48 protein-coding genes and 1 other annotated feature (2 of these 49 running past the window's edge) are annotated in these 57,671 nt (G+C 53.0%); of the genes, 15 read left to right on the plus strand and 33 right to left on the minus strand.

All coding sequences use genetic code 11. The features are described from left to right. The 16 genes from PAE68_RS19955 to PAE68_RS20030 all read right to left on the minus strand — a co-directional run. Nucleotides 1–1,462, minus strand: partial view of a helix-turn-helix domain-containing protein gene (locus PAE68_RS19955; protein WP_281889888.1) — the 5' portion only. Its footprint begins 176 nt before the window's first position; only the first 1,462 of its 1,638 coding nucleotides appear in the window; it begins with the start codon at nt 1,460–1,462; its stop codon lies off the left edge, out of view. 104 nt (nt 1,463–1,566) lie between these two features. After that, complete coding sequence (locus PAE68_RS19960; RefSeq protein ID WP_281889891.1) at nt 1,567–6,354, minus strand: CBM96 family carbohydrate-binding protein; 4,788 nt, start codon at nt 6,352–6,354, stop codon at nt 1,567–1,569. Nucleotides 6,355–6,483: 129 nt separating this feature from the next. Then, a complete protein-coding gene (locus tag PAE68_RS19965; protein WP_281889893.1) occupies nt 6,484–7,365 on the minus strand; it encodes a carbohydrate ABC transporter permease in 882 nt (293 codons plus the stop codon). A gap of 13 nt (nt 7,366–7,378) precedes the next feature. Continuing rightward, nucleotides 7,379–8,323 carry an ABC transporter permease gene (locus tag PAE68_RS19970; protein WP_281891162.1) on the minus strand — a complete coding sequence of 315 codons (945 nt, stop codon included), beginning with the start codon at nt 8,321–8,323 and terminating at the stop codon, nt 7,379–7,381. An 88-nt stretch (nt 8,324–8,411) separates the two neighbouring features. Then, the gene (locus PAE68_RS19975) at nt 8,412–10,034 is read right to left on the minus strand and encodes an extracellular solute-binding protein (protein WP_281889894.1); all 1,623 of its coding nucleotides are present in this window, start codon (nt 10,032–10,034) and stop codon (nt 8,412–8,414) included. A 124-nt stretch (nt 10,035–10,158) separates the two neighbouring features. Beyond that, on the minus strand, nt 10,159–11,427 hold the full coding sequence (locus PAE68_RS19980) for a sulfatase family protein (protein ID WP_281889897.1): 1,269 nt from the start codon (nt 11,425–11,427) through the stop codon (nt 10,159–10,161). 13 nt (nt 11,428–11,440) lie between these two features. Continuing rightward, nucleotides 11,441–12,556, minus strand: a complete 1,116-nt coding sequence (locus tag PAE68_RS19985) for a glycoside hydrolase family 88 protein (RefSeq protein ID WP_281889898.1) — start codon at nt 12,554–12,556, stop codon at nt 11,441–11,443. Between the two features lie 193 nt (nt 12,557–12,749). Then, nucleotides 12,750–15,137: a helix-turn-helix domain-containing protein gene (locus tag PAE68_RS19990; protein WP_281889900.1), complete on the minus strand. Its 2,388-nt coding sequence runs from the start codon at nt 15,135–15,137 to the stop codon at nt 12,750–12,752. A 461-nt stretch (nt 15,138–15,598) separates the two neighbouring features. Beyond that, a complete protein-coding gene (gcvH, locus tag PAE68_RS19995; protein WP_281889902.1) occupies nt 15,599–15,982 on the minus strand; it encodes a glycine cleavage system protein GcvH in 384 nt (127 codons plus the stop codon). 89 nt (nt 15,983–16,071) lie between these two features. After that, nucleotides 16,072–17,151 carry a 3-isopropylmalate dehydrogenase gene (leuB, locus tag PAE68_RS20000; RefSeq protein WP_281889904.1) on the minus strand — a complete coding sequence of 360 codons (1,080 nt, stop codon included), beginning with the start codon at nt 17,149–17,151 and terminating at the stop codon, nt 16,072–16,074. Nucleotides 17,152–17,392: 241 nt separating this feature from the next. Then, the gene (locus tag PAE68_RS20005) at nt 17,393–19,060 is read right to left on the minus strand and encodes a 2-isopropylmalate synthase (protein ID WP_281889906.1); all 1,668 of its coding nucleotides are present in this window, start codon (nt 19,058–19,060) and stop codon (nt 17,393–17,395) included. Between the two features lie 68 nt (nt 19,061–19,128). Then, nucleotides 19,129–19,392, minus strand: a binding site (T-box leader). A gap of 135 nt (nt 19,393–19,527) precedes the next feature. Then, the gene (ilvC, locus tag PAE68_RS20010) at nt 19,528–20,520 is read right to left on the minus strand and encodes a ketol-acid reductoisomerase (protein ID WP_281889908.1); all 993 of its coding nucleotides are present in this window, start codon (nt 20,518–20,520) and stop codon (nt 19,528–19,530) included. Nucleotides 20,521–20,732: 212 nt separating this feature from the next. Next, on the minus strand, nt 20,733–21,221 hold the full coding sequence (gene ilvN / locus PAE68_RS20015; protein ID WP_281889910.1) for an acetolactate synthase small subunit: 489 nt from the start codon (nt 21,219–21,221) through the stop codon (nt 20,733–20,735). After that, nucleotides 21,218–22,960 carry a biosynthetic-type acetolactate synthase large subunit gene (ilvB, locus tag PAE68_RS20020; protein ID WP_281889913.1) on the minus strand — a complete coding sequence of 581 codons (1,743 nt, stop codon included), beginning with the start codon at nt 22,958–22,960 and terminating at the stop codon, nt 21,218–21,220. The genes ilvN and ilvB overlap by 4 nt, the downstream gene beginning before the upstream one ends. Before the next feature lie 591 nt (nt 22,961–23,551). Beyond that, entirely contained in the window at nt 23,552–24,574 is a 1,023-nt protein-coding gene (locus tag PAE68_RS20025; RefSeq protein WP_281889915.1) for a sodium-dependent bicarbonate transport family permease, read from the minus strand. 55 nt (nt 24,575–24,629) lie between these two features. Next, a complete protein-coding gene (locus PAE68_RS20030) occupies nt 24,630–25,001 on the minus strand; it encodes a Na-translocating system protein MpsC family protein (protein WP_281889917.1) in 372 nt (123 codons plus the stop codon). Nucleotides 25,002–25,725: 724 nt separating this feature from the next. Here PAE68_RS20030 and PAE68_RS20035 point away from each other — a divergent pair. Further along, nucleotides 25,726–26,772 carry a ribonuclease E domain-containing protein gene (locus tag PAE68_RS20035; RefSeq protein ID WP_281889918.1) on the plus strand — a complete coding sequence of 349 codons (1,047 nt, stop codon included), beginning with the start codon at nt 25,726–25,728 and terminating at the stop codon, nt 26,770–26,772. 1,335 nt (nt 26,773–28,107) lie between these two features. Here PAE68_RS20035 and rplT read toward each other — a convergent pair. The 5 genes from rplT to PAE68_RS20060 form a co-directional block, all read right to left on the minus strand. After that, nucleotides 28,108–28,467, minus strand: a complete 360-nt coding sequence (rplT, locus tag PAE68_RS20040; protein WP_281889920.1) for a 50S ribosomal protein L20 — start codon at nt 28,465–28,467, stop codon at nt 28,108–28,110. A 54-nt stretch (nt 28,468–28,521) separates the two neighbouring features. Continuing rightward, nucleotides 28,522–28,722 carry a 50S ribosomal protein L35 gene (gene rpmI / locus PAE68_RS20045; RefSeq protein WP_281889922.1) on the minus strand — a complete coding sequence of 67 codons (201 nt, stop codon included), beginning with the start codon at nt 28,720–28,722 and terminating at the stop codon, nt 28,522–28,524. 26 nt (nt 28,723–28,748) lie between these two features. Next, nucleotides 28,749–29,249, minus strand: a complete 501-nt coding sequence (gene infC, locus PAE68_RS20050; protein ID WP_281889924.1) for a translation initiation factor IF-3 — start codon at nt 29,247–29,249, stop codon at nt 28,749–28,751. Nucleotides 29,250–29,571: 322 nt separating this feature from the next. After that, nucleotides 29,572–30,807 carry a glycosyltransferase family 2 protein gene (locus PAE68_RS20055; protein WP_281889926.1) on the minus strand — a complete coding sequence of 412 codons (1,236 nt, stop codon included), beginning with the start codon at nt 30,805–30,807 and terminating at the stop codon, nt 29,572–29,574. A 314-nt stretch (nt 30,808–31,121) separates the two neighbouring features. Continuing rightward, nucleotides 31,122–32,294 (minus strand): glycosyltransferase family 4 protein, encoded by a 1,173-nt coding sequence (locus tag PAE68_RS20060; protein WP_281889928.1) that lies wholly within the window; start codon nt 32,292–32,294, stop codon nt 31,122–31,124. Nucleotides 32,295–32,585: 291 nt separating this feature from the next. Between PAE68_RS20060 and PAE68_RS20065 the strand changes: the two genes are divergently transcribed. Then, nucleotides 32,586–33,113 carry a phosphatase PAP2 family protein gene (locus PAE68_RS20065; RefSeq protein ID WP_281889930.1) on the plus strand — a complete coding sequence of 176 codons (528 nt, stop codon included), beginning with the start codon at nt 32,586–32,588 and terminating at the stop codon, nt 33,111–33,113. Between the two features lie 60 nt (nt 33,114–33,173). After that, nucleotides 33,174–34,358 (plus strand): MGDG synthase family glycosyltransferase, encoded by a 1,185-nt coding sequence (locus PAE68_RS20070; protein ID WP_281889931.1) that lies wholly within the window; start codon nt 33,174–33,176, stop codon nt 34,356–34,358. A gap of 169 nt (nt 34,359–34,527) precedes the next feature. Here PAE68_RS20070 and trmB read toward each other — a convergent pair whose 3' ends face one another. From trmB to PAE68_RS20085, 3 genes are all read right to left on the minus strand, one after another. Continuing rightward, a complete protein-coding gene (gene trmB, locus PAE68_RS20075) occupies nt 34,528–35,280 on the minus strand; it encodes a tRNA (guanosine(46)-N7)-methyltransferase TrmB (protein WP_281889932.1) in 753 nt (250 codons plus the stop codon). Nucleotides 35,281–35,411: 131 nt separating this feature from the next. After that, complete coding sequence (locus PAE68_RS20080) at nt 35,412–35,615, minus strand: hypothetical protein (protein WP_281889934.1); 204 nt, start codon at nt 35,613–35,615, stop codon at nt 35,412–35,414. 37 nt (nt 35,616–35,652) lie between these two features. Then, nucleotides 35,653–36,129 (minus strand): WGxxGxxG family protein, encoded by a 477-nt coding sequence (locus tag PAE68_RS20085; RefSeq protein ID WP_281889936.1) that lies wholly within the window; start codon nt 36,127–36,129, stop codon nt 35,653–35,655. A 185-nt stretch (nt 36,130–36,314) separates the two neighbouring features. Between PAE68_RS20085 and mnmL the strand changes: the two genes are divergently transcribed. The 6 genes from mnmL to PAE68_RS20115 all read left to right on the plus strand — a co-directional run bounded on the left by mnmL (nt 36,315) and on the right by PAE68_RS20115 (nt 42,113). Then, nucleotides 36,315–37,310, plus strand: a complete 996-nt coding sequence (gene mnmL / locus PAE68_RS20090; protein ID WP_281889938.1) for a tRNA modification radical SAM protein MnmL/YtqA — start codon at nt 36,315–36,317, stop codon at nt 37,308–37,310. Nucleotides 37,311–37,396: 86 nt separating this feature from the next. Next, on the plus strand, nt 37,397–37,969 hold the full coding sequence (mnmM, locus tag PAE68_RS20095) for a tRNA 5-(aminomethyl)-2-thiouridylate-methyltransferase MnmM (protein WP_281889940.1): 573 nt from the start codon (nt 37,397–37,399) through the stop codon (nt 37,967–37,969). Nucleotides 37,970–38,085: 116 nt separating this feature from the next. Continuing rightward, nucleotides 38,086–39,054, plus strand: a complete 969-nt coding sequence (locus PAE68_RS20100) for a type I phosphomannose isomerase catalytic subunit (RefSeq protein ID WP_281889942.1) — start codon at nt 38,086–38,088, stop codon at nt 39,052–39,054. Continuing rightward, nucleotides 39,044–39,916 carry a hypothetical protein gene (locus PAE68_RS20105; RefSeq protein ID WP_281889944.1) on the plus strand — a complete coding sequence of 291 codons (873 nt, stop codon included), beginning with the start codon at nt 39,044–39,046 and terminating at the stop codon, nt 39,914–39,916. The genes PAE68_RS20100 and PAE68_RS20105 overlap by 11 nt, the downstream gene beginning before the upstream one ends. Nucleotides 39,917–40,014: 98 nt before the next feature. Beyond that, nucleotides 40,015–41,604 carry a DUF5050 domain-containing protein gene (locus PAE68_RS20110; RefSeq protein ID WP_281889945.1) on the plus strand — a complete coding sequence of 530 codons (1,590 nt, stop codon included), beginning with the start codon at nt 40,015–40,017 and terminating at the stop codon, nt 41,602–41,604. A 14-nt stretch (nt 41,605–41,618) separates the two neighbouring features. After that, nucleotides 41,619–42,113 (plus strand): hypothetical protein, encoded by a 495-nt coding sequence (locus PAE68_RS20115; RefSeq protein ID WP_281889947.1) that lies wholly within the window; start codon nt 41,619–41,621, stop codon nt 42,111–42,113. A 62-nt stretch (nt 42,114–42,175) separates the two neighbouring features. On the opposite strand, the gene PAE68_RS20120 is transcribed toward PAE68_RS20115, so the two are convergent. The 4 genes from PAE68_RS20120 to PAE68_RS20135 all read right to left on the minus strand — a co-directional run bounded on the left by PAE68_RS20120 (nt 42,176) and on the right by PAE68_RS20135 (nt 46,619). Next, complete coding sequence (locus tag PAE68_RS20120; protein ID WP_281889949.1) at nt 42,176–43,945, minus strand: B12-binding domain-containing radical SAM protein; 1,770 nt, start codon at nt 43,943–43,945, stop codon at nt 42,176–42,178. Between the two features lie 135 nt (nt 43,946–44,080). Continuing rightward, nucleotides 44,081–44,290: a hypothetical protein gene (locus PAE68_RS20125; protein ID WP_281889951.1), complete on the minus strand. Its 210-nt coding sequence runs from the start codon at nt 44,288–44,290 to the stop codon at nt 44,081–44,083. Between the two features lie 242 nt (nt 44,291–44,532). Then, nucleotides 44,533–45,645, minus strand: coding sequence for an ABC transporter permease (locus PAE68_RS20130; RefSeq protein ID WP_281889953.1), 1,113 nt, complete (start codon nt 45,643–45,645; stop codon nt 44,533–44,535). Then, nucleotides 45,642–46,619, minus strand: coding sequence for an ABC transporter ATP-binding protein (locus tag PAE68_RS20135; protein WP_281889955.1), 978 nt, complete (start codon nt 46,617–46,619; stop codon nt 45,642–45,644). The genes PAE68_RS20130 and PAE68_RS20135 overlap by 4 nt, the downstream gene beginning before the upstream one ends. Nucleotides 46,620–46,981: 362 nt before the next feature. Here PAE68_RS20135 and rlmD point away from each other — a divergent pair, with 362 nt between their 5' ends. After that, on the plus strand, nt 46,982–48,709 hold the full coding sequence (gene rlmD / locus PAE68_RS20140) for a 23S rRNA (uracil(1939)-C(5))-methyltransferase RlmD (protein WP_281889958.1): 1,728 nt from the start codon (nt 46,982–46,984) through the stop codon (nt 48,707–48,709). A gap of 8 nt (nt 48,710–48,717) precedes the next feature. Here rlmD and PAE68_RS20145 read toward each other — a convergent pair whose 3' ends face one another. From PAE68_RS20145 to tnpA, 5 genes are all read right to left on the minus strand, one after another. Continuing rightward, the gene (locus tag PAE68_RS20145; protein WP_281889960.1) at nt 48,718–50,253 is read right to left on the minus strand and encodes a recombinase family protein; all 1,536 of its coding nucleotides are present in this window, start codon (nt 50,251–50,253) and stop codon (nt 48,718–48,720) included. After that, on the minus strand, nt 50,250–50,405 hold the full coding sequence (locus PAE68_RS20150) for a hypothetical protein (RefSeq protein ID WP_281889962.1): 156 nt from the start codon (nt 50,403–50,405) through the stop codon (nt 50,250–50,252). The genes PAE68_RS20145 and PAE68_RS20150 overlap by 4 nt, the downstream gene beginning before the upstream one ends. 271 nt (nt 50,406–50,676) lie before the next feature. Further along, on the minus strand, nt 50,677–52,257 hold the full coding sequence (tnpC, locus tag PAE68_RS20155; RefSeq protein WP_397379148.1) for an IS66 family transposase: 1,581 nt from the start codon (nt 52,255–52,257) through the stop codon (nt 50,677–50,679). 82 nt (nt 52,258–52,339) lie between these two features. Further along, nucleotides 52,340–52,696: an IS66 family insertion sequence element accessory protein TnpB gene (gene tnpB, locus PAE68_RS20160; RefSeq protein ID WP_281886541.1), complete on the minus strand. Its 357-nt coding sequence runs from the start codon at nt 52,694–52,696 to the stop codon at nt 52,340–52,342. Next, entirely contained in the window at nt 52,690–53,022 is a 333-nt protein-coding gene (tnpA, locus tag PAE68_RS20165) for an IS66 family insertion sequence element accessory protein TnpA (RefSeq protein WP_281886539.1), read from the minus strand. The genes tnpB and tnpA overlap by 7 nt, the downstream gene beginning before the upstream one ends. A gap of 107 nt (nt 53,023–53,129) precedes the next feature. Between tnpA and PAE68_RS20170 the strand changes: the two genes are divergently transcribed. The 5 genes from PAE68_RS20170 to PAE68_RS20190 all read left to right on the plus strand — a co-directional run. Further along, a complete protein-coding gene (locus tag PAE68_RS20170; RefSeq protein ID WP_281889963.1) occupies nt 53,130–53,636 on the plus strand; it encodes a class I SAM-dependent methyltransferase in 507 nt (168 codons plus the stop codon). A 92-nt stretch (nt 53,637–53,728) separates the two neighbouring features. Next, nucleotides 53,729–54,871, plus strand: coding sequence for an IS4 family transposase (locus PAE68_RS20175; protein WP_281889965.1), 1,143 nt, complete (start codon nt 53,729–53,731; stop codon nt 54,869–54,871). A 705-nt stretch (nt 54,872–55,576) separates the two neighbouring features. Beyond that, nucleotides 55,577–56,131 carry a hypothetical protein gene (locus tag PAE68_RS20180; protein ID WP_281886586.1) on the plus strand — a complete coding sequence of 185 codons (555 nt, stop codon included), beginning with the start codon at nt 55,577–55,579 and terminating at the stop codon, nt 56,129–56,131. Nucleotides 56,132–56,202: 71 nt separating this feature from the next. After that, nucleotides 56,203–57,588 carry a DDE-type integrase/transposase/recombinase gene (locus PAE68_RS20185; RefSeq protein WP_281889967.1) on the plus strand — a complete coding sequence of 462 codons (1,386 nt, stop codon included), beginning with the start codon at nt 56,203–56,205 and terminating at the stop codon, nt 57,586–57,588. Next, a protein-coding gene (locus tag PAE68_RS20190; protein ID WP_281889969.1) for an ATP-binding protein crosses the window boundary here: on the plus strand, nt 57,585–57,671 show its beginning. 246 nt of this gene lie beyond the right edge of the window; the window shows 87 of its 333 coding nt (coding positions 1–87); the start codon lies at nt 57,585–57,587; its stop codon lies beyond the right edge, outside the window. Before PAE68_RS20185 ends, PAE68_RS20190 begins: the two co-directional genes overlap by 4 nt.

The raw sequence follows: 57,671 nt of genomic DNA on the forward strand, positions 1-57,671 counted from the left end.
ACCCGGAAACATACTGTGTAAAGCTCTGCCCTGTAACCTTTTTAAACAGACTTGCAAAATAGCTCCCACTAATAAAAACATAAGCTGCGCATTGACTAATTGTTAACTCTGTATTCCAGTTTTCGTTAATATAGGTAAGTGCACGATCAATTAATCGCTGTGCTTCTGTTTGATGTCTGCTGTTGATCATGCGACAGCCTTCAATGCAAATAAGTTGAATTTGCTGGAAGCTTTCTTCCATCGAACCCGTAGGTTTACTCTGCTGATCTCTCATTCGTCTTATAAGTGGCTCTAATGCTTCAACAGGGATTTTCTCCATCATTGATCGTAACAGGACGTTTGAGAGCTCGTACAGCACATGGACCTGATATTGGGGATGGGGAAGCAGCTTATTAGACAACAGTGCTTCGTACCATTGATCGAGAATGGTTAGTGCCAGTTCTTCATTTCCAAGCTGGATCGCGGAGACTATGGCCTTCTCTTCATCAGCAGGGTATTGGGGAAGGTTTTGCTCATAATTGGAAATATCACTATAACGAATTACACCGCCACCTGTATAAAAATGATAAGAAAGTGCAATGGCGGCTTGCTGGTAAGAATCGGTAAGCTGCTGTACACTGGTGGCTCTACCGCCAACACCTATAGATATGGCCCTTCTCGCAAATGTAATGATGTTATCATGGCAACCATCCGCTAATGCCTCCAGCATTTCATTATTTCTTGCATTGCATATGATAACAAATCTGTTGGTTGCTTCACGAATGATAACCCCCTTCGTAAAGCTTGATACCGTTTCTTCCAATATGTTATGAATCGAAAAATGAACAAGCTCCACTTCGTTCAAAGGTAGATGTTGGCTGTTCTCTAAAAAATGATTGACTTCCACAATCATGACGCCCAGATTCCATTTGTCTATATCTAATTGTAGGAAATCCCATCTTCGATTGATCTCAACCTTTGTGCTTTTATGTTGAAGCAAAAGTTTGAAGTACTCCTGACGCAATAACGGCATGCTTTCCCTTACTTTTACTTGCAATAAATTAACCTGTTGGTGTTGTTCCCGTTGCTTAAGTACTTCCTCTTTGGCCTTCAGAACGGCTTCTATAACTTCATCTGTTGAAAAGGGTTTTGAAATAAAATCGAACGCACCTAGCCGGACTGCTGTCTTTGCGTACTCAAAATCAGAATAGCCAGTCATAAAAATAATTTTGCAGACTGGGTGAAAGTCAAGCACCTCTCGAGCCATATCGATTCCATCTAACATCGACATTCGAATATCCGTCAATACGATATCTGGCTTCCAAGTCCTCGAGAGTTCCACTCCTTGCTCTCCGTTGAAGGAGTAATCTACAATTTGAATGTTATATGTTTCCCATGGAATTTGCTCAATCAATCCCTCTACAATACTTCTGATATCATCAATAATAATCATTGTTACTGAATTTTGCTGGGTGGCCGTCATGTCGTACCCCTCCAAAACTTGTGTCGTGTTAGTCATATCTTAAGGCGATAGCCTCCCCAGCAAAAAACAGCTGCCCGACTTTCTCCCCTTCTGATTCAAACGTTTTAGTTCGTCACAATTTTTAAATAAGACGTTTTCGCAGCACCTATTTCCTTCCCATACATTTGCGTGAATTGTCCTGAGAAGTCAATGACCGCGAAACTAGCGGTTTTGTCACCTGCGTACTGCGCTTGCACAAAAGAAGTAACATCCACTTCTACGTATTTCATGGTTCGGTCGGGAGTGAACCTTGCCAGCAGCGAGTTAACAGGAGGCTTATTCGAATAGGTAATTCCGGTCTCTGTCCAGCTATCGTTCCCGACCGAATAGATGCCTGTATCTCCGAACAGCGCTCCGCTGCCATCCGTTACGCCGATGTATATGCCCAGCTTCGCTGAGGTGACCGGTCTTGATAGGCTGCTCAAATCAAATTTCAAATAGCTTTGCCGATCCAAGTTGCCGCTTCCTCTTTTCGCCACAAGGGACGTATTGGCACCAAAGTTTGTGTCCTTATTCGTACCGCTTTGTACGTAAGCATCAGCGGACGGATAATACGTAGTGGATTCAGGCGTATACTGAATGTTTATATACGGCTTGTTCGAGCTTTCTTTGCTATTCATGATTGCATTAAGACCTAATTGCTCAATGACTGCGAAGCTAGCCAGCTTGTCTCCGGCATATTGTCCCTTTATATAATCGGTAATATCAAGCTCGACGTACTGGTAGGTGCGATTCGCTACGACATTTCCCAGTAACGCGTCTGTTGCAGGCTTGTTATTATACGTAATCGTGCCTTCTGTCCAGTCATCATAAGTGATAGAGTAGACATTAGCATTAGTCGTAACCGCGCTGCTCGTATCTGTTAATGCCATGTATAATCCTAACTTAGCTGAAGCTATCGGTCTTGATAGGCTGCTTAGATCGAATTTGATATAGTCCTGACGCGTATAACCGCTCGAGCCGGTCTTCAGTTCTAAGGTTGGCGAGGAGCCGTAGTTCGTACTTGCGTAAGTGCCGTCTCTTACAAACGCATCATCCGTCGGAGTCAACTGAGCATCCGGAGCCGCCTGCGGCACTGGAATATTTGGTAACGGTGCTGCGAATGTATGATTTTGCACCTTCAGCCCGCCATTGTTCGAGCTCTTTAGCAGCAGTTGCCCTAAGTTCGTAAGGCTGGACCCTGCCTTAAATGCATAATTGGCTGCAATTTGCGTTTCCGTCCCTGACGGAGGCGTCACATAAACATCGTAGGTTTGCGTAGCAAGATTGGCGACCATGCGAACATGATACGTCTGGTTAGGCGTATAAGCGACACTTGTTAACGATTGAAAAGAAAAATCGTTTTTAACATCGACCGTGCCTGAACCATTAAACCGAATCGCGATCGGCAAACTCGCTACGTCGCTGATTGTCTGGGTTGCCCCGGTATACCCTACCGTTTGGTCATCATTGGCTGAGCCTGGCGTAACATCGAATTGCGTGGTCAAGCTCGTCGCTTCGTTCCAGCCCAGATCGTAGACTGCTGAATAATCGGTGGCAGCAACCGCCGTACCGTTCACGATGATTTGCGATAGCTGCGGCGATTTAATGAGCGCATCATTGGAAAATTCGATTTTCAAATAATTCGTTCCCGCCGGAACAGGTTCAGCCGGAGTGAAATTTGCCCTGTACCAATCATTGTTGCCGCTCGTTCCTGTAGAAATCGGCGTATCGTGCGTGATTGGGATCTGTACGTAATTCAAGTTATCCGGGGATGCATATACCTTGACCTTGTTGTCAACAGAAGCGACGGCATATATTTTGGCAGAAAAATTGTTGATCCCGCCTACATGGTAGACCATGCTTTCCGGTGTATTCGTAGTTCGTTTCAATCGAACGAAGTCACCTTCGAAATAAGATGGGGTGCTCGAGTCTACCGCCCAGTTATTCGTAGTGGAATACACTTGACTCCAGTCCTCCGCATTGTCAACAATACCCAGCGATTGTAGTTTGACTGCAGCTGCACCAGAAGGAACGGGCATCACTGCGTTCGGATTCAGATTAAAGCGGGCTTTGAACGCTTTACCGGCGGCTCCGTTTACCAGCACGCTCAGCTTTATAGTCGGGCTTAGCTGCGTCACAGTAATGCCCGGATCGGCAGACATGATGTAACTGGCGCTCCGGTTCAGTTCAATATTAATAATACCCTTGTTCTCCTGGGTAGGATCGGAGACAGAGACTTCGATAGAGTCACCTGGAGCTTCCTTGGTCATAACCGACGCTTTTTTGTCGCTTGTTATGAGGTCAACCGTCTTTGTCATATCTTTCCAAAAGTTAACACCAACTATATTTAACGTTTTTTGCTTTACAGCTTGAGCATGAGATGAATTCTCCAGTATGGAAACGTCAGGATTGCTAGCATAATGGCTCACCTGCGTGCTTGTCATATTCGGCAAAATCACGTAAGCATAAGCGCCATTCGCCGGATTCCTGCCATGGTTCAACCACATCGTCATATAGTTGCTCGTGTAGTTATCCGTTGATCCATAGTTGTGATCGACTTCTTGGTACGATCCTGTCCTTGCTTCACGCAACATCGATACATTCGCCCCGCCAGGGAAGTAGTATCCAACATCCGAGTTTGCCACGTTCCCGGCACGGTGTATCCAATTCGTACCGCTCGCCGTATTGGACCAGCCTAATGTAGTCGGTTGAGCTGTACCGTTCACCGTCAACGCGTTATCTCCCAGATCATTCAGCCTATAGTTATCGACGATCGTCTCCACCGTCTTATTATCCGTTCCGTTGATATCTGATCCGAGCGCCACAATTTCATTGTCAAACATGAACCAGGATTTTTTGGCCATCAATGTTTGTCCGACCGGATGGAGCTGCATACCAGATATTCCGTATTTGCCTTCGATGTCCGTTCCACCGACCCAGCTTTGATCGCCCAATCCACTCGTGTAATCCGTTACCAATTCGATCTTTGCATATTGTGTTCCCGCAGGAATGCTTGATATCGATACGTTGGCCCGAAACCAGCCGTTTCCTGTAGATACAGGCGTATCTATCGTTTTCGATTGTTTGGACCATGTCTGACCATTTGCCGATGTATACAAATTAATTTTGTTCGTTACAGAGGGTGTATTATAATACACCTTTGCCTTGAAGACGGTCAAATTACTAAGATTATAGACTACCTCTTCCGTTGTGTTAACTTTACGCCGAATTCGAGAAGTGTCGCCTTCGAAATTGGCGGTAGTACCGCCGACAAATTGCCAGCTCGATGTATGCGAATAAGACAGGCTCCAATCGTTAAGCGGGTCCGTGATTGTGTCTTGCCCGTTTTGCACCGTGATTTGAGAAATTTGAGGCGTCAACGCGTCAATCTCATCGTCGCCATGGTTTACAGTCGTTCCCGGTAACCGATACATATCTACCGTTCCGAAATACGGGAGTGCATACTGTGTGAAATCGTCATTTAGTAGAGTCGTTCGGCCGTTAGCGGTATTCCAGCCTTTCAAATTATTGTAGTTGAGCGATTCGTAATTGGAAATGCGATTCGAGAACATACTGATCCCAAATCCAAAACCGGGACGGAGCAGAACAGACCGATCCATGCCATTAAACTGTTTATAAGAAGATATTGCGCCTCTCGACTGTACGTTAGAATCGTTTGCGATCGCTTTTAAGCTTGTGATAAGGTCGATCGGAATCTTCGAGTAATCCAAGGTCGGTCCTTCTTGTAGATAGTACTTCAAAATACCCTTGAGCCGTTCAACATCTGCTGGCCTCCCGTATTGCGTGAGGCGTGTAGCCGCAGTCATAAAGGAGTAGCCATCAAACGTTCTTGAGGGAAAAGAAATCGTTCTGCCGCCCAAATTATCGAACGACGTATTTTTATAGATTATGCTTTCGAATGAATGATATAGAAAATGGTACAGATTATTGCTTTCCGGATTAATGACCTGCCAGGAAGAATTGTTCAGAAGATAGAGCATTTGCGCCAAACCAATAATCGAAGTATTACCATAATTCAATGTGTACGCGTGGTAATCGTGCTGTACAAAGGAACCGTCTTCATAAAAGCCATTACCCTTCTTCACCATTCGAAAAAGTGGAATCAGCGCATCTTTGACGGAAGCCAGCTTGGAGCCGTCCTTCGCAAGAATGCCTTGCTTGAGCACAATCATGCTCTTATCGCTCAAATTCGCTCCTGTTGCAAGCTTCGTATTGCTCGGGGTACTCGTCTGATTCGTGGTCGGATTCGGGGTGAAATGACTGATAGCTGTCATATAGTTGCTGATTTGTGTGCTGGTCAAATCGTTGTACATCAAGCAAAGGGTGTCAACAATCGCGATTGGAGAAGCAATCTCCCAATCATACCAGTTGTTAGACGGGGAATAGGCTGCGAACGGAATCGTTTCGTTATACCAATTCGCATATAACCAATCCAACCCGCTGATAATGTCATCTCGAAGCGAGAGATTATGGTAAAGAGGCGATCCTACAACGCTATAAGCAAGAGCCATCTGCTGTAGCCTCGAAAAGCTTGAAGAAATATACTTGGTCGGATATTGGCTAGGCGCGTTCGGAAACAAGTATGTTCGATTCGCGTCCTTGTTGAGCGAATCCCAATTCGTTTGAGCCGTGGTAGCAATAGTGCTGATTTTCGCAGCGATATCGGAATCGGACGTATTCAACGCTGCCCCTCCTGTCAGCGAATCCAACCATTTAGCCCGAAGCGTATCGAATTCATCAGACGCAGACGAAGCCTGCACATCTACAGGCTGCACAATTCCGAGCATACCGAATACAAGCAGCAGACATAAACCAATGTTGACCCATCTTGGCAAACGTTTTTTAGTCATGTTACATCGCTCTCCCTTTGTTTATAATTGGACGAAATGACTTACAAGAGACTGTAATGTGAGCGGTTTCAAAATTGACTTTTAGTTAGACGCCGGTCCCTATGGGAATGGCGTCTGTCATAGCTCCTTCTATCCCTTCAATGCCCCAACCATGACGCCTTTAACAAAATATTTTTGCACGAACGGATATACACACAAGATCGGCGCAGTTGCAACAACGATCGTCGCATACTTAATCGTCTCCCCGATCTGGAACTGGTCCGCTGCGGACGAATTGGTTGCCATACTCTCAGTCGAGTTGGCGATTAAGATCTCCCGTAAGGTCAACTGCAGCGGATACAAGGAATGATTCTTCAAAAAGATCGAAGCGTAGAACCATCCGTTCCACTTATCCACGGCATAGTATAGAATCATTACTGCAATAACAGGCATGGATAGAGGCAATATAATCCTTGTTAAGATCACATAATGCCCAGCCCCGTCAATTTTGGCCGACTCTTCGAGACTTATCGGAATAGACTGAAACGCCGTCCGCATGATGATCAAGTTGAATGTGTTGACCGCGAATGGGATGATAACTGCCCACAGTGAATTGATCAGTCCTACACCTTTCACAACCAGATAGAACGGAATCAAGCCTCCGCTAAAAAACATCGTCACTACAATCAAGAGCATGAACATTGAATTCAACATGGCCTTCTGTCTTGACAACACATAAGCGCCAAGAATTGTAGCAATCATATTGACGATAACGCCAAAAAATAAAATGAACGCGGTATTTTTGTAGCCGGTCAAAATGCCCGGATTTTTAAATACGGCTTTGTACGCTTCCAGACTGAAGCCAAGCGGCTTGTAGAGCAAACCACTGTAGCTGACCAGCTGACCAGAATCGCTTATTGACGCAAACAAAACATACAACAGCGGGTAAAGGGTCACGATTGCCACCATGACAAGCAGCGTGTGTACAATAATATCGAACACCCAATCCAAAATACCGGAAGATTCTCTCATTTAATCTCCTCACCTACCATAAGCTATTGTTGCTCAGTTTTTTGCTAAGTTTGTTCGCCGCAACGAGCAACATCAAATTTACAACGGAGTTGAACAAGCCGACAGCAGCGCTGTAACTCCAACCGAAATCAAGCAAGCCTTTACGGTATACAAACGATGAAATAACATCCGCCGTTTCGTACGTACTTGAGTTGTACAACAGGATGATTTTTTCCCAACCGACGTTAATCAAATTCCCCATTTGTAAAATAAACATGATCGAGATGGTCGGAAAAATGCCCGGAAGCGTAATATACCACATTTGCTTAAAGCGGGAAGCACCATCAATTCGAGCCGCTTCATACTGTTCCATATCTATGCTCGAAAGCGCAGCAATGTAAATAATCGATTCCCAGCCAATTCTTTGCCATATCTCTGAAACTACATAGATAGGGCGAAATAGATCTGGGTCTTGTAGCATGGCGAGCCCATCGTACCCGAAATACGTGAATAATTGGTTTATAACACCGCCATTGTTCGTAAATTGCACGATCATCCCGCAAATGACGATGAGCGAAATAAAATGAGGCATATAAGAAAAGGTCTGCACGAAGCGCTTAAATACTTGATTTCGGACTTCATTGATAAAAAGAGCAAACAAGATAGGTGCAGGAAATCCAAAAATGAGCATGTAGAAACTAATGATGAGCGTGTTTTTCAAAATTCTCCAAAAATAGTAGGAACCGAAAAACTCCTTAAAATTCGCAAGGCCGACCCATTCACTGCCGGAAACGCCCTTCACCGGAGAGTACTCCTTGAAAGCAATCAAAGCACCGTACATCGGAGCGTAATGAAATACAGCATAGTAAGCGATAATTGGAAGCATCATCAGGTACAAATATTTGTTCAACGCAATATCTTTAAGCAATTGTCTCCAGTACGCGGGGGCGTCCTTTTGAACTTTCGCTGCAGATTTCATTGAGAGCGTCTTGGCCATATATCCCCCTCCTTCTACGATTATGACAGGGAGAGCTTTAGCTCTCCCCGAGCTTTTATGTCAGTAACTTTTATCGTTTGTTATAGCGTTCAAGCGCAGCCTTCTGAATTTCAATGGCTCGGTCAATTTTGAGCGATTTCATTTTGGACACGTACTGATCGAAACTGTCCACTGAATCGGTGCCGAGAATGAATTTAAGAATCATTTCATCAACCAGCGTATCTACATCAGCCATGATTTTGGCATATTCGCTGCTTTCTTCAGGAGTCGGTGTGATCGGCAGCAGCTTATGCTTTGCAACGTCCGTCTTCTGCCAAGCCTTAATGGCATCACGCTGAGTTTGCAGTGCATAATATTGTTCGACATAGCGCTTATCCTGTACGAACGGACCTTGAGTATTGCCGCGGATATACAAGGACATCGCTTGAGAAGGAGACAATTTATCAGGATTTTTCATCAACAAATCGGTGTAGCGAGGACTACCGTTTTCCATCTTGTAGCTGACGCCTTCCGTGCCAAAGTTGAAGAACATCCTTCCCTCTTCGCTATATCCGTAATCAAGCATTTTCACGGCGAGTTCGGCGTTTTTCGAAGTTGCCGATATCGCAACGGCACCGATCGGCGAGTATGCAAAGTCTTTTTGCCCGAATTGCGGCATGTCTCCTTTCTTCAGTACCGGATAAGGAGTCCCAATAAGAACGGCTTTCGGATCTTTCGCTTCTATGATTGGCTGCCAGCGACCGATACCTCCGCCTGCGTTACCCACGGTAGCGCCGGTAGCGCCATTGGCAAAGCTTGTATCCAGCGCTTTCGTATCCGCCGTAGCCACGTTTCGATCGATTAGACCTTCCGAATACCATTTGCGCATCGTCGCGAGGAAGTCTTTAAAGCCTGGTTCCATCGGACCGTACTTCACTTGACCGTTATCCATATAGAAGTCTTTGGTAACGCCCCAAGCACCGACGAAGTCGCCGTTCACCATATCGAATAGCGGACGCGGTTTGCTGACAAAGGTGATCGGAGCTGCTGCGCCTTTTTTATCCTTGAACGCCTTAAGCGTGATATACCAATCATCGATCGTCTCCGGAACTGGTAAGTTCAAATCATCGAGCCAGTCTTTACGGATGATCGGTCCGTGATACACGCTCAAAGAGTCATCACCCCGGATGAACGGGAATGCATAGTAGCTACCGCTGTCGGTCTTGAGCATTTTGTCTACATCTGGGTGATCCTCCAAGTACTTTTTCAAGTTCGGCGCGAGCTTATCGATCATGTCGTTGAGCTTCAAGATGTATCCGTCCTTGATCGCCTTCTCCGGACCGCCAGGGAACTTTGACCAATCTGTTTCTATCATATCCGGCAGATCCCCGGAGGCAATCAGAACGTTGAGCTGCTCCTTGGTCTGGCCATTCGGCACCGTGATGAAATCGAGCGGAACCCCAGTTTTCTTCTGCCATTCTTGATAGAATGGAACATCTTGTAGATCCGCTTTTTGTCCGACAAGGTTGCGGGTAAGTTCGGACCAATACGTGAGCTTTTTATCTGTCTTTATTGGGTACTGAGCAGGCCCGCTGCCCGAATCCTCCACTGGCGAAGCTATGGGTGTCACTTGGTTCGATGAACACGCTGCCAGCATACTGCTGCTTATCATAAGGGCAACAACACTTGAACTAACTATTTTTCTTCTTCTCATCTTCGAGACCTCCTTGATGTATCGGTTTTGTCCGGTAGTTAGCGAGATCGCTTCCGAACTCATGTCTGTATCCTAACGCAACGGCTTTGATTACAGCAATCGATTAAATGTCCATTCGCATCGACTATACTTCAAACCTACCATCCGCATTCCGATTTATCCGCGTGGTGTTGGCTACTGGCTGCACACATTGGTCGAAGGCTTTCATCATTGCGATAAGACTTTGAACGACTTCCGGATTGCGATCGGCGAGATTGTAGCATTCACCTGGATCGATATCCATATCGAACAATTGAGGCATTTCCTTGATACTACGGTCTTTCCCAATGCCACTGGCTACGTGCAGCTTCCACTTACCAGACCGAACCGCATTCAAGCTATCATTCACATAAAAATATAGCGCTTCATGCGGAGATGTTCCTTCACCAAGCAACAAAGGAAGTATCGGCTTCCCGTCAACTCTTTCCTCATCAACTGTACCGCCGGCTAATTCGACAAACGTAGGCAAAAGATCCATCAAGCTCGCCACTTCCTCACATACCGTGCCTTCTGGAATTACGGATTTCCATTGAGCGACAAAAGGCATCCGGACCCCGCCTTCATAAACTTCAAATTTACGGCCGCGTAAGCCGGCACAGCTACCTTCATACCAAGGTCCGTTATCACTGGATACGATGAAAATTGTATTTTCCTCAAGACCATTCGCACGCAGCGCATTGAGGATCTCGCCCAGGTAGAAATCGATACATTCGAGCGTATCTCCATATGTCCCCCCCGCTGATTTCCCGCGAAACGCCTCAGGTACGTGTAACGGAATATGCGGCATCGTATGAGCCAAATAGCAGAAGAACGGCTGATCCTTGTTCGCCTCAATAAACTGAATCGCTTCCCTCGTATATTTTTCAGTCACAGTCGATTGATCGACCTCTTCCTCTTCCACTTCTTCATTCCGATACATGTACAAAGGCAACATATCATTGCTATATAAAAGTCCGTAAAATTCATCAAAGCCGTGTCGAGTTGGATAATGCTCCGGCTGACTGCCTAAATGCCATTTACCGATACATTTGCTGACATACCCCGAATCCTTTAAATAACCGGCGATCGTCTTATCCTCGCTGGAAATTCCACATGTATCCTCCGGCCACAATACTCTTGGAATGCCAGCTTTTTGCGGATACCGACCAGTAAGAAGCCCGCATCTAGAGGGACTACACGTTGGAGCAGCAGCATACATCTGGGTGAACCTGACACCGCTCGAAGCAATCCCATCCATGACTGGCGTACGTATGATAGTATTACCATAGCAGCCTATATCGCCATATCCCATATCATCCATATAAACAAGTACAATATTCGGCTTGCTCCCAATACGCTTGCCTTGAGTCGTCATCTACATCTTCTCCTTACCAGAAAGTATCTCGTACGCCGCGAAGTTTACAAATCGCCTCAACGAAGAAGAAATCTCCGTAAATCATCGGAACATTGATATGAATATTTCTAGGATAATTGGCCGTTCCCATTCTAAGAATCGCTTCCTCGTTCGGATCATCCAAAGCCGTGTACCGTTCATTCAGCCTGTGAAGCAGCTTCTCTGCTGCGCTCCGATATAGAGCAGCCTCGCACTCCGATACGAGTAGACTCAGCTCCAGCATTCCGCTAGCCGCACAAGCCGTTGCGCTGGAATCCATGCCCATCCCTTCTTGCCAAGGAGCCCGGAAATCATATGGAGGCAGACCATCCTCGGGTACATTCGCAAGAAAGAAGTGCGCCGCACGCTTGGCAGCGTCTACGTATCGAACATCCCCCGTGTAGCGAGCGCTGAGCGCCATGCCGTATATCGTCCAAGCCGTACCGCGAGACCATGCGGAATCCGGCGAATAGCCTTGCCCGCCAAGCGCCTCTCGTCTCTCACCCGTTTCGGGATCGAAGCACACAATATGATGCGAAGACCCATCCGGACGCAGAAATTCACGTAGTGTTGTATTCGCGTGCATAGCGGCAACATGGCGGAAGCGTGGATCGCCCGATTCTTGGCTAGCCCAATATAATAACGGCAAATTCATCATGCAATCGATAATCGCCCAGCCCACCCGTTCCGGATGGTTCCAAGCTCGAATGAATTGGCCCATAGCGTTATACCGCCCTACCAGATGGCTGGCCGCTGTCATAGCTCTCCGCTTAGAAAGCTCGCTCCCCAGCAGCTTGTACTGCGCTACAGAAGACAAGCTCCACATAAACCCTACGTCATGATGCAACGGGTAATAGTCGGACAGAACGCAGTCCATTCCGGCTTCCGCTTGAGCGGCAGCTTCTTTCAGCCCCTCCTCATTAGTCTCGCGATAAACGAGCCACAATAAGCCAGGCCAGAACCCATTCGTCCACCAGTCCGCTTCCTCGCGGTTGTATTTGCCCTCACAAGAGATGTAGGGGAACTCCGACCCGATCGACTTACACATTACTTCAACCTTGTTGATAATTTTAGTCCATACTTCGTCTGTCCATCCAGCTGCATTAGACATTATCATCGTCTCCTTAACCATCGTCTCACGTCTGTATCCTAACGCAGCGGCTTGACTTCCAGCAATCGATAAAACATCCACTCGTATCGACTATAATGTTTAGTGCTATCAACAAAATTTATATCGATCAACAATTTGTCCAAAATAAAAAACCGTTTCGTATTATCATGCTTGAAATACGAAACGGCTGCATTTATTTCTCCTCTTGAAGGTCCTTGAATTTCCCTGGCGTAATCCCTTCATATTTCTTAAACGTTCGGATAAACACGTTTACATCATTGAATCCGACACATCCGGTTACTTCGCTTACTTGCAAGCTACGTTCCCCGATCAGCTGCTTCGCTTTCTCCACACGACGTTTATTGATGTAATCCAACAAGCCTTCACCGGTTTGATCCTTGAACATTTTGGACAAGTATGTCGGCTTCATTCCAAAATGCTGACCTAGCATGGAGATATTCAAGTTTGAATCCGTATAATTGTCATGGATGAAATCTATGACTTGGGCGACCAAATGATTAACCTCTTGATCCCTCGACGCTTGAAGGTTTTGCTGCCGCCGCAAAGATGTATACTCGCACACCGTCTTGACGAATTCCGTCATCTTTTCCTGCATGTCTTCAATCGTTCGGCATGCGGTAAGCTGCTCGATCCGCTTGGGATTCTGGACAAGAAAGCTGTCCTGCACACTGCCAATTTCACTAACCGCCTTGATGATCGTACTGACCAAATTCAGCATGAGACATCTTGCATACGCGACGGAAACGGATGCACCGTTGAAGTTATCCGCAATAATGCTGTCCAGCAAATTTTTCGATTTTTCGTAGTCGCCAATTTTTAAGCTATTGATTAACTGTTGCTCTACTTGGAGAGGGTATGAATAACTGACTTCATTCTTTTCGCTAGTCAACTCGGCAATTTCGTCATAGCTCAAAACATCTTTACTGCCCATCACTAGCTTATACTCCATCGCATCAAGCGCCTGCTGATACGCTTGCGAGATTCCGGCGGTGGTTCGATGAAGACCACTGATGGAAACCGTCAGCCGGACGCGATAGTGCGACGTCAAGAATCGTTGCGCTTCCTCGGCTATACGGCGCAGCTCTCCCAAGCGCGACTCCTTATTGAATGCCCTGAAATTGATTAGACAGGCAAGCGCTTCATCGATTTCGGCAACGTAACCAACATGTTGCTGGTTAGCAAGCTCCTCGATCACATTCGTTATAATAAACTGCAGTAATTTGCGTTTGTACGAATCATCTGTTCCGCTGATCGCCTCATAGAATGGTTCAGTAGACTCCAAATAGACGAGGATGACTGCAAAATCGTCAGAATGAAAATTCATATGAAACGTTGCAAGCGATTCGTCTATCGGAATTTGACTATCAATCCGCCCTTTCAATAACCGCCCGATGAAGTTCGAACGGAGAATATGGCGCTGCTGCTCCATTTGGATGACAATACTATCCATTTTGTGCAACGTATCGTCCACGGCCTGTTGTATGAATTGAAATTCGTTGCTGTCTTTTCCAATGCCATGCTCTCCTGTGACCGAAAAAGCTTGTACGAGCCGACGAACCGGGGTGTAATTTCGACGCAGGAAGAAGACGGCGAGCAGGAGACCTGCCAGCAAGCTGATGATGGTACTTGTAATCGTGAGCGTTCGAATAAGCTCTGCTTTTTGCCAATATAAGCTTGTAGGAATGAAGGAAACATAGGTAAGTCCGGATTTAGCCGACTTTTGATACAGAATTTCATAGCTCTCCTGACCAATCGTATAGTAAGACATACCGGATGTTCCTTGGATAAAATCCTTAGGCAACTGATCCATCAACGAGTCCTCGGCATTCGATACAAGCACATGATTTTGATCGTTCAAAATAATGACGTGACCATTATTAAATAGCTCGACATTCTCAATGACGCCTAGTATGCGCGACTGATCGATCATGGTTACACTGGTAGCCGGAGGCGGACCGTTATCGTTAAGTATGGAATTATACGAGTTGATGTAGGCAACCGTTTTCTGGAGCTTGTTGTTCCGGTCTATACGCACCATTGGCACGAAGCCTTTGAATTGGGGTTGACTCATAAGTTCGATCCACTGTTGATAAGTATAGGCGTTGCTGGTTCCATGAATCAGCTGGAACCCGTCTAGTCCGTAACGGATCGTTTCCGGATACAGGACGGTATTGTCTTTTTGCAAATAAATGTATGACATGTCCACGACCGAGTAGGCACTTTGATATTGCTTCAAATCTTTTGTGATTTGATAAGAATCGTAGTAATATTCTTCGGGTATGGAAGCGGTGTATTTGTTGGAAAAAAGCAACTCCCCCACTTTGACGTTCCAAATAAGCTCATAGGTCAGCCGTTTCATCGAATCAAAGTAATTATCCATCGTTTCGCGGACTTGACTGAGCAAGGCGTTATTGGCTTGGTGGATTTCATTTTTGAGCGTATTGTTTGAAATATTATAAATAAAAATGCTAATAATCATGGGCAACAGCATAACTGCCAAATATGAAAACAACCACGTTAAGATGACACTGCGGCGACGATCAACGATTCGTTTTAGCAAAAAGCATCCCCCCGGCCATTAAAGCGGTTACATTTATACATCTTACCACAAAAAAAAGTTTAACTCACAGTGGTGTAAATTTCTATTAAGAAGGACTTCGCCCTGTGGTCCGTCTCCTCAGTATGATTATCAAGTTTTGCTATTACTGGACAGTGAAAAATTCTCAATCTGGGTTACACCCCGAAAAATATTACAGCTTCACTTGAATGGAATATTTTTCCGTAAAATAACTTATTAATGAGAGCTTTTCACTGTCCAGCTCCTTTTTCCGTTCTAATAAAAATACTCCCGGCTTGCTGAGCCCAAGAGCAAATATGGGATCAATCGATTCTTGCGCTCCCGAATACGTCCAAGGTATCCCAGCCTCGCGCGAAGGAGCCTTGGACGTACTCTCATCCTACCTATAGGCATCGTGCAGATGATAACGCTGGGAGCTAGTCCATAATCTGTCTAGCAGACGACTACTCGTGCCCGTACGTCTCTTCATACTTCTCGGCATCCCACAGCTTATCCAGCTCGCTCGGTTCGCTCAGCTCGATCGTCATCAGCCAGCCGTGACCGTACGGTGACATGTTGATGACACCCGGATTTTCACCCAGCTTCGTATTGGTGCTGACGATCCTGCCGGACACCGGCGCATACAGCTCCGTCACCGTCTTCACCGACTCCATGCTGCCGAACGGCTCACCCGCTGTAATGGTCTCCCCCGACTCCGGCAGCTCGATGAAGACGATCATGCCGAACTCCTCCTGCGCGAAGTCCGTCAGTCCGATGATCGCCTGCTTGCCCTCCACCTTCACCCAGTGATGGTTCTCGCTGTACTTCAGTCCTTGTACGATTTCCATGTACTTACACCCCCTTCAATGGAACGGAAAGCCCTTAGGACATTATATCCCAAGAGCTCCCCGACTCAGCAGTATTCAGCTTATAGAAATTACTTACGCACCGCGTTCACGATCAGGTCGCCCATCGCCGTTGTGCCGATCGCAGTGCTGCGGTCAGTCGCGATGTCGCCTGTACGGTGACCCGCATCAAGCACTTCCTTCACCGCACGCTCGATCGCATCAGCTGCCTCGTGGTAGCCGAACGTCAGGCGGTACATGAGAGCAACGGACAAGATCGTCGCGATCGGGTTCGAGATGCCTTGACCGGCAATGTCAGGCGCCGAGCCGTGTACCGGCTCGTACAAGCCGAACGCGCCCTCGCCGAGCGATGCGGACGACAGCATGCCGATCGAGCCAGTCAGCATTGCTGCCTCGTCGCTCAGAATATCGCCGAACATGTTCTCTGTCACGATAACGTCGAAGCTTGCCGGACGGCGCAGCAGCTGCATCGCGCAGTTATCAACGAGCACGTGCTCCAGCTCCACATCCGGATACTCCGGAGCGATCCGGTTCACGACCTCGCGCCACAGGCGGGACGTCTCAAGTACGTTCGCCTTGTCGACGGAAGCGAGCTTCTTACGGCGTGTCTGCGCAATCTCGAACGCCTGGCGAACGATGCGCTCCACTTCAGTCACGTTGTATACGCACGTATCAACCGCTTCTTGACCGTGCTGGCCATCGCGGCGGAACTTCTCGCCGAAGTAGATGCCGCCTGTCAGCTCGCGCACGACGATCAGGTCTGTGCCTTCAAGCACCTCTGGCTTCAGCGTGGATGCGTCCTTCAAGCAATCGAACACGTTCGCTGGGCGAATGTTAGAGAACAAGCCGAGCGCCTTACGGATGCCCAGGAGACCTGTCTCCGGGCGAAGCTCCTTCGGGTTGTCATCCCACTTCGGACCGCCTACAGCGCCGAGCAGCACCGCGTCAGACGCCTTACACATGTCGAGCGTCTCCTGCGGCAGCGGAGTTCCCTTCTCATCGATGGCGATGCCGCCGAACAAGCCATGCTCGAACTCGAAGGAGAGGCCGAATACTTCCTCAGTCTTCCTCATGACCTTAATCGCTTCTGCTACTACCTCTGGACCGATACCGTCTCCGGCAATTACAGCAATTTTCTTTACATCTGCCATGGTTTGCGTTCACTCCTCTAAGAATCATTACCTCTGTTGTACCATACTTGGCCCAAGCTTGACAAATTTATAAAAACTATGATCTCCATAGGTTTCATCTATAACGATGCTCATACACTGCCAGATTACATATTCTAAAACTACCGAAAAGACTCGGTCTATGCCGAGTCTTTTCGTATTCAAGCTGCTGCTCCCAGCAATGCCTTTTTTAATTCACACCCCGGAGCCGTTCTCTAACCCCTTACTTCCCGTCGGCGCCCATGTTATTCACGGCACTGAACAGAGCCTTAACCGACGAGGTCATGATGTCGACATCGATGCCGCAGCCCCAATATACGTTGCCGTTCGAGCCCTTGACCCCGATGTACGAGACCGCCTGCGACTTGGAGCCCGTCTCGAGTGCGTGCTCCTGGTACGTCAGGTCGGAGTAGTCCACTCCGAGGTGCGTATGCAGTGCATTGCTGATCGCATCCAGGCCTCCGTCGCCTGCTCCGGTAATTTCCTTCGTTCCTTCGCTCGTCCGGATCGTCACCACCGCTTGGAAGGACTCCTCCTCCGTGAAGCGGAATTTGACGAGCTCCACCGGAGTTTTGATATTCACATATTGCTTAACGAAAATATCATAGATCTCGTTTGGCAGTAGCTCCTTCTGCTCCTGATCCGATACGTTCTTCACGCAGTAGCCGAAGTGCTCACGCATCTTGGCTGGCAGGTCCAGGCCGTACTTCAGCTGAAGCACGTACCCGATTCCCCCCTTGCCCGACTGGCTGTTGATCCGGATAATATCCCCTTCATACTCCCTGCCGATATCCTTGGGATCGATCGGCAAATACGGAACAGACCAATGTCCGCGTTCCTGCTCCTCGCGCCACTTCATACCCTTCGCAATCGCATCCTGATGGGAGCCCGAGAATGCTGTGAACACCAGCTCCCCGCCGTATGGATGTCTTTCGCCCACTCTCATCTTGGTCAGACGCTCATAGACGGACAGAATCTCAGGAAGGTTATGGAAGTTCAGCTTCGGGTCTACACCATGAGAGTACAGGTTCAGTGCCAGCGTAATGATATCCACATTCCCCGTTCTCTCCCCGTTCCCGAACAACGTTCCCTCAACCCGCTGCCCCCCAGCCAGCATGCCCAGCTCAGCATCCGCTACTCCCGTTCCTCTGTCGTTATGGGGGTGAAGGGATACGATGACGTTGTCCCGATAGCTTAAGTTCTCACTCATGTACTCAATCTGGCTTGCGTAGACATGCGGCATGGACATCGATACCGTTGCAGGTAAATTAATGATGACCTTGTTATCGGCTGTAGGCTGCCACACATCCAGCACCCGATTGCAGATATCTAATGCGAATTCGATCTCTGTCCCTGTAAAGCTCTCCGGCGAGTATTGGAACTGGAAGTTGCCCTCCGTCTCCTCAGCACATACCTTCAGCAGCTTCGCGCCGGTGACGGCGATATCAATAATTTCCTCCTTGGACTTGCGGAACACTTGCTCCCGCTGGGCCAGGGAGGTCGAATTGTACAGATGTACGACCGCCTTTTTCGCTCCCCTCAGCGACTCGAAGGTTCTACGAATAATATGCTCTCTCGACTGGGTCAGCACCTGGATGGTGACATCATCCGGGATCAGGTTCTGCTCGATCAGCGTGCGCAGGAAGGTGAATTCTGTCTCCGAGGCTGCGGGGAAGCCAACCTCAATCTCCTTGAACCCAACATCCACGAGCAATTGGAAATATTCCAGCTTCTCCTCTAGGTTCATCGGAACGATCAGTGCCTGATTCCCGTCACGAAGATCCACGCTGCACCAGCTCGGCGCCTCTATGATGTATTCCTTCTGGGTCCATTTCAAGCTTTGCTGCGGCGGCATAAAATAGCCTCTACTATATTTCCCTGCATTCTTCATACTTGTTCCTCCCTCTCCATATCGTATTAACGAACCGATGGAACGCAAAAAAGCCCTTCATCTCCTTAAACAGAGACGAAAGACGTTGTCATCTTACGCGGTACCACTCTTATTCATGCTGCAGAGAGCATGCCCTTAGCAGATACAGGCAGCCCCCGATCGGGCATACCCTAACCTCCCTGATGATAACGGTCAGGCTCCGGCTCCACCTACTGCATACGTTCAGCGAGCAACTCTAAGGTGAGTTCAGACCCTCTTCCCGACTGTTTCGCACCACCCAACAGCTCTCTTGACGATCGGAAGATCCTACTATTCCTCTTCACCGTATTCTGATATTACTTCGTATTGTATACTACACGGGCCGAAATATCAAGTAGGGCGAGACGAAAAAAGGCAAAGCCCGAAGGAGCGGCAGCAGCAAGGCCACTGCTCAGCTCGCATCGAAGCTATGCCTATGTACCATCCAATTACTTCTTGATCCAGTGCATCATTTCACGCAGCTGCTTGCCTGTCTGCTCGATCGGATGCTCGGACTCCAGACGACGAGTCGCAGTCATGAACGCGAAGCCGGACTGGTTCTCGAGGATGAAGTCGCGAGCGAACTTGCCCTGCTGGATATCTTCCAGAACGCGCTTCATTTCCTTCTTCGTCTCTTCAGTGATGACACGAGGACCCGTTACGTAGTCGCCGTACTCAGCTGTGTTCGAGATCGAATGTCTCATTGTTGCAAGACCGCCCTCGTACATGAGGTCAACGATCAGCTTCAGCTCGTGCAAGCACTCGAAGTAGGCCATCTCTGGCGCGTAGCCTGCTTCTACCAACGTCTCGAAGCCTGCTTTAACGAGCGCGGAAGCGCCGCCGCACAGAACAGCCTGCTCACCGAACAGATCCGTTTCTGTCTCTTCACGGAACGAAGTCTCAATTACGCCTGCACGCGTGCAGCCGATACCTTTTGCGTAAGCAAGACCGATGTCCTTCGCCTTGCCTGTAGCATCCTGGTGAATTGCGATCAGACCAGGCACGCCGAAGCCTTCTACGTATACACGGCGAACCATGTGACCTGGGGACTTCGGAGCAACGAGGAATACGTCCTTGTCAGCGGATGGAGCGATTTGACCAAAGTGAACGTTAAAGCCGTGGGAGAACATGATCGCAGCGCCGTGCTTCAGGTTCGGCTCGATCTCGCTCTTGTAGACGCGTGCTTGCGTCTCGTCCGGCATCAAAATTTGTACGATGTCAGCGAGCTTCGTCGCTTCCGCAACGGAGTACACGTCGAAGCCGTCGTTTTTCGCTTGCTCGAAGGAACGACCTTGGCGAAGACCGATGATGACCTTCAGACCGCTGTCACGCAGGTTTTGCGCTTGTGCATGGCCTTGGCTGCCATAACCGATAATAGCAATTGTTTTGCCGCTTAGTACGTTAAGATCTGCATCTTTTTCATAATACGTTGTAACTGCCATGGTATAATAGTTCCTCCTTTAATTTAAAACCCTGTGAGCGGGTGCTCAAGCGCACCACCGCAACGCCGCAATAGCGTAGAGACGTACCTTGACGCCCTGTGGAGCAGGTCATCCGCTTGAGAGCCCGCTCACAGGAATATTGTACTACGTTTGACGGTAACTTGAAACGTTTTTTACATAGACTGGCCGCTTAGTGGCCGCTTCATGGACGTTTATTGAACAATACCGCGTGTCATCGCGGTTACACCTGTGCGAGTAAGCTCCTTGATGCCGTACGGCTTCAGCAGTTCGGTCATCGCGTCGATCTTCGTGGAGTCGCCAACGACCTGCACGATCAGCGAGCTCGGTCCGATGTCGACTACAGCAGCGCGGAACGTCTCGACGACGCCGAGAATTTCCGGACGCATGCTCGGCTCGGCCTGCACCTTGATCAGCGCCAGCTCGCGCGCCACCATCGGGTTCGAGCTCAGGTCCACGACCTTGATGACGTCGATCAGCTTATACAGCTGCTTGGAAACCTGCTCCAGCGTCTTATCGTCCCCTGTCGTGACGATAACCATGCGAGACAGTCCGCTCTCCTCGGACTCTCCCACTGTGATACTCTCGATATTGAAGCCGCGGCGGCCGAACAGGCCGGATACGCGCTGCAGCACACCGGGCTGATTATTGACTAATACGGAAATGGTGTGTTTGCGAATCATTCCGAATCCCCCAGTATCATTTGGTCTATCGTCGAGCCCTGCGTTACCATCGGGAACACGTTCTCGTTCTTGCGAACGACGAACTCCACGAGCACCGGACCCGGCGTATCCATCGCTTCCTTCCAGACCGACTGCGCCTCCTGCTTATTCGTCGCGCGCAGACCCTTCACGCCGTACGCCTCCGCCAGCTTGACGAAGTCCGGACTGCCAGCAAGATCGATATGGCTATAGCGGTTGTCATAAATGATCTCCTGCCACTGACGCACCATGCCGAGCACCTGATTGTTGATGACGACGATCTTCACCGGAATGTTGTTGATCGCGCAGATCGCCAGCTCCTGCGAGCACATCTGCATGCCGCCATCGCCGTTGATGGAGACGACGGTCCGATCCGGATTCGCTACCTGCGCACCGATCGCGGACGGGAAGCCGAAGCCCATCGTACCCAGACCGCCGGAGGTGATCCAGGAGCGCGGCTTGTTGAATTTATAATATTGCGCGGCCCACATCTGATGCTGACCGACGTCTGTTGTAACGATTGCGTCGCCGTTCGTTGTTTCGTGAATCATCTCGATGACGTATTGCGGCTTCAGCTCGGTGTCCGAGTCCTTGTACGTCAGCGGGTTGTTCTTCTTCAGCTCCTGCACCTCGGCGATCCAGCTCGCAGACTTCGCAGCCTTCGCCTTCTCGTTCGCCGCCTGCAGCACAGTCTTAATATCGCCGATGACCGGGATAGCCGTCTCGACGATTTTACCAATTTCCGCAGGATCAACGTCGATGTGCACAATCTTCTTCGCCTTCGGGGCGAAGCCGTTCACCTTCATCGTCACGCGGTCGTCGAAGCGTGCGCCGATACCGATCAGCAGATCGCAGTTCTGCAGCGCGATGTTCGCCGCATACGTACCGTGCATGCCCGGCATGCCGAGCCATAGGTCGTTAGCACTTGGGAAGCCGCCAAGACCAAGTAACGTTGTCGTTACCGGTATGCGCGTCTTCTCGACGAACTGGATCAGCTCTTCAGCCGCGCCTGCATACACGACACCGCCTCCGGCGATGATCATCGGACGCTCGCTCTCGGCAATTGCCTCCAGCATGAGCTCGATCTGCTGCTCATCCAGTGGCGTAGCCGCCTCGTAGCCGCGAATATCGACCTTATCCGGATAGTAGAACTCTGCTGCCGCATTCGATACGTCCTTCGGAATGTCGATCAGCACCGGACCTTTACGGCCCGTGGAAGCGATATGGAACGCCTCCTTAATAATTCGCGGCAGATCCTTCACGTCGCGTACCAGGTAGCTGTGCTTCGTGATCGGCATCGTGATGCCCGTAATGTCAGCTTCTTGGAACGCATCGGTTCCGATGACAGTCGTCGCAACGTTACCAGTAATGACAACGAGCGGCACCGAGTCCATGTACGCTGTCGCAATGCCGGTCACCAGGTTCGTTGCGCCCGGTCCGCTAGTCGCGATACAGACGCCTACCTTGCCTGTCGAGCGGGCGTAGCCGTCCGCCGCGTGAATCGCTCCCTGCTCGTGGCGCGTCAGCAGGTGGTTGAAGTCGGGATTGCCGTGCATCGCGTCGTAGATGTACAGCACCGCACCGCCCGGATAACCGAAGACGCAATCAACGTCCTCGAGCAGCAGGCTGCGCAGCAGCATCTCCGAGCCGGTAATGATGTCCGGCCTCAGCAGCTCTTCATGGAGCTGCTCTCTCGATTTTTGTGTAGCTTGAACGACCATATTGGGGCCTCCTCTCTAATATTGAAGCAATGAAGCAATATCTATCCTGAAGTAACAGGTTCCTTACATATCGAAGTCATTCTCGATATTTCGTCACCTGAAGGTGCCGCGATAGCGGCGTGGTTGTCTTATAAGCAGCATAAGCGACATTAACGACGTTTACGTTGTGCGTGTCAGCAACAAGAAAACCCCTTTCATCCCAAACGCAGTAAAGCGTCTGACGGGACGAAAGGGGTTGAGCTTCCGTGGTACCACCCAGAATTTGTTAAATGCCTCGCGACAAATAACCTTAGCAGGTAAAACGCGTCACTAGTAAACGCGAGTTCTACCTTCAGCACCGTAACGTGTGCTACCCGATTTTCCCTAATAACCGCAAGTCTTGCTTGACCGTGCGTCTTTCAGGAAAACAGCTCCGAGGTGAGCTCGTACATAAGGGATTATGGCATTGGTTTCAGCAGCTCCAAATGCTCTCTGATCATAAGGGCCCTTATAACTTCGTCCTCTTCATTGCATTTCGCATCAGTTTGTACTTTTTTGTATTATATGCCGAATGAGGGCTGGTCGTCAAGCTGTAAAAAGCGGTTGGGCACTTTATCCGAGCGCCTGCGCAAGCTGTACCATCAGCGGCAAGCCGATGAGTAGGTTGAACGGGAACGTGACGGCGAGCGCCATGCCGATGTAGACGGACGGATTCGCCTCCGGCACCGCCGTCCGCAGCGCAGCCGGCGCGGCGATGTAGGAGCCGCTGGCGGCCATGACGCCGAGCAGCGCCGCTCCACCGACGGACATGCCGCTCCAATGGCCGAGCAGCACGCCGATTGCCCCAAGCACAGGCGGCAGCAGCAGTGCGAGGCCGACGACGCGCAGCCCCTGCGCCTTCAGCTCGCCGAGACGCTCTCCTGCCTTGAGCCCCATGCCGAGCAGGAACAGCATCAGGATGCTCGGGTACAGGTCGATGAACAGCGGCTTCGCGACCGGCAGCGCATTCTCTCCGGCAGCCATACCGATGACAAGACCACCTATGAGCAGCAGCACGCTTTGACCGAGCAGACCTTCACGCAGCACATGCCCCCATTTGACCGCGAGCAGTCCGGACAGACCGCCTGGTAAGACTCCGACCGCTTGCGTCGTACGCCGGGCGCCTTGCGACGCAGGTGCGGACTTCAGGATCGCGTACAGCAGCAGCGACGTTAGGATCGCTGGACTCTCCAGCAGCACGACCATGGCACTCATGTAGCCCTCGTAAGCCATGCCGAGCTCCTGCAGGTACGAGGCTGCAATGCCGAAGGTGACGATGCTGACAGAGCCGTACGTGGCCGCCGCCGCAATCGCGTCCGCCTGCTTGAAGCCGAAGGCACGGGCCGCCGCGAACACACCGAACGGGATGAGCACGCCAATGCCGATCGTGACCGCCGCCGGCTTCACCAGCTCATGGAGGCTGAAGTGGGCCAGCTCCATACCGCCCTTCAAGCCAATCGCGAGCAGCAGATAGATGCTGAGCGATTCCATCAGCGCCGGAGGAAATTTCAGATCCGACTTCCATGAGGCGGCCAGCAGCCCGAGCACGAACAGCAGCACCGCCGGTGATGTTAGATGTTGTACAATGAATTCCATCGTATGATCTCTCCCTTATTATCTACTCCTGCCGTTCCAGTTCCGCTCTCGTATTCTAGTTGGTGTGAGGCTCCTCCAGGCTGCCCGCCAGCATGAACACCAGCACGCGCTCCCCTGTCTTCGTACTGATGTCGGTATGCACGCTCACGACCTCGACACCGACCAGCTCCGCGACGATCTCCTTCAGCTGCTCCATCCCCGATTCGATCAGATCTGCGCGAATGCGCTTGATCGACAGCAACCCTTCCCTGCTCTCCGCGAGCTTCTGCTCAGCCGGGGTCAATATCCCCTTCAGCAGCACGACGATCATGTTGCGCACGATGTCGGACTTCACCAGCAGCGGTCCCCTGCCCAGGTATTCCTTCTCCCACTGTGTGACGGCCCGGCTGATCTTGTCCTCCAGCGCACCCTTGCTTCCAACTGCCACTGCGATCTCCTCCTTGCGTTTTTTACTACCTTAACCTTTTAGCGCACAAAAAAACGGCATATTTTCTCGACGGTAACAGCACCGTCAAAAAAACATACCGATTTATTTCAGGCTTAGGCCGACAGTCCCGGTACCTGATGCCCCTTCATCCGAGACGAATACACGATTCGAATGGCTGCTGAAGCGGTCCCCTGTCAACATGCTCCTATGAAATCTTACGGAAATTTCTTTACATATTATTATCAGAAGTACAGTCGAAAGTCAATAAAAAGTTTTAAAGTAGCACATACTTTTTGAACGAATTGTTAAAGCGGCTCGCCCACTTCATATAAGCTTTGAACCTTTCTAATCCAGGGATGACCCTTCCCCCGTATAGTGGAAATGCACTGACTCCATTCGCAGAGGTGAATCCATCGTGACTTGTAACCGGCTACACTGGACTCGATTAGCTGCGCTTCTCTTCATCACCGTTCTACACGGTTATCACCTCAAGATCAGTATACCACAAAACAATAGATAGATTCAATAAAACTAACGCAAGCTATTCGCAGATGGCGACTTACATCCCCATAGCTCAAGCAAGGGGGTTTACGTCGCAGACTATAAAGCTTGCCATAACCGAAGCGGAGGCTGGAGTGCCGATACGTTCCCGAACGGGGAGACGGAGGCCGCCTCGATCGAGCGCTACCTTCAATTCACAGGCTATACGAGCCTCTATCATACTGTGGAGATTAACGGCTATCTGTTCGTCTTCCTCGGCTCTGAGCGCTACCGACAATCCGGCCACGAGCTTGGAGAGTACGCGTACTTGTCAACGGAGCATCTGCAATGGCTGAAGCAGACGCTGGAGGGGAAGGTGGCGAAGGCGGAGGCCGAGGCGACTGTAAGGGAGAACGAGATCGAGGCCGCGGAGGTGAAGGCGATCGCGTCGGCGGCGGGGACCGAGGCGACTGTGAGGGAGACCGAGATCGAGGCCGCGGAGGTAAAGGCGATCGCGTCGGCGGCGGGGACCGAGGCGACTGTGAGGGAGACCGAAATCGAGGCCGCGGAGGTGAAGGCGATCGCGTCGGCGGCGGGGACCGAGGCGACTGTGAGGGAGACCGAGATCGAGGCCGCGGAGGTGAAGGCGATCGCGTCGGCGGCGGGGACCGAGGCGACTGTGAGGGAGACCGAGATCGAGGCCGCGGAGGTGAAGGCGATCGCGTCGGCGGCGGGGACCGAGGCGACTGTGAGGGAGACCGAGATCGAGGCCGCGGAGGTGAAGGCGATCGCGTCGGCGGCGGGGACCGAGGCGACTGTGAGGGAGACCGAGATCGAGGCCGCGGAGGTGAAGGCGATCGCGTCGGCGGCGGGGACCGAGGCAAAGGAGGCGATGACGAACGGCAAGCCCTTCTTTGTCTTCCTGCATCAGCCGCTGCCAGGCACGGTATCGGGCTCACGGGTATGCTGTGCCCAGCACGTCGCTCAGCACGAGGAGCTGAAGCGCATATTGGCTGCATACCCGCAGGCGGTGATCTTCTCGGGGCATACACACTGGGAGCTGAAGCTGCCGCATACGCTCGTCCGTGACAGCTTCACGATGGTCAACTCGTCGTCCGTGAGCCACGTGTGGAACGATGATGGGCAGGGCGGTGAACGAGAACTGCCGCCTGAGGAGAGCGAGGGGCTGTTCGTCGACGTCTTTGACGACCGGATCGAGATCAAAGGCCGCGATTTCTACCGTCAGCGGTGGATACCCGAGGCACGATTCATCGTGCCTGTGGGGCTTTAGCGCACGCTTCGTGCGCTATCGGGCCCGCCGCCTCGCCGCGTGCGGCCTTAGCGCACGCTTCGTGCGCTATTCGGCCCGACGCCGCGCACGGCGCCTAGCCGCGTGCGGCCTTAGCGCACGCTTCGTGCGCTATCGGGCCCGCCGCCGCGCACGGCGCCTAGCCGCGTGCGGCCTTAGCGCACGCTTCGTGCGCTATCGGGCCCGCCGCCGCGCACGGCGCCTCGCCGCGTGCGGCCTTAGCGCACGCTTCGTGCGCTATCGGGCCCGCCGCCGCGCATCGCGCCTCGCCGCGTGCGGCCTTAGCGCACGCTTCGTGCGCTATCGGGCCCGCCGCCGCGCACCGCGCCTCGTCGCGTGCGGCCTTAGCGCACGCTTCGTGCGCTATTCGGCCCGACGCCGCGCACGGCGCCTAGCCGCGTGCGGCCTTAGCGCACGCTTCGTGCGCTATCGGGCCCGCCGCCGCGCACGGCGCCTAGCCGCGTGCGGCCTTAGCGCACGCTTCGTGCGCTATCGGGCCCGCCGCCGCGCACGGCGCCTAGCCGCGTGCGGCCTTAGCGCACGCTTCGTGCGCTATCGGGCCCGCCGCCGCGCACGGCGCCTCGCCGCGTGCGGCCTTAGCGCACGCTTCGTGCGCTATCGGGCCCGCCGCCGCGCATCGCGCCTCGCCGCGTGCGGCCTTAGCGCACGCTTCGTGCGCTATCGGGCCCGCCGCCGCGCACCGCGCCTCACCGCGTGCGGCCTTAGCGCACGCTTCGTGCGCTATCAGGCCCGCCGCCGCGCACCGCGCCTAGCCGCGTGCGGCCTTAGCGCACGCTTCGTGCGCTATCGGGCCCGCCGCCGCGCACCGCGCCTCGCCGCGTGCGGCCTTAGCGCACGCTTCGTGCGCTATTCGGCCCGCCGCCGCGCACCGCGCCTCGCCGCGTGCGGCCTTAGCGCACGCTTCGTGCGCTATCGGGCCCGCCGCCGCGCACGGCGCCTCGCCGCGTGCGGCCTTAGCGCACGCTTCGTGCGCTATCGGGCCCGCCGCCGCGCACCGCGCCTCACCGCGTGCGGCTTTAGCGCACGCTTCGTGCGCTATTCGGCCCGCCGCCGCGCACCGCGCCTCGTCGCGTGCGGCCTTAGCGCACGCTTCGTGCGCTATCGGGCCCGGCGCCGCGCACCGCGCCTCGCCGCGTGCGGCCTTAGCGCACGCTTCGTGCGCTATCGGGCCCGGCGCCGCGCACCGCGCCTCGCCGCGTGCGGCCTTAGCGCACGCCCCCCCTCCAACCGCACAAAAAAACCTTGCCAGCAAGCGCCATCGGCGCTTCTAACAAGGTTTTCCTCTATTGATCGCTATTAAGCGTTCACTTTTTCCTTTGCTGTTGCAGCCAGCGTGTTGAACGAGTTGATATCGTTCACAGCCAGGTCAGCCAGCATCTTGCGGTTCACTTCAACGCCCGCAAGCTTCAGGCCGTGCATCAGCTTGCTGTAGGACAAGCCGTTCTGACGAGCAGCCGCGTTGATCCGTACGATCCACAGCTTGCGGAAGTCGCGCTTCTTCTGGCGACGGTCGCGGTATGCGTACATCAGGGACTTCATGACCTGCTCTTTAGCTGTTTTAAATAATCTATGCTTCGAACCGAAATAACCTTTAGCAAGCTTCAAAATTTTCTTACGACGACGAGTGCGGATAAAGCCGCCCTTAACTCTTGCCATGACGATCTACCTCCAGAATGTATAAATATTAGATGGGCCCGTTGTGCTTACTTATTACTTAATGTTGGACAGCTGCTGCTTCAAGCGTCTTACGTCGCCCGGAGCCATAACCGGATTCGTAGCCAGAACACGCTTCTGACGGCCGGATTTGCCGGAGAGCAGGTGGTTTTTGTACGCCTTGTAGCGCATAACTTTACCTGTACCTGTAATCTTGAAGCGGCCTTTCAGGCTGCTGTGAGTTTTCATTTTTGGCATGGGATGTTCCTCCTTAAAGAGTAAGTTTACTGCTGTTGCTTTGGAGCCAGGATCATGATCATGCTTCGGCCTTCCAGCTTCGGCCTACGCTCGATGATGCACAGCTCTTCAACCTCAGCTGCCATGCGCTCGAGTTGACGCTGTCCGATCTGGGCGTGAGCAATTTCGCGTCCGCGGAAGCGTACGCTCAGCTTCACTTTATCGCCATCGTTCAAGAACTTCACGACATTGCGCAGCTTTGTTTGGAAATCGTGCTCATCAATGGTTGCACTCAGGCGAATTTCCTTCAGCTCGACGATCTTCTGATTCTTACGGGCTTCCTTCTCTTTCTTCTGCATCTCATAACGATACTTCCCGTAGTCCATCACCCGGCAAACCGGAGGCTTAGCGGTAGGAGCGACATTGACGAGGTCCAAATTCAAGTCCTGCGCCAGCTGAAGCGCCTCGCGAATCGGCTTGATGCCGAGCTGCTCACCGTCTGCGCCAATCAATCGAACTTCTCTCGCCCGAATTTCATCATTAATCATGTAATCTGTACTGATAGCCTGCCACCTCCAAAGTGATTGTACCAAGACAAAGAATAAACGGCTCCGCGCACCAAGTAGGTCCGCGAAGACAGCGCCGCTTAACAAAAATAAAAGACGCGGGCACAAGCGCCCACGTCTATGAGGTCAAAATGGGATCGCAGCTTATGTAAGCGGTCGATCTGCCAAAGCCTTCACATTCAGTCAATAACCAGCCAACAAAGTCGGACAGGTGAGAAGCGGGCGCTTCTTCTTTGCACCCGAATAATATATCACACCCGACTCAACCCTGTCAACCGAATTCACAAACCCATTCAGCCATCCACTATCCCGCCTGCTTACTCTGCACTTCCTCAAGCCGGATCACACGCGTATGCTCCGTATGGCTCCACTGCTTGTTGTTCTGCGTGAAGAAAGCATAGAACGTGATCGGCCACCAGGAGAACAGGTACACCGGGAACGTGATCAAATATTTGTACGTCTTCAGCGGCGCCTTCTCCAGCACGAGCGCGACGATGAACTGTCCGTAGGACAGCACCGAGAACAAGGCGAAGAAGAACGGTGACAGCTCATACAGCGAGCTGAACTTCTCTACACCCGGCAGCATAATGTTCAGCCACAGCACGATGGTCAGAATGGAGCCGACAAATACGTTATATACGTTCAGCGCGTACACCGCTGTATCAATCTTCGCCCAGCTGCCTTCCTTAATCCCCGACCAGAACAGCGGCAGGAAGTAACGTCTTGCGACATCGAAGTGTCCCTGCATCCAGCGCAGACGCTGGCGGGCCGACGCCTTGAACGTCAGCGGCTTCTCGTCGTACACCTTCGCGTCGTAGTTGAACGTCGGATTCACACCGCGCATGACGCAGCGCATCGTGAACTCCAGATCCTCGACGAGGCTCGTTGCGCCCCAGCCCATTTCCTTAAGCAGCTTCGTCTCGAAGCACATCCCTGTGCCGCCAAGATAGTTGGCCAGACCCAGATTCGTGCGCGGCAGCTGCCATAGACGGTTGCAATACCAATACGTAACGGCATAAGCCGCTGTAATCCAGGAATCGTGCGGATTCTTCGTATCCAAATAAGCTTGGATGACCTTCGAGCCGTTGCACAGGTCGTCGTTCATATGCTGCAAGTAATCCGGATTGACCAGATTATCGGCGTCGAACATCACGATCGCGTCGTATTGACGCGGCATCTTCCACAGCTCCTTAAGCATCCACTCGATCGCATAGCCCTTGCCCCGCAGCTTCAGATTGCTGCGTTCGCAGGCGTGAACACCCATATCGCGCGCGATCTGGGCCGTGTTGTCCGAGCAGTTATCGCAAATGACGAAAATATCGTACAGCTCCTTCGGATAATCGAGCGTCTTCAGGTTCTCGATCAGCGCTCCGACGACCTGCTCCTCGTTATGTGCAGCAACGAGTACCGCGAACGACTTCTGCGGTGCGTGCTTCTGCTTACCTTTGCGCCTATACCAACCGAAAAACGTTAGAAGCAGCTGATAGCCTCCGGTAACGGCCAAAAAAATCTGGAGGCCTAACAGGATACTGTCCAACATGAAACATCCCCCTTTTGTATGTACCCCTTTTGTAGTTCCTTTGTACAGCGTTGTCTCTATTCTCTTGCTGTTACAGCCATTCGATGGCGGCAATTGGAATTGCGTCCGTCGCCGAATATGATTTTCCTCTCTTTAACCTGATTTGTCAAAAGCTTAAACAGCCTGATTCCGTCAGATCCTAGTTAATTCGGTGAGAAACGGGCGCAATTGTGCCCAGACTCTTTGCCACACAGCTATTACGTCTTATTTTCATCGTTTTTCAAATATTTTATAAGTTCATTCGTGAATATCGTCTGAACGATTGCGGCACAGCGTTATTTCAACACGTACAGCCCTTCCGTCTTGAACGGGTCCGAGGCTGCCGTCACTTCCATGTAGCTCTCATACAGCCTTGTAAAAATGGCATCCCACGACTGGCGCTGACTGTAGCTTCGGCCAGCCTGCGCGAGCTTTGCGGCACCCTCACGGTCATCATGAATCGAGCAGATCGCCTCGACAAATTCCGCAGCTTCCCCTGGCGTGCACAGCAGACCGGTCCGTCCATGCTCAATGTTATCGGCTACGCCGCCGGCATTCGCTCCGACTACGACCGTCCCTGAAGCCATCGCCTCCAGCACCACGTTGCCGAACGTTTCCGTCGCGGAAGGGAATACGAACACATCAGCTGCCGCGTACAGATCGCTCAGCTCCTTGCCCTGCTGGAAGCCGGTAAACGTAATGTCGGCCTCACCTCCGTATTGCTCCTGCAACGGCCTCAGCAGCGGTCCGTCTCCGGCCACGATCAAGTGTGACTTGGCGCGCAGCGGCTCAGGCAGCGATTCGAACGTGCGCATCAGCACGTCGACGCTTTTCTCAGGAGCAAGTCTACCAACATATAACAAGACGAACTTACTCGGGGAAATGTTGCGGGCACGAAGAACCGCATCGCGGTCGACGAACGGATGGAAGCGATTGACCTCGACTCCCCGGGACCATATTTCGACATTCTTCAAGCCCTTGTCCTCGAGGTGCAGCTGGGTCGAACGGGAGGGGGCATATATTTTTTTGCAGTCCTGATGGAACCAGAGCATGTACTTCCACAGCATCGGCTCCATCCACGGCAGCTTATAATAATGTAGATATTGGTCGAAATGAGTATGATACGACGCGACAACCGGCACGTGATTGCGCTTCGCATAATGAAGTCCGACAAGACCCAGGTTGAAGGGCGTTGCCAGATGAATGAGGTCGGGATTGAACGCCTTCAGCGTCTTCTTGAGGTTCATCGGGTTAGGGATAGCCATACGGCACTCCGGATATAACAGGAAAGGGATGCTGTAAAATCGTTCCACCATTCGTTGATCAGATTCGGCAGCCGAATGACTCTGAGGTGCGAACACCTTGCATTCAACCCCGCGCGACTCCAGAAACCTCACCCATCGGCCCAGCGTCTTGGCGACGCCGTTCACATCCGGCTCGAACGTATCCGTAAACAGGGCTACTCTCATGATTAACCTCCTCAACATTTCGCTTTCGAACGGTTATGCGCCTATAAATCCTTGAAAAATGGGAATACAGACGAATAGAGTGGAACAAAAGATGCTTCTGTCGCGTATAGAGGATAAGCATATTTTTTACAAACACCACCTGTTATGATATCCCGGCTCTGTTAACGGAGCATCAATACAGCATTAATTTTTTCTAATTGTTCCGTTGATACTCCATTAACATTCGACCCTTACAATCAAGGTATATGTGATTCAATGTAAGCTTATCCCAACCCGAGGAGGCGCTGTCCTGTGAGCCGTGTCGTGACTTGGCTTCAGCACCATGAGAATCGTATGTTTTGCTTTGTCAATCAACGTATCCAGCACGGTCTGCTGGACCGTTTCTTCAATGTCATCACCCATGTCGGCGGGGCGACCTTCATGATCTCGATGTCGCTGCTGCTTGCCTTGTTCGCCGGAGGCGGCTGGAAGCTGGCCGGTATTCAGAGCTGTGTCGCGCTCGCCATCAGTCACCTGCCCGTAGCCATCATTAAGAAGAAGTATCCGCGCCTGCGCCCTTATCTTGTTGTACCTGATACCCATACGTGCAAAAATCCGCTGACCGATCATTCGTTCCCGTCCGGTCATACGACCGCCGTCTTCTCGGTGCTCGTGCCGCTCATGTTCATCAGTCCACTCATTCTCGCGCTGCTGCTTCCGGTTGCGCTCCTGGTCGGACTGTCGCGAATATATCTGGGCCTGCATTACCCGTCCGATTGCCTCGCCGGCAGCATGATCGGTACGATGACGGCCGTGGCCGCCGTCGCCTTCATCGGGTAGCCGAATACGGCGAGCCGAATGTTCAGCATCTCAATACGTATAAGGTATGGTGAATCGCTTATGCGCAAAAAGAGGGTTCTACTCCTATCCGAAGGCTTCGGCGCCGGACACACCCAAGCCGCGCACGCGCTTGCCGAAAGCCTGCGAATGTTATCGCCGAACATCCAGACTCGCGTCCTGGAGCTGGGCAAGTTCCTGCATCCGACGCTCGCTCCGTTCGTATTCAACGCTTACCGCAAGACGGTCGCCACGCAGCCGAAGCTATACGGCATGGTGTACCGGGCACAATACAAGAAGTCGCTGAACCGCATCACGCAGCTCGCGCTGCATCGCATCTTCTATGCGCAGACGGCAGCGGTCATCCGCCAGCTGCGTCCCGATGCAGTCGTATGCACGCACCCGTTCCCGAGCGCAGTCATCTCGCGCCTGAAGCGAATGGGGCTTGATGTGCCGCTGTTCACGGTCATTACCGACTATGACGCGCACGGTACGTGGGTCAGCCGCGAGGTCAATCAATATCTCGTCTCCACGCCTGACGTGAAGGAGAAGCTGCTGCGCCGCGGCGTCGCGCCAGCCAATGTGCAGGTGACCGGCATTCCGGTGCACCCGAACTTCTGGGGACAGCACAACCGCGACGAGCTGCGCCACAGCTTCGGCCTGAAGCCGCTGCCGACGGTGCTCGTCATGGGCGGCGGCTGGGGCATCATGAAGGGCACGTCGTTCCTCGAGCATCTGATCAGCTGGCGCGAGCAGCTGCAGATCGTCGTCTGTCTCGGCAGCAACGAGAAGGCGCGTGCTTCGCTATTGGAGGATAGCCGCTTCCGGCATCCGAACGTGAGACTGCTTGGTTTTACGAAGGAAATCGATAAGTGGATGGACGTATCCGACCTGCTCATTACGAAGCCGGGCGGCATGACGTGTACAGAGGCGCTGGCGAAGGGAATTCCGATGCTGTTCTACGAGCCAATCCCTGGGCAAGAGGAGGAGAACCTGCAATACTTCACTCAGCTCGGACTTGGCGAATCGATCCGCTCGCTCGATACGGTCGACCGCTGGTTCGAACTGCTAACCGAGCAATATCCGGCGATGCAGCAGCGTCGGGAGACGATCGTGCAGACGACACGCGCCTACAATCCGGCGGATTGCTCGAGGGTCATTCTGTCGATGATCGGTGCGGAGGAGCAGATGGTAGATGAGGATCGCTATACGCGCGGTCCGGAGCTGGTGTTAGCAGGCAAGGGCTAAGTGCAACTATGACAAAGAACCCCGTCTTCCGCTCAGGAAGTACGGGGTTCTCACGTTATATTCGTATACGATCTTGTCTGTCTTCTGTATCGTTCGTCCTCGTTGCTGGATTAGGGCTTCATTGTTACTCCTAACCCACTTTCCCTACTCTTGTTCTTGCTCTTACTCCCTACTCCGAGTCATCCTCATCATCGAGCTCCTGCTGTGCCGCGGCTCCTTCCGCCTCCTGCTTCAGTCGGCTCAGATGCTGCTCCATCGCCTGATGGCCGATGACGACCTCCAGTCGGTGAATCGGCATGCCCTGCTGCGCGAACTTCGTCTCGTATTCGGTCATTACGAGGTCGGTACGCAGTCCGTCGGCATGTAGATCGAGCGAGATGTTGCGCATGCGCAGCCCCATATCGGAGAACGAATTTAATGAGAACTCGAACAGGCTGCGCGAATCGGTCTTGAAATGAATCTCGCCGCGAGCATTCAGCACCTGCTGGTACTTCGTGACGAACGCGGGATGCGTCAGTCGGCGACGGGCGTGCTTTTTCTTCGGCCAAGGGTCGCTGAAGTTCAAGTATATGCGCTCCAGCTCGCCCTCGTCGAAGATGTCCTCCAGAAACTCGATATTGAAGCGGACGAGCCGCAGGTTCGATAAGTCGCCGCCGTGCTCCTCACGGGACAGTCTCGCCTTCTCGCTGCCGCGACGGATCAGCTCATCGTACATGTCGATGCCTATGTAGTTCACTTGCGGGTTGCGAGCGCTCAGCTCGCTGATGAAGCGTCCCTTGCCCATGCCGAGCTCCACATGGATCGGCCGGTCGTTGCCGAACACGTCTCTCCACTTGCCCTTGTACTCATGAGGCTCCAGAATGACTAGCTCAGGCTGAGCCTCCAGCGCCTCCTTAATGCCTTTACGTCCTCTTAAACGCATTGAATGGTCCTCCAGCCGCAATATATCGTTGTTTTTGAAGATTATACTCCGAATACCTCCGAAAGAAAAGAGAGACCGCCACAAGAAAGAGCAAGCTCCTCCTTGCGACGATCTGCGGTTGAAGATGAAGCTTACGCTTCGATAAGTTCGTAATGCAATTGCGGCTGTCGCGGCTGTATCTGGAACAGCGCAGCTTCGAGCGCTTCGTTGACCTTCTTACGGGCATTCGTCGCGACGGATGAGTCTGCCGCATAGCGTACGCCCAGACCGAGTGCCATCGCTTCGTTTACAGACAGCTCGATTCGTATTTTGTTATCCTCTGAAGTCAGGCTCATGAGCCTTCACCCCTTAACGGAACACGTAGTGCGCTCCTTATTTGTTGCGGAATTCGCTCTCGTCACGGTTGCGGTTACGCATACCGGCAAGACCCAGAAGACCGAGCAGACCTAACCAGCCCCAGTCAAAATCGTCATCGGCTGCCGCATTCGTGCGGTACGAGGTCGTGTTGTAGTTGCCGCCGTAGTTGTAGCCTGTGCGGTCGGCTGTGTTCGTGTACATGTTCATCCGATCGAGCATGTTGTCGTTGTAATCCGCATCGGTATTCGTTGTACCGTACGTGTTGTTCGTCATGTCGGTCGTCATACCCGTACCTGTCGTTGTTCCTGTCGTTGTACCCATTGTTGTTCCTGTTGTCGTACCTGTCGTACCTACTGTGCCCGTTCCATACGTGCTGTAGTTGCCCGTACCTGTTGTGCCCGTTGTCGTCATCGATTCCGCGAACGCTTGTCCTGTGAAGCCGAGGGACGCCGTCAGGGCCAAAGCCAGCACCGTTTTACCGAACTTGTTCATGATGTGAGAAATCTCCCTTCTTGAATCAAAAGTTTGGTTTGCCGCCTTGCAAGCATTAGGATAGGCTTTGCGCTCTGTCTTTATCCTTGGGAGAAGCAGGGGATGATGTCAGGAAAGGTTCGCTTTTCCTCCACGTTTTCGGTAAAATAATTTGAAGGAAATCCGCACGTGAAGGAGCATTCGCTATGGCTACAGAGCTATCATCCGCTGCCGAGCCCCGACTATGGGGGGATAAGCGGTTCCATACATGGAATTACGAGATGCGCCGCCAGTTCGGCACGAAGGTGTTCAAGGTAATGCTGGACGCTGGCTTCACGTGTCCGAATCGGGACGGCAAGATCGCGACAGGCGGCTGCACATTCTGCAGCGCCCGCGGCTCCGGTGACTTCGCAGGCAGCCGCCGCGACGATCTGGTGACGCAATTCAACAACATCCGCGACCTGCAGCACCGCAAGTGGCCGGAGGCGCAATATATCGGCTACTTCCAAGCGTATACGAACACGTATGCGCCTGTGGAGGAGCTGCGCGAATATTATGAAGCGATCCTCGCCCAGCCGGGCGTCGTCGGCTTGTCGATCGCAACGCGACCGGACTGCTTGCCCGACGATGTCGTCGATTACCTCGCCGAGCTGAACGAGCGGACGTATCTGTGGATCGAGATGGGTCTGCAGACGATCCATGAGGAGACGTCGCAGCTCATTAACCGCGCACACGATACAGCATGCTACGAGGATGCGGTGGCACGCCTGCGCGCCCGCGGCATCCGCGTCTGTGCGCACATCATCTACGGTCTGCCGATGGAGACGCATGAGATGATGCTCGACACTGGACGCGCCGTCGCCCAGATGGACGTCCAAGGCATCAAGATTCATCTGCTGCATCTGATGCGCAAGACGCCGATGGTGAAGCAGTACGAGGCGGGACTGGTGCGCTTCCTCGAGAAGGACGAATACGTCAAGCTCGTCGTCGATACGCTCGAGCTGCTGCCTCCGAACATGATCGTCCACCGGCTGACCGGTGACGCGCCTCGCGACCTGCTCATCGGCCCGATGTGGAGCCTCAAGAAGTGGGAGGTGCTGAACGCCTTCGACGCCGAGCTGCGCGAGCGCAATACGTGGCAGGGACGGCTGTGGGACGGTCAGCGGGCTGTGGAGGAAATAAGTGAGCAGGGTTCATGTTAGTCAAGCATGCTGCTAACGCGGCTGTTATTAGAGCTATTCGTACAATTACTATCACTAGAGCTTTTCAGGCAGAAAGGACGAGTCACTTGGGCTTCCTATCCATACTGAGCTTCGCACACAAGCTCATTGAAGAACGTGTTAAGCCCGGCGAGCCGGTCGTCGATGCGACGGCAGGCAACGGCGTAGATACCGTATACTTGGCAAGATGTACAGGGCCATCTGGCACTGTATACGCCTTCGATATTCAAGCCGCAGCACTTGAGCGGACCGCGGCTCGCTGTGCGTTGGAAGCGCCGGGGCACCGCGTCGAGCTCGTGCATCACAGCCACGCAGAGCTCGCAGAGGCGCTGCCTACTGAGACGCACGGCCGTGTGGCGGCTGTGACGTTCAATCTCGGCTACTTACCCGGTCATGACCATGCGACGATTACGACGGCCGCTTCGACGTTGCCTGCACTCGAAGCAGCAGCGTCGTTGCTGCGCCGAGGCGGTGTCATCACGATCGTCCTGTACACCGGGCATCCCGGCGGACAGGAGGAAGCCGAGGCGGTCGAGGCTTGGGCAGCCTCCTTGCCGCAGGCGCAGTATCAGGTGCTGACGTACCGATACTTGAACCAGCGCAACCATCCGCCGTATTGTGTGGCAATTGAGAAGAGATGAATTTTCGGACCTTAACAGGAGAAAAATTTTCGCTACAAATACATAGCTTGTCTTTGTAATGTTTGATACAATTTGTATACACGAGAATAACGTTAGAGAAGGAGCGGTTGTAAACGATGATGAAACCATACCCGTTAAAGTTTAAGCCCGAGTTCAAGGAACGCGTCTGGGGCGGACGAGCGCTGGAGCAATTCGGCCTTAACGTGCCCGAGGGCGTCATCGGTGAAGGCTGGATGATCGGCGATCATCCGAACGGAACGACAGCTGTCGTGAACGGTGAGCTGGCCGGGCTGGGCCTCGATCAGCTTCGGGAGCAATACGGCGAGGAGCTGTTCGGACGTAAGGGCTTCTCGGAGAAGACGGGCCGCTTCCCGCTGCTCATCAAGCTGCTGGACTGTCAGGATGACCTGTCCGTTCAGGTGCACCCGAACGATCATTACGAGCGATTGCCAGAGGGCGAGCTCGGCAAGACCGAGATGTGGTACATTCTCGATGCGAAACCGGGCGCGAAGATCATCTACGGCATGAACGAGGGCGTGACGCGAGAGCAGCTCGCTCAGGCGATCGCGGACAACCGCATCATGGACTGCTTGAACGAAGTAACCGTCGAAGCCGGCGACAGCTTCTACATCCCCGCAGGCACCGTGCACGCGCTCGGCGCAGGCGTACTCGTTGCGGAGATACAGCAAAACTCCGACAGCACGTACCGTCTGTACGACTACGACCGTCTCGGCCTCGACGGCCAGCCGCGGGAGCTGCATGTGGAGGATTCGTTGAACGTGATCGCGTATGAAGGCGCTGGCGCTACTTATATGAAGACCGACCTCGCTGCTACCAACGAGTGGCTGACGCTCGCGAGCTCACCGTTCTTCATCACCGAGAAGGGACGTGTCGAGGGGGGATGGAGTCTCTGCACGACAGCCGACAGCTTCGTCATTCATATCGTGTGCGAGGGTGAAGGCTCAGTGCGTTATGCAAACGGCGAGCTGTCGCTTAAGGCGGGGGAATGTGTGCTGATGCCTGCGAGTATGGGGGAGTATACGTTGAGTGGTGGGATGACGGTGCTGAGGAGTTATGTGCGCTAACGGCGGGCGGCGGGGCGCAGGCGACTGGACTCACCCGGCGATAGCGCACGGTACGTGCGCTATACGCTGGCCGCGGGGCGCAGGCACAAGCACGAGCGTGGCGGTAGCGCACGAAACGTGCGCTATACGCGGGCGGCGGAGCGCAGGCGCAAGCACGAGCGTGGCGGTAGCGCACGAAACGTGCGCTATACGCGGGCGGCGGAGCGCAGGCACACGCACGAGCGGGGCGGTAGCGCACGAAACGTGCGCTATACGCGGGCGGCGGAGCGCAGGCGCAAGCACGTGCGGGGCGGTAGCGCACGAAACGTGCGCTATCCGCGAGCGGCCGAGCGCAGGCGCAAGCACGAGCGTGGCGGTAGCGCACGAAACGTGCGCTATACGCGGGCGGCGGAGCGCAGGCACACGCACGAGCGTGGCGGTAGCGCACGAAACGTGCGCTATCCGCGGGCGGCCGAGCGCAGGCGCAAGCACGAGCGTGGCGATAGCGCACGAAACGTGCGCTATACGCGGGCGGCGGAGCGCAGGCGCAAGCACGAGCGTGGCGGTAGCGCACGAAACGTGCGCTATACGCGGGCGGCGAAGCGCAGGCACACGCACGTGCGGGGCGGTAGCGCACGAAACATGCGCTAGCCGCAAGCGGCGGAGCGCAGGCGCACGCACGTGCGGGGCCTTAGCGCACGAAACGTGCGCTATCCGCGGGCGGCCGAGCGCAGGCGCAAGCACGAGCGTGGCGATAGCGCACGAAACGTGCGCTATCCGCGGGCGGCGGAGCGCAGGCGCAAGCACGAGCGTGGCGGTAGCGCACGAAACGTTCGCTATCCGCTGGCCGCGGAACGCAGGCGCACGCACTCATGGGGCGTAACGACGTTGCTACCGATCCCTAATCCCATGAATGAGATAGCGCAACCTTCCCCCACTCCCTTCGTCTAATTCTACATAATAATGAAGGAAGTGGTAAAGTTGAGACTCTCATCGTATGGAAAGCTAGCTGTACTCGGAATGACCCTGCTCGCATCCTCAGGAACAGCCCAGGCAGCTGACAATCATGTTACCGTCAAGCTGGTATCTTACGAGGTAAGCATCAATGGCAATAAGGTCGATAATCGCAAGCGTGAATATCCGCTGGTCTCCTATAACCATATCACGTACTTCCCCATGACGTGGTATGACTCCAGACTGCTAGGCTTAGAAGCTTCTTGGACCGATCAGGAAGGACTCGTCATCTCCACGGGTACGGTAACCTCAGCCTACATGCTATACCTATCCCCCTCTCCTACTAATCAAGCTTCAATGAAAGCGACAATACCCGATTTCCAAGTAACGGTGAATGGTCTGAGCATTGATAATGCCACAGAGCAATACCACGTTCTTATGGTCAACAACATCACTTATTTCCCTTTAACCTGGAAATTTGCTCACGACATGTTCAATTGGAGCTATGAATGGAGCGAGGCCGAGGGGCTCAAGATTGCCTCCGACAATCCGGTTATCACTACGGTTGCCCTTCCCCCAAGCGCGGTCCAGAATGACGTCGCTTATTACCAGCACTATTATTACTACATAGAGTCGGAAGGCTCATCCAACCACGTGTACCGATCCTCAGCCGCAGCACCATCCATTAAGGAGCTCGTGTACTCCTTCGAGGCGGTCTCTAGTAAAGACAAGAGTGTCACCTTCATGCTCAAAGACAACGAGCTCTGGTTCTCCCACCATGCTGGCCAGCTTACGACAGGACAGAGCGTATTCATCAGGATCGATGAGCATGGACAAGGCGTTGCAGAGCATAGGGGGAACCTCGATTTTGTAAAGACCCCGTCAGGTACCATAATCGTTCAACAGCATGTTCCACCCGTCGGCAATAACGTTGTGCTCGTGGAGCAAGGTCAATCGGTACAGGATGGCAAAAGTGTGGGCAGCCCCGAGCTGATCTACGGCTGGCGAATCCTGAACCCGCCTGGCTACCAACGGAGCTACTCCACGTATGCACAAGGAGATCACTTGTATACGTTAGCATCCGCGTATCCTGTTGTAGCAGACGGGGATGTCAATAACATCTATCGCATCGACTTAACAACCTATGAAAGCACGAAGGTGGTCAACGCTGCGGTGCGTGATTTTCGAATTATCAACGATAAGCTCTATTACGTGAAGGATAGTGATAACGCCCTATACTCCTCTGATCTGGATGGAAATCACGAGCTCCAGCTGTCCGATCGACCTGTAGCAGACTGGTATCAAGAGATGGATGGGCATGTTTTCTATACCGTGGGTCTACCGAGCGGTGGAGTGCAGCTATTCCAAGCCAACCCGCTCCAAGAAGACACGCTCGTGCTGGAGGATGTGATCGACAAGGTTCACCTTATTCAGGGTAAGCTGGTGTGCGATCTTGCCCATGACGCAGCCTACGGTGTCAAGATCTTGGATGCCAAGGGGCAGCTTCAGCTCCCCATTGCCAACCACGCTACCGATGTGTGGGCAGCCGGGGAGACTGTAATAATCACTAATGCAGCTGATGGGACCGTTCGCATTGTTGAACGATGGGGTGAATAGGCCGCTTATTGTACATGAAAGAAGTGAAGGTCAGCTTAGTAGGTAAGAGAGGAGCCGACTTGATTGTGAAAAAGAACATCTATGCACTCATCGTCAGCAGCATGATCATTGGCGCATGCGGTCTTCTTCTTGCGATTCCGAGCCCAACACGTGAAGACGATAAGCCCGCTGTTCTAGAATCAGCACATGAAATCGCTGTGCACAAGGAAGAGATCACATCTGATAAGATCACATCTGATAATTCCGAAGACGTACTTAAACGCAAATTACAAGCGTACGAGCAGTTACTGCTCCTTAACGAAAATTATGATCGCAAGAGCAATCGAGATGTGAATGTGACTGATCCTAGTGTCCTTATAAGGCTGGAAGAAACGAAGGAAAAGCGAGCATTGTTTGATCGGTTTAATCAGGAATTAAACGATAAGTCTAGGCCCGCGGATATATTGCTGAGGGAATTTGAAGAGGCTGCTAGAGAAGTGGCAGCTAAATATGCTGTAAATCAGAATTAGACTGGATTGCCCAATAGCCCCGTCCCTTTACGGACGGGGCTATTAAGCCCATTACAGCACCCCTACGCCCCCGCCGCCTCCAGAGCGAGCGTGAACGTCTGAGGCTTCGCCCCGGCGTCCGGCTGGAAGTAGACGGCGAGCAGCTGCTCGCCCGAGCGGTCGAGCTCGCCGGTCGCGAGGTAATGATCGAGCCGGAACGGCAGCACCTCGATCATGACGTGCTTGTGCAGCTCCTTCTCGCCGATGCGCAGCGACGCGAAGCGGTCCGACACCTGCTGAGGCTGCTCGGCGAGCAGGCGCAGGTAGCTGGCCTGGCGAGACTTGTCGAGCGTGAAGTCCCACCATATTTTGCGAGGCTTATACTTGTGGTTCAAGAAATAATCGAGCTTCATCAGCCCTTCGATCACATCGAGCCCCTCGGTGCCGCGATGCTGCAGGAACGAGCGCAGTCGCGTGAACAGATCCTCGAGCTGGTGGCCGATCTTCTGCCAGCCCTGCTGCTCCCAATAGTCTCCGAACTGCTGGAAGAAGTCGAACGCCGAGGTGAACTCGCGCTCGATCAAGTAGTGAACCGTATGGTCCATCCGGTGCGCGTTCCAATATTTCTCCAGCACATCCTCCACCCGCTTAATCCGCACGAGATCCGAGAAGGGCAGAATGTCATTGCCGAGTATCTCATACGGCGCGTGGTCCATGTAGATGTAGCCGTACTTGTCCGCATCGTGACGCATGCCCGTACCGCGGAGCATCTTCAAGAAGCCGAGCTGCAGCTCTTCCGGTCCGAGTGCGAACACGTCGTTGAACGTCTTGCGGAACGAGCCGTAATCCTCCTCCGGCAGTCCGGCGATGAGGTCCAAGTGCTGGTCAATCTTGCCGCTCTCCTTCACCATCGTCACCGTGCGGGTCAGCTTCGCGAAGTTCTGCCTCCGCTTGACGAGGCTGTTCGTCAGGTCGTTCGTCGACTGGACACCAATCTCGAAGCGGAATATACCCGGCGGGGCATGCTCACGCAAGTAGTCGAGCACCTCGGGGCGCATAATGTCAGCCGTAATCTCGAACTGGAACACACAGCCCTGATGATGCTGGATCAAGAAGTCGAACATCTCCAGTGCGTACTCACGCTTAATGTTAAAAGTCCGATCGACGAACTTAATCAGCTTCGCGCCCGCTCCGATCAAGTACAACAGGTCGCTCTTCGTCCGCTCGATGTCGAAGTACCGCACGCCGACCTCAATCGAGGACAGGCAGAACTGGCAGCTGAACGGACAGCCGCGGCTCGTCTCGAAGTAGACGACGCGATTAGCCAGACTTGGCACATCCTCAGCGAACCGATGCGGGGTCGGCAGCTCGTCCAGCGGCACCTTCGGCCGCGGCGGGTTCAGGATGACCCGGTCATCCTTACGGTAGGCGAGTCCGAACACACTGTACAGCGCCCGCGAGCCCCTGAGCTCCGTCAGCAGATGATGGAACGTCTCCTCCCCCTCGCCCATCACGATGTAGTCGACATCAGGCAGACGGTTCATCCAATACTCCGTATCGTAGGACACCTCCGGTCCGCCGAGGACGATGGTGAGGTCGGGCATAATTTTGCGAAGCATATTGACGACGACGATCGTCTCTTCAATGTTCCAGATGTAGCACGAGAAGCCGACGACGTCCGGCCGCTTGCTGTACAGATCCGACACGATGTTCATCGCAGGGTCCTTGATCGTATATTCTGCGATGTGGATGCCGGGAAAATCCCGCTCGCTAAACGCCTTCAAATAGCGCAGCGCGAGCGATGTATGAATATATTTCGCGTTAAGCGTCGATAGCACAATGTTTAAGCTCATGAATGCAACCTCTTTATCCGTTGGTAAGTACCCCTATTCTACACGTAATCGACAGCGAACACAAAAAAAGAAAATGGCACCTCGCGGCCCATTTTCTCCTCATCAAGCAGTATATTGATCAGCTCTCCTGCGCGGCTAAACCATGCGACCCGGCTGCATCCAATCGGTATTCGGCGTTACAGCCTCCAGCATAAACTGATCCTGACGCTCATCGTTCCATACGGTAGCCTGCGTCTGCAGCTGCTCCTCGACCTGCTCCTTCTGCTGCACGAGGTCGAGCACATCGCCGTCGGCGGCATTGATGTTCAGCTGAAGTCGGTTGCGGTCGTCGAGTCTTTTCGCCATCTGATACAAAATCATGGGGTTAATCGTTCCTTTCGCCAGGTGAATTCCTGTTCACTAGTCTACAGGCTGAACATTAAGACAAGATTAGCGGAGCATCAACGTGGCATTAAATCTTCAGTTCGTCCGCTTACCTCGTTCATCTTATTCACCTGTGCGCGATTAGTTTTTCCCATATATACCGATTGTTATGTAAAAGGGTGTACGGCCCCGCTCCATCGCCTACTTACCTGCGCACCGCAGACCTACTCCCACTTGAACGTCCAGGTCGCCACCGCGAACGCGACGACGAGCCAGCCGCCGAGGAACAGCGCCTCGACCCACAGTCCGCCGAGCCCTGTGCCGACGTTCATCACTTGACGCAGCGCCGTGGACAGATGGGTGATCGGGATGAGCCGCACGAGCGGCTGCAGGAATTCAGGCATGTTCTGTATCGGGAAAAAGACGCCCCCGACGAACATCATCGGGAACGAGAGGAAGCCTGCGATCGGCCCCGCGCTCTCCGGTGTCTTGGCGATACCTGCTACGATGAACCCGGTCGCCATGAAGGCGAGCGTCCCGAGCACGATGAAGCTGAGCAGCAGCAGCCACGAGCCGTTCACCTGCGTGCCGAACAGGAAGTAGCCGACGAGCAGCACGAGCACGGCCTGCAGACCGTTCAGCACGAGCCGTGCCGTAATCTGCGAGGCGATGAACGTCGACGCCTTGAGCGTCGTGCTCTGCATTCGTCTCAGAATGCCGCGCTCGCGCCATGAGGCGATCTGACCGGAGACGCCGTTCAAGTTGTTCGACATGATCATCATGGCGAGTATGCCCGGCACGAGGAAGTCGATGTAGCGCAGCTGCAGCGACTGGACGCCCTGCGGCTTCAGCACGACCGACGACGTGTAGCCGGCGAGCTCCTTATCGACGCGGTCGATGACCGGCGCGAGCAGCTGCAGCCCGAGCGTTGACGCGGTCGTGTTCGTCTGATCGTAGTACACCTGCACCTCGACGGCGGGCTGCACTGGCTGTGGGCCTTGGCTGCGCTCCTTGAGCTTCTGCTCGTACCCCTGCGGAATGACGAGCACGAGCTGCTGGTTGCCATTCTCAAGGGCGGCCAGCTCCTGCTCAAGATCCGTGGACGGCGTCAGCTTGAGCACCGGGTCGCTCTGCAGCGACTGCACGAGCGATTGCGACAGAGCTGACTGATCCTGATCGAGCACGGCTCCTGTTACGGATACGGGATTGTCCTTGCCGAGGAACGTGCCGAGCATGATCATGAAGAAGATCGGGAACGCCGTCATCCATAGCAGCACCTGACGATTGCGCGCGAACAGCCGCAGCTGTGCGAGCGTGAGTTGAATATATGCATTCATGCTTCTCTCAGGCTCCTTCCGGTCATATGGATGAACACGTCCTCTAGCGTCGCCGTGCGGGTCTGCAGGTCATGCACCTTCCAATTGTATTGCGTCGATCGGTTAATAAAATCAACGAGCGTCCGCTGCAGCTCATCGGTGTACAGCACGTACTGGTCGTGGCGGACGTCGACCTGCTTCACGCCCTCGACCTGCCGCAGCTGCTGCAGATGGAGCGGCTCCTTCCCTTGACCGCTCGCAGAGGCGGTGCTGCCCGCGAGCTCGGCGTCAAGCAGCCGGAACTCGATGGCGTTCTCGCTCTGCAGGCTGCGTACGAGCGCTGCAGGCGTATCGAGCGCGATGACCTTGCCGCTCTCGATGAGGCAGATGCGGTCGCACAGCACGTGCGCTTCTTCCATATAATGCGTGCTGAGCACGACCGTCTTGCCGCGCTCCTTCAGACGGAGGACGATGTCCCAGAGCGTGCGCCGCGCCTGCGGGTCGAGCCCTGTCGTCGGTTCGTCGAGGAAGACGACCTGCGGATCGTTGACGAGCGCTAGCGCGATGGCGAGACGCTGCTTCTGACCGCCGGAGAGATGCTTGACGCGATCGTTTCTTTTGTCCGTCAGGATCATATCCTCAAGAAGCGGCTCAATCGGTACAGATGACGGGTAGAAGCTCGCGTACATGCGAATAATCTCCTCGACCTGCAGCAGATCGAACAGCGACGTCGACTGCAGCTGCACGCCGATCACCTGCTTCACCCGATTCAGCTCGGTACGCGTGTCGTAGCCAGCGACGAGCGCCCTGCCCTCATCCGGCCGCCGCAGCCCCTCCAGCATCTCCATCGTCGTCGTCTTGCCCGCCCCATTGGGCCCGAGCAGCCCGAACACCTCACCCTTCCGGACTTCAAAATGCACCCCGTTCACCGCCGTATGCGTCCCGTACCGCTTCACGAGGCCTTGCGCTTGAATCATGATTTCATTGGTGGACATGAATTCACTCCTTATGGCTCCTATGACGTGAAGCAGCTATCCTTGGTTATCTGTTCCATTATAGCACCGGGGGGTGAGGCGGGACAAAGGAAGTGCGGGGGTATGAGGCGGGAGTTGGGAATGGGGGGACGGGAGATGGGTTGGGGGGTGAGCGGACGGGATATGAACGCGTGTTGTACTCTCTGCTAAGCGCCTGCGTGCATGATGCCAGGCCTGCTGCACCTGTCAAGTACGCTGCCACCCATGTCCACTCCCGCCGCTCCGGCCTTGTACGCATGAGCGTCGGAGCTGCTAACGCTGCTCCCGTCCTGCATGGTATAGTAGTAGCTATAGCACACAAGGTGAAACGGAGCGAATACACGATGACGAACAGAACACCGAAGTCAGGTGATAATCAACATAGCGGTACGAAGCAACGGACAGGCGGCAGCGGAGGAGTAGTCTCGGGGCATGGGAAGCATCGGGAGCAAGGGGGGCTTACGTCGTCGAAGACGAGTTCACGCGGTGGTCGAGCCACGCATTCTGCTTCCTCTCAGGCAAATTCACGAGCTGGTCGTGGCACGCATTCTGCATCCTCTCCGACAAGCTCACGTGCTGGTCGTGGGACGCATTCGGCATCCTCTCAGGCGAGCTCACGTGCTGGTCGTGGGACGCATTCTGCATCCTCTCAGGCGAGTTTACATGCAGATCGACCGAGGCAACGGGCCGCTGCGACTGCTGAGGATCTTCGGGTCGGCGATCCGATCGTCGTCACGATCAAGCGGATCGGCATTAACGGCGAAGGTGTCGGCTACTTCAAGCGGAAGGCCGTCTTCATCATCGGCGCCCTCCCGGATGAGGTCGTGAAGGCGAAGGTGACGCGCATTGAAGGTGGTTTTATTGAGGCGGCGTTGACTGAGGTGGAGAAAGCGTCCCCCCATCGGCAGACGCCTCCGTGCCCCGTGTACGACGCCTGTGGCGGCTGTCAGCTGCAGCACATGAGCTACGAGGGTCAGCTGCAGGCCAAGGAGGAGCTCGTCCGCGAAGCCTTCCGCCGCTATGCGTCGATGGATTCGATCCCGCTGCGGCCCATCCTCGGCATGGATGATCCTTGGGGCTACCGCAACAAGGCGCAGCTACAGCTCGCCGCAGAAGCTGATAAGGTCGTCGCCGGTCTGTATGCCTCCGGCAGTCACAAGCTGATCGACATCAGCGGCTGCGCGGTGCAGGACCCGGCGGTCAATGAAGTGATGGAGCATGTCTCACGCCTGCTGCATGAGCTGAGCATCCCGATCTACCAAGAACGCACGCGCCAGGGCGTCGTCCGTACCCTTGTCGCCCGTGTCGCACGGTCGACTGGCAACATGCAGCTGACGTTCATCACAGCTGCCGACCGTATTCCCGACGTCGACCGACTCGTCAGGCGTATCCGACAAGATCTGCCGCAGATCGTCTCCATCGCGCAAAATATAAACAGCTCGAAGACGAGTCTCGTCTTCGGCGATCGAACCCGCCTGCTCTGGGGCAGCGAGCGGCTGGAGGAAGCACTCGGCGACGTGCGCTTCTCGCTGTCGCCGCGCGCCTTCTTCCAGCTCAACCCGGCGCAGACGGTGAAGCTGTACGATGCGGCCAAGGAGGCCGCTGCTCTAATCGGCGACGAGCTCGTCGTCGACGCCTACTGCGGCAGCGGCACCATTGGCCTGTGGCTCGCCCCGCACGCCCGCGAGGTGCGGGGCATCGAGATCATCCCCGAGGCGGTCGAAGACGCCCGGGACAACGCTCGGGCGAGCGGCGCCGACAACGCTCGCTTCTATGTCGGGCAGGCGGAGCGCCTCCTGCCCGAGTGGGTGCGCGCCGGCATTCGACCACAAGTCATTGTGGTCGATCCGCCGCGCACCGGCTGCGATCGCGCGCTGCTGCAAGCGATCGCCGAGGCGAAGCCTGCACGACTCGTCTACGTGTCGTGCAACCCGTCCACGCTCGCGAAGGACTGTCGCGAGCTGCTCGGGCAAGGCTACCGGCTGGAGTGGATCCAGCCGGTAGATATGTTTCCGCAGACGAGTCATGTGGAGGTGATAGTGAGACTTGAAAGAAAAGATACAGTCCAATAAACTGTACCTTAATTCGAGGGGTGAGGATTGGAAAGGTTATAGTTTATCTTAATCTTTCCATCCTCGAATACTTCGATTGTTTGGATAAGCCTTTGGAGGAATTGCTTCAATACCTGCTCATCGCTAATGTCGAGGTCAATGAAGCGTTCAACTTCCTTCCTAAAGGCTTCTTTGCGTTCTGCGAGGTTCTTACCTTCTTCTAAGGCTACAATCAGTTCAGCCTTCCTGTTAAGCAGTTCTTGCTGTTGATTGGCGTTACGCTCATTCTGATGCTTGAATTGGTCTGTTGTAATAGCCCCCTCAACATGTAAGGACAGCAATTTATCAAAACGATTATCTAGTTCTGCTAATTGCTTCTCCACACGTTTCAGTTCCCTTTGAGCGAGAGACTGAACAGCCAAGGCTTTTTCTTCTGCAATTCCGTAAAGACTATCAATCTTCAAAGTATCCTTTATCAAGGATTTTAGGTCATTCTTAACTACTTGAAGAAGTACCCTTTCTTCGATGATATGGGAAGTGCAATGGGCAGATGTGTATTTAACGTAACCACCACAGACGTATGCACCCTTCCGTCTGTCGGGTTTGAAGTGCATGCCACTTCCACAATCAGGGCATTTAAGGATATACGAGAACAGGCTTTCATTACCATTGCTCTTGTGTTTGCCCCTCTTTTTCATTTGTTCTTGAGCGGCAGTAAAGTCATCCTCTTTAATAAGGGCAGGATGTGAGTTCTCTATGACAATTTGTTCTTCTTCGCTAATCTTACGCCTAACCTTGTAAGTCTCAGATTCGGCTAACAAACTTGTTGTTTCTTCTCGATGGAATACTTGCTTGCCCGTATAGACTGGATTAGTCAAGATGCCTTTAATCGTGTTCTGATGCCATTTCTTCCCTGCGTTTGCCGCTCCTGAATGTGCTCTCGGTGTAGGAATACCTCTGCGCATAAGGAGATTACTAATCCCAAACATACCCATACCGTCATGCAAATAAAGCCTGAAAATTTCTTTTACGATGGGGGCGGCATTTTCGTCAACTTCCAACTTTTTTGTATCGGGATTGGTACGGTAGCCAAAAGGAGGTACAGATACGATTCGGTTTCCTTGAGTTGCACTAGATTTAAGCCCCCATTTAATCTTGTTGGAGAGGCTCAAGTTATCCTCTTCTGCTAACACCGCCCTCAGATTAAACATCAATCTGCTCTTGCTAGTTTGGGTATCGTAGCCATCTTCAGGCAAAATCAGTCTTATACTATTTCTTTCCAAAGTGTCAGCAGTGTTAAGGCTATTAACCGTACTTCTACCCAACCGTGAAACGGACTTTGCGATAACTACATCGAACTTTTTCTTCTTAGCATCATCCAGTAATCGCAAAATCTCAGTTCGATTCTTAATGCCTGAACCACTTATTCCGTTGTCAATGTACCGTTCAATAACTGTAAACCCTTGTTCCTTAGCAATGTTTTCGGCTAAGGCGATTTGATTCTGCAAGCTGTTTTTCTGCTCTTCTCTCTTCGTGCTTACTCTAGCATAGATAGCGCACTTCATTGTTCGGTCACTCCTTCCATGTGTGAAGGAATGACATTTGCTCTATCATTATCGTACTTTTCGGCTTCGATACTGTCAATCTGATGGCTTAGTATAGAGGATAAAATATCCTCTATGGATGCCGTTCCTACAAATGTGCGTTCAACTTTCATTGTTGATTCCCCCTCTCGGGCTAACAATCGCGCTATGGTAGGGAATCGTTGCGAATAAAAAAATTGTCTGCAAAGCTGATTTCCAATTATTTCTTGACAGTATGTCTGTTCATATGTATTATGCAAGGAAATCTTTGTGAGGTGATTGGAGTGGAGAACTTATATCTGAATACGGCTAAACTGTATGATGCTGATAACCGAGCGGTATTTTCAGCGTAAGCGTCAAATAGCCCACACCTATTCAAATGGCGAGGGCTGAGGTAAGCTAGTGTTACTTCGGTGGTGCCACACGGCAAGAGTCCGGCAATGACGTTGACCACGGAGCCAGTTGTCTCAAAGCATCCTGATCATGAAGGTTCGGAAGCTGTGGCAATTGCTCGAACAAAAACTTCAAGTATGCATACGGATTTAACCCGCTCGCCTTTGCGGATTCCACGATGCTGTAGATCGTCGCACTTGCTTTCGCACCTTTAGGCGTATTGGCAAAAATCCAGTTTTTTCGGCCAATCACAACCGGTTTGATGGCACGCTCCGCTCGGTTATTGTCAATCTCGAGCCTGCCGTCTTGCATGAATGCGACAAGCTTGTCCCACTGGTTCAGGCTGTAGGTGATCGCCTGTCCGGTCAAGCTTTTGGGCAGCACCTCAGCTTCCGCGTTTTGCAGCCACTTCAAATAAGCCTCCAGCAATGGCGCACTCTGCTCCTGACGAGCTTGGTGCCGGGCCTCAGGGCTTACATCCTTCAGCCGTCGTTCCACAGCGAACAGCTCATTGCAGAACCATAAGCCCTTGCCAGCTGCCACCTCTGCCGTACGATGGGCTGCCGGCAGCGCCTTCAGCGCCTCATCGAACTTGCGTCTTGCGTGGCTCCAGCAACCACAGAGTGTCACGTCCGCGAGCTTATGGTAGCCTGAGAATCCATCCGCATGCAGGTAGCCGCTGAAGCCTTCTAGAAATTGACGCGGGTGCTCCCCACTGCGGGTCGGCTGGTATTCGTACAAGACGATGGGCTCACTCGTATGTCCGGTACGGTACATCCAAAGGTACGACTTCTGTTCGGCCTTCCGTCCCGGTTCCTGCAGCACGGGGAATGTCGTTTCGTCCGCATGGAGGATGTCCTGCAGCAGCATGTGCGACTTCATGTAATGAAATAGCGGCTCTAGCCAGCGTTCGGAGGCGTAGATCATCCAGTTGGCTAGCGTTTGACGCGACAGCATCAGCCCATGCCGAAGAAGCTGCTGCTCTTGACGATAGAGCGGCAGGCTTTCGACATACTTCTGGTGCATCACATGGGCCAGTATAGAAGCCGATGCCAGGCCTCCAGGATGCGCGGGTGCAGGTGCCTTAGCAGTGACCACGGGAGTGCTCTCCTCGTTGCGCTCGCAATGGCGGCAGCTATAGATGAATCGAACGCTCCTCACGATCTTGTACTGGGCAGGCATGAACACCAATTCATCGCGTGCTTCGCTGCTCATCTCATGTAGCTTCCCATCGCAGCACGAACAGACCTGCTCTTCCTCGGGCAATCGATACTCCACGGTTTCTACAGGCAAATGATCAAACTTCGCCAGGCGATCCCCCTTGACTTTCTTCCGCTTGTGGGTCACGGTTTCCACAGTTGGCTCAGGGAGCGCAGGGTTAGCTGCCTGCTCTGCTTCGTTAAACAGGAACAGCTGGTTCAGAGGCGTCTTCTCGCTCGAAGAGCCGAAGCGCTTATGCTGGGCAAGCTTGGATTGCTCCAGCAGCATATGGACCTGCTTCTTGAGCTTGTTTACCTCTGCCTCGAGCGCTTCGCTGTATGTTTTGTATTCATCTAGAGTTTGGGGTTGGGGTGATTCCGCACGTTTTGTCATGAAGGATGTATTCGCTGAACGACCACGTTTATCCTGCTTTTCAAGTAAACATGATGGAGGCAGGCACGATGGTCACTCGCGCCTACACCACCGTTTGAACGGAAACCACAGGATGCGCTTGCTGCTGCTCGATGGACAGTCCGTCCAGCAACCAGTTCAATTCGCGACGAGTCAGGGCGATGGTCGCATGGCTGTCGTCAGTCGGCCACTGGAAGGTGCCGCGTTCGAGGCGGCGGTAGAACAGCCAGAAGCCATTTACATCCCAATACAGAATCTTGAGCTTGTCTCGCTGTCGATTGCAGAACACGAACAAGCTGCTCGAGAAGGGGTTGAGTGCATACACCTCCTGCACCAGAGCGGCCAGGCCATCGATCGACTTGCGTAAGTCCGTACTGCCGCTTGCTAAATACACGGGAATGCTGCTCGGAATGGTCAACATAGATCCTTCAGCACCTTAACGATTTCACGAAGCTGGGTAGAGTCGAATGACTCACTCAGTTCAATAGAAGCCGCTCCAACATGAATCCGTAGGGATCCCGTTGGCAGATTGCTACGTGCGGGAGGAGGTGTCACGGTAACAGGGATGAAGATTGATGCGGACTTTGATCGTTTGGATTTGGGGGGGCCTTCGATCTGTTTGAGCCAGTACTTCAGCTCATGGATGGTATGGTTATTGGCTTTACTCCAGACTACCATGGTTTGACCGCTCGCTCGATAGTTCTCAATGCGAGTTCTCCATGCCTGTTGTCGCTCCGCTCGATTCATGGGATGTCCTCCTCGATTCATATTGAGGACATTATCTCATCTATGCATACATGGGGTGAAGGTGGGATGTATTTGACGCTTACTTTTCAGCCGATATACCTTTTTACTTGGATAGGGCGAAGAAGCTTGGGGGCAAATCACTGGAGCTAGCCTGTGGTACAGGCAGAATTACAATTCCGCTTGCTGAGGAAGGAATCAACATATGGGGTTTAGATTACTCAAGCAGTATGTTGGAGGTTCTGACAGCTAAGGTAAATAAGCTGTCAGAGAAGTCGAAACAAAATATCCATACCGTTCTTGGCGACATGACTAATTTTTCATTGTCTGAAAAGTTTAAGCTTATCTTCATCCCTTTCCGTAGTTTCCAGTCCTTAGAAACTGACGAACAGGCTTTACAATGTCTGTCGTGTGTTCATCGCCACTTGGAGGATGAAGGACAGTTCATAATAAACGTATTCAAGCCAATAAAAGAGATTGGCGAATGGTGGATAAATCTTAATGAAAATCTAGATTTTGAATCTACCCTTGAGGGCGGCGAAAAGGTTACAAGACATTCCATTAAGAAGGCATATGACATCACTAGCGTTGCATTAATGTTCTCAGAATCATCATAATATTCACTCTAATTGTTCCGCAGACATGAAAAAATCCTTTACAATGGAATGGCAGGTAGTACCTGTCCATAATCCACTGAAAAGGATCAGCCATGGACAAGGATATCCTATTTTCTTCATTTGGTAAATGGATTTCTCCAATTTGTGCGAAGACGTTCACAGATCGTGTTCGTGAAATGGAACAAGATAAATATGTGAAGAAGCTTACAACATTGTCGTACCTTAAATTGTTCTTGCATGCGCAAATTCAGCAGCGAGACGGGCTTCGTGAAATAGCTGCCGATGTGCTTTGTGAAAACTTTCAAAGGGAACTCGGAATCCAATCGATCTCCGCCTCCCAGTTAAGCCGGAAGCATAATCAAGTCGACTCTTCCTTGCTGGAACAAGTATTCCAGTCGCTGGTGCATCACATTCGCCGAAGCGAAGCTCCTCCTTCCCTGCGAAAAGATTTTAAGATCATCGACTCTACGACCATCGGACTTTGCCTGCAGAAATACAAATGGGCTGAGTTTCGGAAAACGAAAGCTGGAATCAAGCTACACTTTCGCCTGGCGTATATGGATGATGAAACTGCTGTTCCCGAGAAGGTCAAGATGACACCCGCCAAGCAGAGTGATCGCAGTCAGTTGGATGACCTGGTCGACGAAGTGGGTTGCACCTACGTGTTTGATCGCGGCTATATCGACTACGCCAAGTTTGACGACTACTGCGACCGTGGCATTTTCTTTGTGACTCGGACGAAAAAGAATACCGCCATCCGTCAGATTGAGTCGTTTAAACTGCCAGCTGATGCTCGTGTGAAATCGGATGAAATGGTGTACATCGGAACACCGCAGAAGCGAATGGAAAACGTCTTGCGATTGATCCAAACGGAGGATACCGAAGGCAATCCGATTACCATTCTCACGAACCGCTTCGACTTAGAGGCGGATGAAATCGGACAAATCTACCGGGAACGCTGGGCGATTGAAACGTTTTTCAAATGGATGAAGCAGCACGTACGCATCAAGACATTTTATGGAACCAGTGAGCAAGCCGTTATGAATCAGGTGTGGATGGCACTCATCGCCTTTTGTCTGCTCGTGCTGGTGAAGATGGAAACGGGCACCAAACACAGTCTGCTGGATCTATACCGGTGGCTAAAGGTTTTGCTATGGAATTCAGCAGAAATCTGGATGGAACGTATTCATTACAAACCAAGTCGAACATCTGCAGGTAGGCGAAAGAGAGTTTAGTGCAATTGACAAAACATTGATCATATTACATATAATTACCAAATGGACAGGTTACCTTTATATGGGGGTCGACCTTTTGGCTGATTGACCCAGAATAAATGACTGAATTTTTTGACTATTAGTGATGATGAGTTTTATGCAACGCTAGTGATATGACATAGATAAACGTCTACTATTCACGGATTTTATATACCGTCTATACAAGAGTGACGAGTTAATTGGGGAATATCATGACAGTATTAGACTGAGGTACTTCTATGAGAGTGACATAAGAAAACTAATTACTTCTTCGGGATTAACAATAGATGAAGAGTATGGTTGGTATGACGGTACTCCTGTTAATGAAGGTAAAGAATTTATTTTTGTTTGTAGTAAAGCTTGATTCCATTCCCCACCCCTTCGGGGTGGGTTATTTGTTTCAGTGGTCGCTCCGCTTCGCTTCGCTCGGTGTCGCCGCTCACTTCCAATGTCGGAAGATGGGCGGCTATTTCTCATATACGCTGACGGTACAGCAAGGATATAATTGGCGGAGGGGCAGCCTGAATGTGCCGACAATCATAAGGAGTTAAGGCGATTGACAAAAAAAACAGGGAGACGTCAAGGTTTGGCGGCCTCGTCTCCCTGTTCACCACAGCTTTCGCCTCTATTATCGTAGTGGATTGGGACATCGATGTAAAGAGCTATTTATTACGATGCGAGGACGGCTTGCCGGAAGCCGACCGGCCTGTCGGATGCAAGCACTGTCACTCCGAGCGCAAGCCGCATCGGCACGGGAAGTTTACGCGTATGCTGTACACGCTGGAGGAGGCGCTCTCCATCCCTATATTCCGTTTTCGATGTCCAGACTGCGAGCGTGCGATTAGCATCGTGCCTTCTTTCGTGGAGCGGCATCATCAGGCAGCGGTCGATGTCAAGGAGACCGTCGTCCTCGCGGGAGAGGATGGCTTGAGCTTGTCTGAGATCGCAGCAGAAAGCCAGGCGTATGCGGGCGGACCCTACGCCGAGAAGACGCTATGGCGATGGCGTCGATGCTGGGAGCAGCGTCGAATTGCGCAAGAAGCTCGGGTGTGGGCAACGCTTTTTCATGAAGGCATGGATGCGGCCTTACCTCGCGAACGCCGCTCTGCCTGGAAGGCGCTGTGGGCCGCTTGGCGTCAGCTTGAACGCCCGGGCAGGCTCCTTTCTGTCTTCTTGCGAATGGAACGCTCATTTCAGGTGACGGTAGGCCCACTTCATCCCACAAAAGCTGGGTATGGCTGAGGGTGCCTCTTTCCCCTCACAATGGACGGAGGATACCCTGTACCCATGAACATGCTGAAGGAGGATGAACCATGTCTCATCAGATTACAAAGGAACAGATTGCCCTAGCGCGGTATGCGCTTATTGCCCCCATCGTCAGCCGTCAAACCCCGCTTGCGCCGGGGGAGCTGGGAGCGTGGCTTCGCGAAACCGCAAGCCGCATGTACGAGCTTCCCGGAAGTCGTCGTCAGCAGGTCAGCGTTCGGACGCTGGAACGGTACCTGGAAGCGTACCGCAAGGGGGGATGGGAGGCGCTGATGCCGCGCGAGCGAGCAACAGACGGACGTACCCGGCTGGCTCCAAGCTTACTGCAGCAAGCCATTGAGCTGCGACGGCAACGGCCAGCTCGCAGCGTGGAGCAGCTGATCTTCCTGCTCGAAGAGAGCGGAGCAGCCGCCCCGGGCCAAATCGCCGTTAGCACATTAGCCAGGCACCTCAGACGAGCTGGCGTCAGCCGCGGACAAGTCATAGAAGCGACTTCGGCTCAGACGTTTCGCCGCTTTGAGGCGGAAGATATATTAGAGCTGCTGCAGGCAGACTTCAAGCACTTCGTCTACTTGCCTGATCCGAAGGAGCCGAAGAAGAAGCGAAAGACCATTCTGCTGGCCATCCTCGATGACTACAGCCGATACGTGGTGCATGCTCAAATCTATTGGGACGAGCAACTGCCTCGGCTAGAGGACAGCTTGAAAAAAGCAATCCTCCGTCACGGCATTCCGGAGATGTTCTATTGTGACAACGGCTCCGCTTTCTCGGCTCACCATTTAGCCCGTATTTGCGGGCGGCTCGGCATTGAGCTTCGGCATAGTAGACCTTACCGGCCTCAAGGTCGTGGGAAGGTAGAGCGTCTGTTCCAGTTTGTCGATAGCAGCTTCCGCCCCGAGGTGCAGGCGCTCATCGACCGGGGAGAAGTGACGACGCTGGAGGACGTAAACCAAGCGCTTCGCAGCTGGCTGGATGGTTACTACCATCTCCGCGTGCACAGCAGCACGAAACAGACGCCGCATGAACGCTTCGAGGCAAGCACGAAGGCGCGCAAGCGCAGGCCGCTTACCGAGTTGAATGAGATGTTCCTATGGGAAGAGGAGCGCACCGTAGACAAAACCGGCTGTATCCAGCTGTCCGGTAACACCTATGAGGTCGACAGCGAGCTTGCCCGTAAGCGAATCGCGCTTCGATACGATCCGTACGACTTGACAGAGCTGCAGGTCTGGTTCGAGGGCAAGCGATACGCCGATGCGGTGCCGATCGATCTGAAAAAGCGTCGCAAGCGCAAGCCGGATGAAGTGAAGCCTGTAGAGGTCGAGACGTCGGCGGAGACATTGTCGTTCGTTGAGCTTGCCGAGAAGAAGCGTCAGGCGCAGTGGGAGCAAGATGAAGTGAGCTATGCACAGCGTCAAGGTGGTGAGGTGCGATGACACGACGTCCCTTTACGCGCGAGGTGGAGCCGTGCTACGAGTTTCAAGGACACCGGGAAGCGTACGCCCGACTAAGCATGGCG

Source organism: Paenibacillus sp. YYML68, from assembly GCF_027923405.1.
In the GTDB taxonomy this organism is placed as follows: Bacteria; Bacillota; Bacilli; order Paenibacillales; family NBRC-103111; genus Paenibacillus_G.

Bases quoted from the DNA above. Each gene is read 5' to 3' on its own strand.
- gcvH (WP_281889902.1), bottom strand. From the start codon at position 15,982: ATGGAAATCGTACAAGGACTGAAGTACAGCGAGAACCATCACTGGGTG.
- ilvN (WP_281889910.1), bottom strand. From the start codon at position 21,221: ATGATTCGCAAACACACCATTTCCGTATTAGTCAATAATCAGCCCGGT.
- PAE68_RS20120 (WP_281889949.1), bottom strand. From the start codon at position 43,945: ATGAGCTTAAACATTGTGCTATCGACGCTTAACGCGAAATATATTCAT.
- ilvB (WP_281889913.1), bottom strand. From the start codon at position 22,960: ATGGTCGTTCAAGCTACACAAAAATCGAGAGAGCAGCTCCATGAAGAG.
- PAE68_RS20125 (WP_281889951.1), bottom strand. From the start codon at position 44,290: ATGGCGAAAAGACTCGACGACCGCAACCGACTTCAGCTGAACATCAAT.
- tnpB (WP_281886541.1), bottom strand. From the start codon at position 52,696: ATGTTGACCATTCCGAGCAGCATTCCCGTGTATTTAGCAAGCGGCAGT.
- mnmL (WP_281889938.1), top strand. From the start codon at position 36,315: ATGGCTACAGAGCTATCATCCGCTGCCGAGCCCCGACTATGGGGGGAT.
- PAE68_RS20100 (WP_281889942.1), top strand. From the start codon at position 38,086: ATGATGAAACCATACCCGTTAAAGTTTAAGCCCGAGTTCAAGGAACGC.
- rpmI (WP_281889922.1), bottom strand. From the start codon at position 28,722: ATGCCAAAAATGAAAACTCACAGCAGCCTGAAAGGCCGCTTCAAGATT.
- PAE68_RS20060 (WP_281889928.1), bottom strand. From the start codon at position 32,294: ATGAGAGTAGCCCTGTTTACGGATACGTTCGAGCCGGATGTGAACGGC.
- PAE68_RS19965 (WP_281889893.1), bottom strand. From the start codon at position 7,365: ATGAGAGAATCTTCCGGTATTTTGGATTGGGTGTTCGATATTATTGTA.
- PAE68_RS19985 (WP_281889898.1), bottom strand. From the start codon at position 12,556: ATGTCTAATGCAGCTGGATGGACAGACGAAGTATGGACTAAAATTATC.
- PAE68_RS20130 (WP_281889953.1), bottom strand. From the start codon at position 45,645: ATGAATGCATATATTCAACTCACGCTCGCACAGCTGCGGCTGTTCGCG.
- PAE68_RS20105 (WP_281889944.1), top strand. From the start codon at position 39,044: ATGTGCGCTAACGGCGGGCGGCGGGGCGCAGGCGACTGGACTCACCCG.
- PAE68_RS19960 (WP_281889891.1), bottom strand. From the start codon at position 6,354: ATGACTAAAAAACGTTTGCCAAGATGGGTCAACATTGGTTTATGTCTG.
- PAE68_RS20185 (WP_281889967.1), top strand. From the start codon at position 56,203: ATGTCTCATCAGATTACAAAGGAACAGATTGCCCTAGCGCGGTATGCG.
- rplT (WP_281889920.1), bottom strand. From the start codon at position 28,467: ATGGCAAGAGTTAAGGGCGGCTTTATCCGCACTCGTCGTCGTAAGAAA.
- PAE68_RS20115 (WP_281889947.1), top strand. From the start codon at position 41,619: ATGAAAGAAGTGAAGGTCAGCTTAGTAGGTAAGAGAGGAGCCGACTTG.
- tnpA (WP_281886539.1), bottom strand. From the start codon at position 53,022: ATGAATCGAGCGGAGCGACAACAGGCATGGAGAACTCGCATTGAGAAC.
- PAE68_RS19970 (WP_281891162.1), bottom strand. From the start codon at position 8,323: ATGAAATCTGCAGCGAAAGTTCAAAAGGACGCCCCCGCGTACTGGAGA.
- tnpC (WP_397379148.1), bottom strand. From the start codon at position 52,257: ATGACAAAACGTGCGGAATCACCCCAACCCCAAACTCTAGATGAATAC.
- PAE68_RS20085 (WP_281889936.1), bottom strand. From the start codon at position 36,129: ATGAACAAGTTCGGTAAAACGGTGCTGGCTTTGGCCCTGACGGCGTCC.
- trmB (WP_281889932.1), bottom strand. From the start codon at position 35,280: ATGCGTTTAAGAGGACGTAAAGGCATTAAGGAGGCGCTGGAGGCTCAG.
- PAE68_RS20005 (WP_281889906.1), bottom strand. From the start codon at position 19,060: ATGAAGAATGCAGGGAAATATAGTAGAGGCTATTTTATGCCGCCGCAG.
- PAE68_RS20055 (WP_281889926.1), bottom strand. From the start codon at position 30,807: ATGTTGGACAGTATCCTGTTAGGCCTCCAGATTTTTTTGGCCGTTACC.
- PAE68_RS20080 (WP_281889934.1), bottom strand. From the start codon at position 35,615: ATGAGCCTGACTTCAGAGGATAACAAAATACGAATCGAGCTGTCTGTA.
- rlmD (WP_281889958.1), top strand. From the start codon at position 46,982: ATGACGAACAGAACACCGAAGTCAGGTGATAATCAACATAGCGGTACG.
- PAE68_RS20070 (WP_281889931.1), top strand. From the start codon at position 33,174: ATGCGCAAAAAGAGGGTTCTACTCCTATCCGAAGGCTTCGGCGCCGGA.
- PAE68_RS20135 (WP_281889955.1), bottom strand. From the start codon at position 46,619: ATGTCCACCAATGAAATCATGATTCAAGCGCAAGGCCTCGTGAAGCGG.
- leuB (WP_281889904.1), bottom strand. From the start codon at position 17,151: ATGGCAGATGTAAAGAAAATTGCTGTAATTGCCGGAGACGGTATCGGT.
- PAE68_RS20145 (WP_281889960.1), bottom strand. From the start codon at position 50,253: ATGAAGTGCGCTATCTATGCTAGAGTAAGCACGAAGAGAGAAGAGCAG.
- PAE68_RS20150 (WP_281889962.1), bottom strand. From the start codon at position 50,405: ATGAAAGTTGAACGCACATTTGTAGGAACGGCATCCATAGAGGATATT.
- PAE68_RS19975 (WP_281889894.1), bottom strand. From the start codon at position 10,034: ATGAGAAGAAGAAAAATAGTTAGTTCAAGTGTTGTTGCCCTTATGATA.
- PAE68_RS19980 (WP_281889897.1), bottom strand. From the start codon at position 11,427: ATGACGACTCAAGGCAAGCGTATTGGGAGCAAGCCGAATATTGTACTT.
- PAE68_RS20025 (WP_281889915.1), bottom strand. From the start codon at position 24,574: ATGGAATTCATTGTACAACATCTAACATCACCGGCGGTGCTGCTGTTC.
- infC (WP_281889924.1), bottom strand. From the start codon at position 29,249: ATGATTAATGATGAAATTCGGGCGAGAGAAGTTCGATTGATTGGCGCA.
- ilvC (WP_281889908.1), bottom strand. From the start codon at position 20,520: ATGGCAGTTACAACGTATTATGAAAAAGATGCAGATCTTAACGTACTA.
- PAE68_RS20175 (WP_281889965.1), top strand. From the start codon at position 53,729: ATGGACAAGGATATCCTATTTTCTTCATTTGGTAAATGGATTTCTCCA.